General features: G+C 45.8%; 46 protein-coding genes (1 of these 46 cut by a window edge). 26 read left to right on the plus strand and 20 right to left on the minus strand.

Annotated features, from left to right (window positions below; translation table 11 throughout):
• Window positions 1-97: 97 nt before the first annotated feature.
• Entirely contained in the window at window positions 98-2,449 is a 2,352-nt protein-coding gene (locus LSG34_RS05940) for a penicillin acylase family protein (RefSeq protein ID WP_233007906.1), read from the minus strand.
• Between the two features lie 60 nt (window positions 2,450-2,509).
• Between LSG34_RS05940 and LSG34_RS05945 the strand changes: the two genes are divergently transcribed.
• Window positions 2,510-3,151, plus strand: coding sequence for a cytochrome b/b6 domain-containing protein (locus LSG34_RS05945; protein ID WP_233007907.1), 642 nt, complete (start codon window positions 2,510-2,512; stop codon window positions 3,149-3,151).
• A 187-nt stretch (window positions 3,152-3,338) separates the two neighbouring features.
• Here LSG34_RS05945 and LSG34_RS05950 read toward each other — a convergent pair whose 3' ends face one another.
• Complete coding sequence (locus LSG34_RS05950; RefSeq protein WP_233007908.1) at window positions 3,339-3,791, minus strand: c-type cytochrome; 453 nt, start codon at window positions 3,789-3,791, stop codon at window positions 3,339-3,341.
• 107 nt (window positions 3,792-3,898) lie between these two features.
• On the opposite strand from LSG34_RS05950, the gene LSG34_RS05955 reads away from it, so the two are divergent.
• The 3 genes from LSG34_RS05955 (at window position 3,899) to LSG34_RS05965 (ending at window position 11,498) form a co-directional block, all read left to right on the plus strand.
• Window positions 3,899-6,892, plus strand: a complete 2,994-nt coding sequence (locus LSG34_RS05955; RefSeq protein ID WP_233007909.1) for a bifunctional diguanylate cyclase/phosphodiesterase — start codon at window positions 3,899-3,901, stop codon at window positions 6,890-6,892.
• A gap of 83 nt (window positions 6,893-6,975) precedes the next feature.
• Window positions 6,976-10,059, plus strand: a complete 3,084-nt coding sequence (locus LSG34_RS05960) for an amidohydrolase family protein (protein WP_233007910.1) — start codon at window positions 6,976-6,978, stop codon at window positions 10,057-10,059.
• 164 nt (window positions 10,060-10,223) lie between these two features.
• The gene (locus LSG34_RS05965) at window positions 10,224-11,498 is read left to right on the plus strand and encodes an amidohydrolase family protein (RefSeq protein WP_233007911.1); all 1,275 of its coding nucleotides are present in this window, start codon (window positions 10,224-10,226) and stop codon (window positions 11,496-11,498) included.
• Between the two features lie 456 nt (window positions 11,499-11,954).
• Here LSG34_RS05965 and LSG34_RS05970 read toward each other — a convergent pair whose 3' ends face one another.
• The 14 genes from LSG34_RS05970 to LSG34_RS06035 all read right to left on the minus strand — a co-directional run bounded on the left by LSG34_RS05970 (window position 11,955) and on the right by LSG34_RS06035 (window position 28,216).
• Window positions 11,955-13,550 (minus strand): 3-deoxy-7-phosphoheptulonate synthase, encoded by a 1,596-nt coding sequence (locus LSG34_RS05970; RefSeq protein ID WP_233007912.1) that lies wholly within the window; start codon window positions 13,548-13,550, stop codon window positions 11,955-11,957.
• Window positions 13,551-13,583: 33 nt separating this feature from the next.
• Window positions 13,584-14,141 (minus strand): NADPH-dependent FMN reductase, encoded by a 558-nt coding sequence (locus LSG34_RS05975; protein ID WP_233007913.1) that lies wholly within the window; start codon window positions 14,139-14,141, stop codon window positions 13,584-13,586.
• A 9-nt stretch (window positions 14,142-14,150) separates the two neighbouring features.
• The gene (locus tag LSG34_RS05980) at window positions 14,151-15,233 is read right to left on the minus strand and encodes an LLM class flavin-dependent oxidoreductase (protein WP_233007914.1); all 1,083 of its coding nucleotides are present in this window, start codon (window positions 15,231-15,233) and stop codon (window positions 14,151-14,153) included.
• 35 nt (window positions 15,234-15,268) lie between these two features.
• Window positions 15,269-16,495 carry an ATP-grasp domain-containing protein gene (locus LSG34_RS05985; protein ID WP_233007915.1) on the minus strand — a complete coding sequence of 409 codons (1,227 nt, stop codon included), beginning with the start codon at window positions 16,493-16,495 and terminating at the stop codon, window positions 15,269-15,271.
• A gap of 8 nt (window positions 16,496-16,503) precedes the next feature.
• Entirely contained in the window at window positions 16,504-17,721 is a 1,218-nt protein-coding gene (locus tag LSG34_RS05990; RefSeq protein ID WP_233007916.1) for an ATP-grasp domain-containing protein, read from the minus strand.
• Window positions 17,722-17,732: 11 nt separating this feature from the next.
• Window positions 17,733-18,974: a DUF6421 family protein gene (locus tag LSG34_RS05995; RefSeq protein ID WP_233007917.1), complete on the minus strand. Its 1,242-nt coding sequence runs from the start codon at window positions 18,972-18,974 to the stop codon at window positions 17,733-17,735.
• Window positions 18,975-18,984: 10 nt separating this feature from the next.
• The gene (locus tag LSG34_RS06000; RefSeq protein WP_233007918.1) at window positions 18,985-19,521 is read right to left on the minus strand and encodes a hypothetical protein; all 537 of its coding nucleotides are present in this window, start codon (window positions 19,519-19,521) and stop codon (window positions 18,985-18,987) included.
• A gap of 28 nt (window positions 19,522-19,549) precedes the next feature.
• A complete protein-coding gene (locus tag LSG34_RS06005; RefSeq protein ID WP_233007919.1) occupies window positions 19,550-20,392 on the minus strand; it encodes a branched-chain amino acid transaminase in 843 nt (280 codons plus the stop codon).
• Window positions 20,393-20,415: 23 nt separating this feature from the next.
• The gene (locus LSG34_RS06010) at window positions 20,416-21,435 is read right to left on the minus strand and encodes an efflux RND transporter periplasmic adaptor subunit (protein WP_233007920.1); all 1,020 of its coding nucleotides are present in this window, start codon (window positions 21,433-21,435) and stop codon (window positions 20,416-20,418) included.
• Entirely contained in the window at window positions 21,435-24,527 is a 3,093-nt protein-coding gene (locus LSG34_RS06015) for an efflux RND transporter permease subunit (RefSeq protein ID WP_233007921.1), read from the minus strand. The genes LSG34_RS06010 and LSG34_RS06015 overlap by 1 nt, the downstream gene beginning before the upstream one ends.
• An 18-nt stretch (window positions 24,528-24,545) precedes the next feature.
• A complete protein-coding gene (locus LSG34_RS06020) occupies window positions 24,546-25,745 on the minus strand; it encodes an MFS transporter (protein ID WP_233007922.1) in 1,200 nt (399 codons plus the stop codon).
• Between the two features lie 9 nt (window positions 25,746-25,754).
• Window positions 25,755-27,065 carry an ATP-grasp domain-containing protein gene (locus LSG34_RS06025; protein WP_233007923.1) on the minus strand — a complete coding sequence of 437 codons (1,311 nt, stop codon included), beginning with the start codon at window positions 27,063-27,065 and terminating at the stop codon, window positions 25,755-25,757.
• A gap of 287 nt (window positions 27,066-27,352) precedes the next feature.
• On the minus strand, window positions 27,353-27,646 hold the full coding sequence (locus tag LSG34_RS06030; protein WP_233007924.1) for a winged helix-turn-helix transcriptional regulator: 294 nt from the start codon (window positions 27,644-27,646) through the stop codon (window positions 27,353-27,355).
• 270 nt (window positions 27,647-27,916) lie between these two features.
• Complete coding sequence (locus LSG34_RS06035) at window positions 27,917-28,216, minus strand: YciI family protein (protein WP_233007925.1); 300 nt, start codon at window positions 28,214-28,216, stop codon at window positions 27,917-27,919.
• A gap of 917 nt (window positions 28,217-29,133) precedes the next feature.
• Between LSG34_RS06035 and LSG34_RS06040 the strand changes: the two genes are divergently transcribed.
• Complete coding sequence (locus LSG34_RS06040; protein WP_233007926.1) at window positions 29,134-30,810, plus strand: M28 family metallopeptidase; 1,677 nt, start codon at window positions 29,134-29,136, stop codon at window positions 30,808-30,810.
• Window positions 30,811-30,937: 127 nt separating this feature from the next.
• Here LSG34_RS06040 and LSG34_RS06045 read toward each other — a convergent pair whose 3' ends face one another.
• Entirely contained in the window at window positions 30,938-31,735 is a 798-nt protein-coding gene (locus tag LSG34_RS06045; protein WP_233007927.1) for a response regulator, read from the minus strand.
• A gap of 40 nt (window positions 31,736-31,775) precedes the next feature.
• Window positions 31,776-32,174, minus strand: a complete 399-nt coding sequence (locus LSG34_RS06050) for a translation initiation factor (RefSeq protein WP_233007928.1) — start codon at window positions 32,172-32,174, stop codon at window positions 31,776-31,778.
• A 151-nt stretch (window positions 32,175-32,325) separates the two neighbouring features.
• On the opposite strand from LSG34_RS06050, the gene LSG34_RS06055 reads away from it, so the two are divergent.
• Together LSG34_RS06055 and LSG34_RS06060 are read left to right on the plus strand one after the other, a co-directional pair.
• Window positions 32,326-33,015 carry a GAF domain-containing protein gene (locus tag LSG34_RS06055; protein WP_233007929.1) on the plus strand — a complete coding sequence of 230 codons (690 nt, stop codon included), beginning with the start codon at window positions 32,326-32,328 and terminating at the stop codon, window positions 33,013-33,015.
• 52 nt (window positions 33,016-33,067) lie between these two features.
• Window positions 33,068-34,261, plus strand: a complete 1,194-nt coding sequence (locus LSG34_RS06060; RefSeq protein WP_233007930.1) for an amino acid aminotransferase — start codon at window positions 33,068-33,070, stop codon at window positions 34,259-34,261.
• A gap of 84 nt (window positions 34,262-34,345) precedes the next feature.
• Here the strand turns inward: LSG34_RS06060 and LSG34_RS06065 are convergent, their stop codons facing one another.
• Window positions 34,346-38,257 (minus strand): Dyp-type peroxidase, encoded by a 3,912-nt coding sequence (locus LSG34_RS06065; RefSeq protein ID WP_233007931.1) that lies wholly within the window; start codon window positions 38,255-38,257, stop codon window positions 34,346-34,348.
• A gap of 218 nt (window positions 38,258-38,475) precedes the next feature.
• On the opposite strand from LSG34_RS06065, the gene LSG34_RS06070 reads away from it, so the two are divergent.
• Window positions 38,476-39,222, plus strand: coding sequence for a substrate-binding periplasmic protein (locus LSG34_RS06070; protein WP_233007932.1), 747 nt, complete (start codon window positions 38,476-38,478; stop codon window positions 39,220-39,222).
• A 7-nt stretch (window positions 39,223-39,229) separates the two neighbouring features.
• Here the strand turns inward: LSG34_RS06070 and fldB are convergent, their stop codons facing one another.
• Window positions 39,230-39,766 (minus strand): flavodoxin FldB, encoded by a 537-nt coding sequence (gene fldB / locus LSG34_RS06075; protein ID WP_233007933.1) that lies wholly within the window; start codon window positions 39,764-39,766, stop codon window positions 39,230-39,232.
• Between the two features lie 93 nt (window positions 39,767-39,859).
• Here fldB and xerD point away from each other — a divergent pair, with 93 nt between their 5' ends.
• The 18 genes from xerD to LSG34_RS06165 form a co-directional block, all read left to right on the plus strand.
• Window positions 39,860-40,765: a site-specific tyrosine recombinase XerD gene (gene xerD / locus LSG34_RS06080; RefSeq protein ID WP_233007934.1), complete on the plus strand. Its 906-nt coding sequence runs from the start codon at window positions 39,860-39,862 to the stop codon at window positions 40,763-40,765.
• Window positions 40,766-40,786: 21 nt separating this feature from the next.
• Window positions 40,787-41,494, plus strand: coding sequence for a bifunctional protein-disulfide isomerase/oxidoreductase DsbC (gene dsbC / locus LSG34_RS06085; protein WP_233007935.1), 708 nt, complete (start codon window positions 40,787-40,789; stop codon window positions 41,492-41,494).
• A gap of 12 nt (window positions 41,495-41,506) precedes the next feature.
• Window positions 41,507-43,237: a single-stranded-DNA-specific exonuclease RecJ gene (gene recJ, locus LSG34_RS06090; protein WP_233007936.1), complete on the plus strand. Its 1,731-nt coding sequence runs from the start codon at window positions 41,507-41,509 to the stop codon at window positions 43,235-43,237.
• A 138-nt stretch (window positions 43,238-43,375) separates the two neighbouring features.
• Window positions 43,376-44,474, plus strand: a protein-coding gene (gene prfB / locus LSG34_RS06095) for a peptide chain release factor 2 (RefSeq protein ID WP_233007937.1) whose coding sequence is annotated in 2 segments (ribosomal slippage) — window positions 43,376-43,450 and window positions 43,452-44,474 — 1,098 coding nt in all. Because the reading frame shifts where the segments join, the coding sequence is not laid out codon by codon here.
• A gap of 158 nt (window positions 44,475-44,632) precedes the next feature.
• Window positions 44,633-46,159, plus strand: coding sequence for a lysine--tRNA ligase (gene lysS / locus LSG34_RS06100; protein ID WP_233007938.1), 1,527 nt, complete (start codon window positions 44,633-44,635; stop codon window positions 46,157-46,159).
• 196 nt (window positions 46,160-46,355) lie between these two features.
• Window positions 46,356-47,993, plus strand: coding sequence for a CTP synthase (locus LSG34_RS06105; protein ID WP_233007939.1), 1,638 nt, complete (start codon window positions 46,356-46,358; stop codon window positions 47,991-47,993).
• A gap of 59 nt (window positions 47,994-48,052) precedes the next feature.
• Window positions 48,053-49,348: a phosphopyruvate hydratase gene (gene eno, locus LSG34_RS06110; RefSeq protein WP_233007940.1), complete on the plus strand. Its 1,296-nt coding sequence runs from the start codon at window positions 48,053-48,055 to the stop codon at window positions 49,346-49,348.
• Window positions 49,349-49,427: 79 nt separating this feature from the next.
• The gene (locus LSG34_RS06115) at window positions 49,428-50,072 is read left to right on the plus strand and encodes a hypothetical protein (protein ID WP_233007941.1); all 645 of its coding nucleotides are present in this window, start codon (window positions 49,428-49,430) and stop codon (window positions 50,070-50,072) included.
• A 104-nt stretch (window positions 50,073-50,176) separates the two neighbouring features.
• Window positions 50,177-50,461 carry a cell division protein FtsB gene (ftsB, locus tag LSG34_RS06120; protein ID WP_233007942.1) on the plus strand — a complete coding sequence of 95 codons (285 nt, stop codon included), beginning with the start codon at window positions 50,177-50,179 and terminating at the stop codon, window positions 50,459-50,461.
• Window positions 50,458-51,159 carry a 2-C-methyl-D-erythritol 4-phosphate cytidylyltransferase gene (ispD, locus tag LSG34_RS06125; protein ID WP_233007943.1) on the plus strand — a complete coding sequence of 234 codons (702 nt, stop codon included), beginning with the start codon at window positions 50,458-50,460 and terminating at the stop codon, window positions 51,157-51,159. Before ftsB ends, ispD begins: the two co-directional genes overlap by 4 nt.
• Complete coding sequence (gene ispF, locus LSG34_RS06130; RefSeq protein WP_040554637.1) at window positions 51,159-51,638, plus strand: 2-C-methyl-D-erythritol 2,4-cyclodiphosphate synthase; 480 nt, start codon at window positions 51,159-51,161, stop codon at window positions 51,636-51,638. The genes ispD and ispF overlap by 1 nt, the downstream gene beginning before the upstream one ends.
• Window positions 51,638-52,690, plus strand: a complete 1,053-nt coding sequence (gene truD, locus LSG34_RS06135; RefSeq protein ID WP_233007944.1) for a tRNA pseudouridine(13) synthase TruD — start codon at window positions 51,638-51,640, stop codon at window positions 52,688-52,690. The genes ispF and truD overlap by 1 nt, the downstream gene beginning before the upstream one ends.
• A gap of 28 nt (window positions 52,691-52,718) precedes the next feature.
• A complete protein-coding gene (surE, locus tag LSG34_RS06140; RefSeq protein WP_233007945.1) occupies window positions 52,719-53,471 on the plus strand; it encodes a 5'/3'-nucleotidase SurE in 753 nt (250 codons plus the stop codon).
• A gap of 3 nt (window positions 53,472-53,474) precedes the next feature.
• Window positions 53,475-54,113 carry a protein-L-isoaspartate(D-aspartate) O-methyltransferase gene (locus LSG34_RS06145; protein WP_233007946.1) on the plus strand — a complete coding sequence of 213 codons (639 nt, stop codon included), beginning with the start codon at window positions 53,475-53,477 and terminating at the stop codon, window positions 54,111-54,113.
• 22 nt (window positions 54,114-54,135) lie between these two features.
• Complete coding sequence (locus LSG34_RS06150; protein ID WP_233007947.1) at window positions 54,136-54,714, plus strand: YqaA family protein; 579 nt, start codon at window positions 54,136-54,138, stop codon at window positions 54,712-54,714.
• Window positions 54,715-54,717: 3 nt separating this feature from the next.
• The gene (locus LSG34_RS06155; RefSeq protein WP_233007948.1) at window positions 54,718-55,566 is read left to right on the plus strand and encodes a peptidoglycan DD-metalloendopeptidase family protein; all 849 of its coding nucleotides are present in this window, start codon (window positions 54,718-54,720) and stop codon (window positions 55,564-55,566) included.
• Window positions 55,567-55,663: 97 nt separating this feature from the next.
• Window positions 55,664-56,662 carry an RNA polymerase sigma factor RpoS gene (gene rpoS, locus LSG34_RS06160; protein ID WP_233007949.1) on the plus strand — a complete coding sequence of 333 codons (999 nt, stop codon included), beginning with the start codon at window positions 55,664-55,666 and terminating at the stop codon, window positions 56,660-56,662.
• A 245-nt stretch (window positions 56,663-56,907) separates the two neighbouring features.
• On the plus strand, window positions 56,908-57,671 hold the 5' portion of the coding sequence (locus LSG34_RS06165) for a circularly permuted type 2 ATP-grasp protein (RefSeq protein WP_233007950.1). The gene runs 688 nt beyond the window's last position; 764 of the gene's 1,452 nt are visible here — the first part of the coding sequence; it begins with the start codon at window positions 56,908-56,910; its stop codon lies beyond the right edge, outside the window.

Genomic DNA, 57,671 nt, shown 5'->3' on the forward strand with positions numbered 1-57,671 from the left:
CTTACCGCCTCCCCGTTGGGGTGGTAAAGAGGCGAAAAAAGCGAGCGATCTGGATTTGTTTCATGGCCACCACAATAGTAAGTCTGGACGTCTAAAGTCAAGCTTTAGGTTGCAACTTCATCAAGTATTTTTGCTCACCAGGCAAAAAGCCCAGAGGCTGCTCCTTTAACCAGAAGTCGTGGTCGGCGTCATAAAAAGGCGATAACGGATGACCAGACTGACCTGCAGGTATGACTAAAATACCTTCGGCTTCTTTGCCTGGAGACACCACCATACGCTCCGACTGACCATGCACTTTGTTTTGCACTCGTGGCATATGACTGTCGCCATTCATTGGCATCGCAGGCATATTCAACCAGTCGCCAAAGAAGGGCACTGCAGCAGCCAAAGGGTGAGCAATGGCACTTTGATTGATGTTGCCCCAGCTGGCGCCAGCTAAACTGCCATAATTGGTTTCCAGCTTTTGTTTGCTTTGCAGCACAGCTTGTTGCAACAAGGTGCGCCAGGAGCTGAAATCAGCAGGCAGAGTATCTGTGCGCTGCTGCTGGATCATTTGCCAGCCTGCTGTTTCCAGCGAAAACTTTAAATCCCGGCCTGATAACTTGTTTTGCTCCAGCATGGCTGTTAAAGGGGCAAAAATCAGCTCAAGAGTGGTAGTGCGAAAAGCACGGACCAGTGAATAGCCAACGGAGCCTATACTGGCATGGCTGGCGTCTTTCATCACATAGTCCAGATAAGACTGCAGATTGTGCTCAGCAACAAAATCTTTGGTCAGCACAGTATCAAGCAACAGTTGTTGCCAGCGAGCCAGCATCAAGGCGCGATGGTCCAACTGAATGGCATGCAGACTTTGTTCGTTATGTTGTGTTGTTGCCGTTAAAGCATCCCGAATTTGTTGACCCCGGGCTCCTAAGTCGTAACCGCCATTACCAATCAGCTGCAGATCTTTACCTCCTATCATTCTGCTGTTCGCTGTCCAGAGCTGACCGGATTGCGGCTGATAAATTTGCGGGTAGGCACTTTGTGCTAAATAGCCGTTCCAGCTATTCTGGCCATTGCTCCAATCCTGCGGTGTATCCATTTGCTGCACTTTGCGATCGGGTAAAGCGCCAATTAAAGTCCAGCCAATAGCACCGTCTTTATCTGCGACCAGCAGGTTTTGGGCTGGAACTCCAGCGCTGGCAGCCAGTTTCAGGGTCTCTTTTACGCCTTTGCTTTTTTCCAGCGTCAGCAAATTAAAATTGGCACCCTGGGTATCATGCGCTACCCAGCGGTAGGCATAATTTTGAAAGGGAGGTGTTAATACCGGACCCCAGATGGTTTCTTTTTGCAGTACTAATTCATCTGGCTGGCCTTTGACTTTAATCACCTCATTCTGATAACTGAACTCCTGCCAGCCGTCAGCGGTTTGGTATTTCTCGCCTTTCTCATCCAGTTTTAGCGCTATCACATCAGACCAATCCGCTGTGCTATTAGTAAAGCCCCAGGCTATATGACCATTACTGCCTGCTACTATGGCTGGTGTGCCTGGTAAGCTGACGCCTGCAACTTCAAAAGCTTCACCATTCTCCATCCATTTCAGCTGAGCTTTAAACCAGGTGCCTGGCACACGAATACCCAGATGCATATCGTCCGCCAGAATAGCGCGGCCATCTGCTGTTCTTTTGCCGGATACCGCAAAGTTATTACTGCCGATGTCTGTGCTGTCATGCAAGCTGCAGTCTGTGCAGGCGGTTTTCTGCCCTGCTAATACGGCTGGGTAGCTGGATTTAGGCATAGGCGCCAGACTGACTTTGCTGTCATCCATAGCGGCTTGCCATTCCGGGCTGTGCTGAAATAAAAAATCGTACCAGTCTTGGGGTAACTTTTGTTGCATCAAGCCCATGGCCAATTCGTCTTTTCCTTCAGAACCCTGCAAGTCCAGATACATGCTGTACAGCACTAAAAAGGAATCTGCTTCCACCCATTTGCGGGGTGTTTGAGCTAACAAGCCATATTCAAAAGGGGGCCAGCCCAGTTCAGCTAAACCTGCATTCACTCCTGCGGTATAACGCTGCAACAGTAACTTTTGCTCCGCAGGTAAAGCGGCAAAACCCCGCTCTGCTTTAGTTCTGAATCTGTGAACTCGACGTTTTTTATCCAACTCCAGCGCCATTTCGCCAAAAAGTTCGGACAACTCACCAGAGGCATTACGGCGTAGTAAATCCATCTGGAAAAAACGTTCCTGTGCATGCACAAAACCTAAGGCATAAGCCACATCATTACGATTTTGCCCTTTGATGCTGGCATAACCCTGAGCATCCCGACTGATCCCGACGCTTTGGCTAACGTCTGAAAGCAATTCACCTTCATAAAGCGGTAAGCTGCTACGTAGCGAAAAATATAAAAAGCCAGCCACAACCAGTATCAGCACTAGTAAACCAACAGAAATCCGTTTGAACCAAAGCATAGGTTTTTGCTTCCAATGGGGTAAAATCAATAACTTATCATAATAGAGGACGATGAAAAGATGAAAGTGATTCAGTTATGGGATAAAGCCATTCGTATTTACCACTGGAGTCAGCTGCTGTTACTGGCCGGTTTGTGGTTTACCGCTGAGCAGGGGTATTTGGTTGTACATCAGGTTTTGGCGTATTCGTTAGCTGCACTTTTAATCAGCCGTCTTGTTTGGGGTTTTGTTGGCAGTGAGACGGCTCGTTTTAGTCATTTTCTGCAAAGTCCGGCTCAACTGGTGAGGATGTGGCATAAAGCCAAACACGGCATAGGACACAGGGGCTTATCCGGTTATATGAGCCTGACCTTGATGTTGTTATTAGCCTTGCAGTTTATGTCCGGCTTAATGACAACGGACGATGTGATGACCGAAGGCCCTTTGTATAATGCGGTATCGTCTGACTGGTCCTCTTTCGCCTCCTGGTTTCATCATAATAATTTTAATCTGCTGCTGGCACTGATTGCAGTTCATATAGCGGCTGCGCTTTTTCATGGCGTGAAAAAAGACGGTGTTTTAGGCGCTATGTTGCATGGCAAACTTCAAGTCGAAGCAGATCAACCTGCAGTGAAATCAACAATTTGGTATCTACTGCTGGTGCTGGTTTTTACCGGGGGTTTTGCGCTGTGGCAAGGTATGGCTTTGTATCAGCAGTGGTGATCATAGGTTGGAGCGGGGGTTACCTTCGATTCTATACTGTGGCTTCAAATATGAAGGATATATCCAAAGTCATTGCAGTTGCAGCGAGGCGACAAAAAATTGAGACCCCAGGAACATAGACCTCTATGTGACTGGGGCGAGAGGCCGCAGTCAACAAAGCTGCGGCTTCAAGGACGAAGGATAGATATCAATCGGCTTTGTATTGGTCATGACAAGCCTTGCAATTTTTGGCGAAATTACCAAAAGCAGGCTTGATAGTGGCTTGATCGCCCGATTTTGCTGCTGTTTGCAAAGCTAAAGCATCCGTCTGGAATTGCTGAGCTTTTTTCTGAAAATCCTGCAGGTTAGCCCAAATTTCCGCTTTGGCTTCACTTTTTACTTTATCAGCACCTGGTACTTCAAATGCTTCCCATGGCAAGGTAGTCAGGGTAGCCAGAGCGTCTGCCCGTTTTTCTGCACGTTTTGCATCAAAAGGCACTTTGCCTCGCATCATGTCACCTAAATCGACGAAATTGTGGCGGATTAACTGAAAGCTATGCTGGCGGTAAGTCACAGAGTCTTCGGCGTCGGTAAAGGCGCTGCCTGCCAGAGCTGCGGCAGAAGACAAACCCAAAGATAGAAAGATAAACAGATTTTTCATTGGCTTAATTCTCATTTGTTTGATTTTGATGCAATAATGGTTTGATGCTTTTGTGTGTCACATTAGCATTACAACTGAACCCCGTCGCTGTCAATTCAGGAAATCATGTGAAGGAAGTCAATTTTCACAAACCTACAGGTATGAATTCCCTTAGCATTAAGTTTGCGCTGCTGGTTTTTATGCTGACCGTGGTCGCAGGAGCTGCTATTGCTTATGCAGTCTTGATGCTGCAACAAAATGTACTGATTGAACAGGAAAAACATGAATTAGAACTGCAATCTGAAAAATACGCCCGCGAACTGGATGCTGATTTTTTAACCCGTGAAAAAAAGGCCATCAGCGCCAATAACATAGTGGTGCGTTATTTAACGAAAACTGCGGTTCCTGCAACGCCAGCGCCAGTTATGCAGGCTGATGGCAGTGTACGTAGTCAGGATGATTTATCCGCAGCTTTTATTCCTCATGCCAAATTGGATGCTCAGCAAGCGGCGTGGTTATCACAAACTGAAGAATTGTGGCAGCAGTTAGCGCCATTAATGCTGGAAGAGTTTTTCAATTTTTATTTTATTTCTAAGCAGGGCCTGATACGCATAGCGCCTGCAGACTGGGCGCTTGAAGTGCCTGTCACTCATGATTTCACCAAAGACATCTTTTTTGACATTGCCACTCCAGAACAAAACCCAAGTCGCCTGCCGCGCTGGACGCCTATTTATTACGACCCTATCTGGCAAAAATGGATGACTAGTCTGGTGATCCCTGTCTATGCCGGAGATGAATTTTTGGGGGTAACGGCCAGTGACTACATTCTTGATGAACTGTTTTTGGACCTTGCCGCTATAGAACAATCCTCTAATGGTTTGCGCAGTATGTTGTTTGATCCACAAGGGAATTTATTACTTGATGGCAAAAAACCAGCACCGGTTCAGAGCTCCAGACAACAAAACTTTGATGCCCACTACAGTTCAGTAACACCAAGACGACCAGAGCTTGCCGCCTTTATTCAACAAGTCACAACCAACCCGACATCGCAAGAAGCGCTGCAGGCTGATTTAGCCAACTATCTGGTTTCAGCAGCCAAAGTTGAACGTTTAAGTTGGTACCTGACTTTATATCAGGATAAACAAACGGTGATGAGTGGTCTGGAAGATTTTCGCGATAATGTGATGTTGATATTCCTGGCTGTTGCAGCCGTGGTGGCTTTGTCGCTGCAGTTTTTTATTTACCAGTTTATTTTAAAGCGCTTAACCCGTTTGTCGTCCGCTGTGCAACGTATTAGCCGTGGAGATTTACAGCAGATAGCCCTTGATCAAAACGATGATGAAATTGGTATGCTCAACAGAGCTTTTAATGGCATGGCTGAGGAGATCCACCAGTTAATCTCTGGTTTAAATACCCGCATTGGTGAAAAAGAAGAGGCAGAACGGGCCACACGTAAGTTGACGAAAGCTGTGGCTTTTTCCAGTTCAGGCATTTTAATCACAGACAAAGATTTACATATCGAATATGTGAATCCTTTTATGTTGGAACTGATAGGGTGCACAGCCGAACAGATGATGCAAAAGCCATTGTCTTCGTTGTTTGCAGCTGAGATGTTTTTTGTTGGCGAAGAAATATCGCAAACTCTGCAGGATCGTCATCACTGGCGTGGTGATATGTTGCTGCAGCATGTACTGCGTAAACTCTGGGTATCACTGGCGATTGCGCCTATCCGTGACGAAAAAGGCGATATCAGTAATTATGTTTGTGCCATGCAGGACATTTCGTTTATTAAAGAAAGTCAGCGCAAAATGGAACAGCTGGCTTATTACGACATGTTGACTGGCCTTGCCAATCGCAGTTATTTCCGCGACCAGCTACGTAAAGCCATCGCTATGTCCTCCCGTGGTTATTACCACTTCGCCTTACTGTATTTTGATTTGGATGAATTTAAGCGCATTAACGACACGCTTGGCCACGATGCGGGTGATGAATTACTGAAAGAAGTGGCCCGCAGGTTAATTAGTCGTTTGCGTGAAGAAGACACTATTGCCCGCTTAGGCGGGGATGAATTTGCCGTGATTTTAAGTGGTATCAAAGACCGGGGGCAGGCTGCACTTATTGCAGAGAACCTGCAGCAAAGTTTTGCAGCTCCGGTGAAGTTAACAGGGCAGGAAGTGGCGATCAGCGCCAGTATAGGCATCACCATAGCGCCTGAAGATGCAGCTGATGAAGAACTGCTGCTCAAACATGCAGATCTGGCTATGTACGAAGCCAAAGCTCGGGGGCGTAATACCTACCACTTCTTCAGTCAGGACTTAAATGAAGCGGCCAAAGAGAAACTGCAAATTGAAAACCAGCTGCGTGAAGCCATACGTGAGCATCAGTTTGTGTTGTATTACCAGCCAAAAATAGACATTCGCACTAATGTGGTGATTGGTTATGAAGCCTTATTGCGTTGGATCCGGCCGGACGGTTCGATGATCCCACCGCTACGCTTTATTCCGGTCGCTGAGAGCACAGGACTAATTGTCGAAATTGGCGAATGGATTATCTGGGAAGCCTGTCGTTTTATCAGTCGCCAGCAGTCCCGTGGTCACAATGTCACAATTTCTATCAACCTGTCGGCGCGGCAATTTACTGATCAAAACTTGACGGAAGTGGTGGAGCGGGTACTGCAACGTACTGGTGCCCAACCAGATAAACTTATTTTCGAAATTACCGAGTCGATGCTTATGGGCGACACTGATGCGGCTATTGCCCAGTTAAATGAGTTAAAAGGACTGGGGGTGACTTTATCTATTGACGACTTTGGTACAGGCTATTCATCGCTGAGTTATTTAAAGCGATTCCCGGTAGACGAGCTGAAAATTGACCGTTCTTTTGTCAAAGATATTCCGGATGACACCAACGACATGGACATAGTGGCGGCCATTATCGCGATGGCACAAAAAATGAACTTGCGTGTGGTGGCCGAAGGGGTGGAAACCATTGAACAGGTTGAATTCTTAAAAAATAATGCTTGCTACCTGGTACAAGGTTATTACTTCAGCATGCCAAGGGCAGAGCAGGATTTATATAACCTGAGTTATCAACCATTACTAATAGGGGCTGCTTCACCGTAACCTGTTGTTGGGAGTAAGCCTTGTCGCTTGCTTGCATCAACGCGACGCGCAGGGCAATACCCCAATAAAACCAGGAAACATCCATGATCAAACTAAGACTGTCCTTGTGCAGTACGGCAATGCTTTGCGCGCTATTGCCTGCAGCTTCGGCGGATCAAACCACGCCGGTACAAGGCATACGCGATAAATCCCCACAGTTATACGCTTTGACTAACGCCACCGTCATCACTGAACCAGGTAAACGTCTGGATAATGCCACAGTACTGATTAGCAACGGCAAAATAAGTAAAATACAAAACAAAGCCGATGTACCTGCCGGCTATCAGACGATCGATGCCAGCGGTTATTTTATTTATCCGGGTTTTATCGATTTATACAGCCAATACGGCTTACCTAAAGCCGATAAGGGCAATGGCTTTGAGTTTGGCCGCAAGCCGAATTACACCAACGATCGCAAAGGTGGCAATGCCAGCAATGCTGCCATTCATGCCCGCCAGCAGTGGGTGAACGAATTCAAACCTGACGCTAAACAAGCAAAAAGCTACCAGCAACAGGGGTTTACCACAGTACAATCCGCTCGTTTTGACGGTATTTTCCGTGGCCAGGCTTTTGTAACCTCATTACTACCCGGTTTGCCGAATGAAGCAGTGATGCAGGCTCAGGCCAACCAGTTTATGGCCTTTAGCAAAGGTACTTCAGTACAAAGTTATCCATCCTCTTTAATGGGTAGCATAGCCCTTATTCGTCAAACCTTGGCGGATGCCAACTGGTACAGTCAGGCCTATGGCAAAGGCAACTGGCGTTTTTATAATCAGGCTATTGAATTTAATGCCGATTTAGCGGCCTTAAGCCAATTAAAAACTCAGGGTGTGGTATTTGAAGCCACAGACGACCAGGCCTTGTTACGTGCCGATAAGGTATTAAAAGAATTTGGTTTGGATAAAGCAGCATTGGTGGCGTCAGGTTATGAATACAGCCGTATTGCTCAAGTCAAAGCCACAGGCCGGCCGTTAATTTTACCTCTGGCTTTCCCGGCCGCTCCTGCTGTGCAGCAGTTGAACGATCAACTGGATGTTGAATTGGCACAATTGCGTCACTGGGAAAGAGCACCATCCAATGCGGCGGTATTAGAGCAAGCCAAAGTGCCTTTTACGTTAACCATGCATAAACTGGAAAAACCAGAGCAATTCTGGCCTAACCTACGCAAAGCTGTGTCTTATGGCTTAAGCCAGCAAAAAGCTTTAGCTGCACTGACGACTGAACCTGCCAAATGGTTGGGTATGGATAGCCAGATTGGTAAAATTGCTGTGGGCTATCAAGCCGATTTAGTGGTCAGTAAAGGTGATTTATTTGCTGATGGCGAAATAGTGGCGACCTGGGTTCGTGGTCAGCAACAGCAATTTAAAGCTATGGATTTACCCGTTTTTGCCGGCACTTATCAGCTTGCTGTGAATGGCAGCAGCTTGCCATTAGAGCTGACGGACAAAAAAGGCTCAGTCGAAGGTTCGGTGAAACTGGGTGATAAAACCAGCAAGCTGAATCATGTGGCTGTGCAAAAAAATCAGCTGCAATTTACAGTGGATTTAAAAGCTCTGGGGCAAGGTTCTGGTGTAGCACAGTTTAGCGGCGAACTTAAAGGCAAGACTTTGCAAGGCAAATTAGTGACGGCTGAGGGCAATATTCTTGCCATCAGCAGCCTGCAACAACCTTTGGTCGCCAAAGCTGATAAGAAAAAAGCTGACGAAAAACCAGTGTTAATGTCAAAACTAACCACGCCTAACCGGGCTTTTGGTGTGATTGAAAAAGCCAAACAACAAAATGTGCATATTAAAAACGCCACAGTCTGGACTTCAGCGAAAGCAGGTAAGTTAGAAAATACCGATGTACTGGTGGAAGACGGTGAGTTTGTCAAAATTGGCAAAAACTTATCCACTCCGTCAGGCTTTACTGTGATTGATGCTACTGGCATGCACTTAACGGCCGGTATTATCGACGAGCACTCGCATATCGCCATTGACCAGGGGGTGAACGAAGGCTCAGATGCTGTCACTTCAGAAGTGCGTATCGGCGATGTATTAGATGCGGACGATATTAATATTTACCGCGGTTTAGCTGGTGGTACTACTACAGCTCAGTTGTTGCACGGCAGCGCCAATCCTATTGGTGGCCAGGCGCAAATTATCCAGCTGCGTTGGGGGGATAATTCAGACCAGTTGAAATTTAAAGGTGCACCAGAAAGCATCAAGTTTGCTTTAGGTGAAAACGTCAAACAGTCCAACTGGGGGGAAGACTTTGTCACCCGTTACCCACAAACCCGTAGCGGTGTCGATACCATCATCCGTGACGCCTTCCAGGCTGCGAAAGAATACAAAGCGCAGTGGGCTGACTATGAAGATTTATCCGGCTCAGAGCAAAGCAAAACTGCGCCGCCACGAGTGGATTACCGTTTGAAAGCTCTGGTTGAGATTTTAGATAAAGAACGTTTTATCCATGTGCACTCTTATGTTGCCTCTGAAATTCTGATGATTATCAAATTAGCCGACGAGATGGGGTTTAACATCACCACCTTTACGCACATTCTTGAAGGCTACAAAGTGGCAGACGAGATGAAGGCCCATGGTGCCAGCGCGTCCAGTTTTGCTGACTGGTGGGCTTATAAAATGGAAGTACAGGATGCGATTCCAACCAACGTTTGTTTAATGCAACAACAAGGTGTTTTGGTCAGCGTCAACTCAGATAGCCCGGACTTACAACGTCGCCTGAATCAGGAAGCTGCTAAATCAGTAGTCTACTGTGGCATGGATGAGCAACAAGCACTGAATATGGTGACTATTAATCCAGCGAAGCAGTTAAAAATTGATGCCAAAGTAGGTTCAGTTGAAGAGGGCAAGCAGGCCGACTTCGTCTTATGGTCTGCCCATCCATTGTCTGTGTACGCCCGTGCTCAGCAAACCTGGATTGAAGGTGCACCTTATTACCAACTGACGAAAGACGAGCAATTGCAACAACAGGTGGCCAGTGAAAAACAACAGTTGATCCAGAAGGTGTTGCAATCTTCTGATGACGAAAAAGCAGGTTCTGGTGCTTCGTACAAAGCCAACAACCCGGTTTGGCACTGTGAAGATAACCATGACGTGTTATCTCTTGCTTTTGATCACCAGCATTAATGGAGTCATCAATGAAATTCTCAAAACCCTTCGTACTTGAAGCCGCAGCATTGTTGACTGCACTCTCTCGCCCCAGTCACATAGGACGACTATGCTCCTGGGGTCTCAATCATTTGTCGCCTCGCTGCAACTCCAATTACTTTGGCTTTCACGGGCTTTTACTGGTGACTGCAGCGCTTAGCCTAACAGCACAGGCCAACGATATAGCACCTGCACCTAAACAAAGCCAAGCCATACTATTGCAGGATGCCACTGTGCACACAGTGACTAATGGCGTATTAAAAGACACAGATGTGTTACTGGTGGACGGTAAAATTAGTGCTATAGGCACAGATTTAGCTGTGCCTGCTGGTGCACAGGTGTTGTCTTTACAAGGCAAGCAACTCTATCCTGGCCTGGTCGCTTTAGCCAATCAGTTGGGTTTAACCGAGATTGAAGCGGTACGCTCTACCGACGACACCACTGAAGTCACTCAGACCAACCCGGATATCAAAGCCCAGGTGGCCTACAACGCCGACTCTGAAGTAGTACCTACGATTCGCGCTAATGGCTTTAGTTACACGCTGGTGTATCCAAATGGCGCTTTACTGATGGGCCAGTCGGCGTTGATGCAACTGGACGCCTGGAACTGGAAGGATGCGACAGTGGTCGATTCTGTGGCTTTGCATATCAAATGGCCACGGGCTGATGTGATGCCAAACCCATGGCGTCCACAAAAGCCGGAAGAGATCCGAAAAGCCAGTCAGAAAGCCATGTCGGAGCTTGAAGGCTACTTCAAGACAGCCAAAGCTTATGCACAAGCTGTGGGCGATGGCGTTAAACTGCCTGTCGATTCACGCTGGCAGGCCATGATCCCGGTATTTAAAGGTGAATTGCCAGTCTTTGTGCATGCCAATGACGAGCGTCAGATTGAACAAGCGATGAAGTTTGCCCAGCAGTATGGTTTTGCGCTGACGATAGTGGGAGGTCGTGACGCATGGCGTATTGCGCCACAACTGGCGGCAGCTAATGTGTCTGTGATCTATACCTCCCCTTATGGCATCCCAGAACGTGCAGACGAAGCGACCAGTCAGTCATTCCAAACACCGGCCCAGCTTGCAAAAGCAGGTGTGAAGTTTGCATTATCACTGGATGGTTATTGGGATACCCGTAATGTGGTCTTTGCTGCAGGACAAGCTATTAGCTATGGCTTAAGTCCGGAGCAGGCGTTACGTTCTGTTACACTTGATGCTGCGGCAATTGCTGGTGTAGCTGATAAAATCGGTAGTATAGAAGTGGGTAAAGCTGCCACTCTGGTTGTGTCTGATGGTGATATTTTTGATTATCTGGGGCACAAGGTTCGGTATATGTGGATTGATGGCCGTGCTGTGGATTTAAACAGCCGACATAAACAATTACATGATAAATATCAGCAGCGTTACCAGGGGGACAGTAATTAACCTCCTGCCGGAATAAGATATTGGACCAAAAGCCCTCTTCGTCACTGATCGCTTGAACACAATCAACGCAATCGCGCAGAGGGCCGATGGATAAGCTTATAGATGATGTTTGTATTTTTTACGTAAGTAAGTCACCGGTAGTATGCGAAATATTCTACATAATTGACTGTTTATCATAGAGAAACACAATCATTCTGCTTGAAAATAAACTGAGTTATCCCAGGTTAACGACCTTGTTGCGGTATAGTTCACCTCTTCACAATTTACGCTAAACCCAGCTACAGCAGTTGTAGCTGGGCATCATCATTGTGGAATATGCACCGTAGTTTTGTGATTGTGGTCAGCTAGACTGGTAATTGGCATTCTTCTGTCCAAGGAGGCTAGTCAAATACGTTTTAACACTCTCGTCTCAACACTTGAAATCAGCAGAATCCCTACTTAACATAGAACCACCTATCAGCCCACGGTTTTCAAACTGCCCGGTACGGCTGACTGTATGGCTCTGGAATCCTGAAAAATTTCCAGGAACAATCTTTCCAGCCATTGCTGGTTAAATCCTTTTGCCTGTCCTTTTTCAATAAGCTCTACCAGAATTTGTTTTTCTCGTTTTGGGTCGAAGATATTAATGTTTAATGCGGACTTCAGTTCACCTACTGCTCTGCTTAGCTTACGTCGTGTTGCCAGTAAGTTAATCAAATGGTCATCTATATCATCAATATCTTGACGGTAACTGGTAAACAATTCCTGTGCAAACTGGTCCTCACAATAATCAAAGGCCTCAAATGACTGGATATGCTTCGCCATACGAAGAATAAACTCAACAAACTGCTGTTGGTTCAATCGGGGATCGATAGCACTCGAATAGTTCTTGTGCAAATCTTGTTCAGAGACTACAAAGTGGCCGTTAATACATTCTGTGACAGCGCAGCCAGTAAACTCAAGATGCAGCCCGCCTAAATGATTTTGATGTTGATCTAACAGAGTCGCCATACCCGAACTTTCGGACAGCATGGTATTAAAGCAACGAGTTTTAATCCCCTGCGTTGTAGTAAAAGTATTACCGTGCATTGGGTCTGATAACCAACATATTTTTATATCAGCCTCGTTCAGAGCAGCCAGTATTTTGGGCAGTCGTGACTGATACTCTGAGACGCCAAAGCGGCCAATCAGTACCAGTTTCCCCAGATCCCGATTCGGGTTCAGTGTGTTAATAATTTTAATCAAATCTTCAGGGTCTATATCAGGACCTACTTTCAATCCAATCGTGTTCTCTATTTGGCTCAGATAGTGAACAAGTGGATTGTCCTGAGTCAATGTTCTGGCTCCAATCCAGAGCATATGAGCAGAACAGTTGTACTTGAGGCCGTCTTTGCCTTCTTTGTCAAAGCCCTGCTCATAATGTAAATTCAAGGCTTCGTGGCTGGTGAATAATTCAAATTCATCCTGATCAATAAGGCTTTGTTTACGCCCTTGAGCGTAGTTCTGTTGAATGGCTTCGGCATCAAGTTCGAGTTCATGAGTTAGTTCTTTAACCCAGGGAAACAAATCCAGTGAAAAAGACTGTTCAGAACTGGCCAGTGTAGTTCTCATGTAATTAAGCGTCATAGCAGCATGATGAGCTCCTGCCAGCAGTCGTTTTGGATCCGGTTTCCGTTTTTCAACACAACTATCAGCACTGTTTATCAAATCACCACGGTAACTGTGCATTTCCTCCCCGTTTATTGTCTGAAACAACGAAGAACGAGGTTTAGTATATTGACCCGCAATACGGCCAATAAAGGTTACAGGCTTTTTTGTCAGTACTTCAAACAATGACTTTACCAGGACGGCTGACTGTAGTTTGTTATTGATAACGTTTTCATTACAGTCATAAAACATCTCAACACAGTCACCTCCTTGTACAATAAAGCGTCCACCAAGAGTGGCCTGTTTCACCCGTTTTTTTAACGTTTTAATCTCTTTGATCGAGACTAGAGATGGATAATGCTGTAACTGCTGTAAACATTCATCCAGAGCCTGTTCATTGTCGTATTTGACCAGTTGTGAGTGCATATATTTATTTCCAATTTTCCTGAAACAATCCGATTACGCAGCTCGGTTCCTGAGCTTTCCTGAATAATGAATCACTTGTTCTGCCAATAATTTCAGCCGATAGGAGTGTTTTTCGCATTGCACCTGATTATTCTGGATCACAACGTGACTGTTGCTGAGCGATACCTGAAGCGGTAATACTATGCCATGCAACGTTTTCATCACGTTGGCAAGAGCATCAATAGCGCTGTAGCCTCCATATTGGCCGGCCCCAACACCAATAAGACCTATAGCTTTAGTTTCGACCTCTGATTTTGTCAGGTAGTCCAAGGCATTTTTCAACACTCCACTGTAACTACCATGGTATTCAGGTGTCGCAATAATAAGCGCGTCAGCCGTTCTGATTTCATCGATCATGGCCTGAGCTGTCAGACTGACCTGTCGGTTAGCTTCAGAAAAAAAAGGAATGTTTTTTGTTTTTAAATCAAAAAGATGAGTGGAATGCCCTGAAGCCTCAATAAAAGACAGGCATTGCTGCAGAGCAATAGTGGTGCGGCTGTTTTCATTTAAACTGCCGCTGAGTCCTACGACTTTTAAACTTAGTGTTTCCATTTCTTTCTCCTAAGCGAATTCTGGCAATCGTTGGGCGGCTTTAGCTTCCAGAGCCCTGACTTTAGGAATGACCAACTGACTGAAATACTCCATCTCTTGTAACTGAGGCCAGCCGGAGAGCAGGAAAGTAGTTACTCCTGCTTTTTTGTATTCCATAATGTAAGCCGCAACCTCATCTGGTGAACCCACAAGAGCTAAGGCTGGGCCTCCTCTGAAGGGAATTGCTCCAGTCCACAAAACGTCGTTCAGCCAGTCGTTTTTCGCTTTTTCTGCCAGTTCAAAAGTAGACTTGATTGCAGTTGAATCACAGCTTTGAACAAACTTCTGCAAGACAGATTTCCACTCCTGATCTGCACCACTCATCATATGGTCGATTTCTTTCAGAGCTTCAGCCCTTGTGGGCCGCACTATCACTGACATGCGGATCCCTACATCAATTCCTTGATTTATAGCTGGAGCCGCAGACAGAGCAATATTTTCGGCAGTATCTGAATAACGCAACCAGGTCGCTCGGTGCTTAATTGCAGAATCCCTTGATATATCAGAGTTTCCGCTTAAAAAAAGCTCTGGATTTTGTCTATTCAGATAAGGCAACGTCAGTTGACCTTTTTCAATATGATAATGTTCGCCTTTATAATCTACGGGTCCATTTTGTTGCCAAAACTGCTGACAAATCCCGATGAATTCGTCAAGACGACGATAACGCTGATCATGAGTTAAGAAATCGCCGTAGTACTTCTGCTCAACAGGAGATATCCCAGCAAGCATATTCAACGCCAGGCGCTGACCACCATGAATTGACAATGTATTGAGCATCTGTACGAATAACGTAGGTGACATAATGCCTGCTCGATAAGCTGGCATCAGAGTAATTGAATTGGAGTTGGCCAATAATTGGCCCACTATTGCCAGTGGGTCCGGCGTATGATAACCGACACCCATCAGCAGAGCTTCAATACCAAAACCCTCGGCTTTATTCACATATTCAATCATTGAGTCCAGATCAAAGGACCCCATACTGATTGCTTTGCCCGCAGCCGTTTGGCCTCCGTCTGTTGGTAATCCCCACATGAACCTTGCTTTGTTTTGCATAACTGCTCCAGTCAGTTTCTGCCCTCACTATGGTGCTAGTGTTGGGCTGTTATAGTTATTGTGTTAAAAAGCTGCAGTACCTTTTGCTCTAACAGTTCAGTACTGGGGGCTTTGATCAAAGCTGCAAACGGAATTGCACTTTCAAGGTAGCTGATATGAGTCGGCAATTTCTGCGTGGGCGGTAACAGATTCATTTCAATCAGGCCGGAGTAGTTATTAAGGTGCTCTGAGCCATGCACCTGACAATACTCAAACCCATAATGATGGCCAGGGAAAATTATCCAACTATACTTAAACTCTCGATCCATTCGAGCTTTAAGTTGGTTTTGACCTGAGATCAGAAAAGCCAATTCTGCGGAAGGCAGATGAATACCTGTTTGTAACTCAAAGGTTTGAATGAGGCGAGCTCCTCCAGCTCTGTTAGCTACTTCCAGAAAAACCAGTTCACCTTGATGCATAATAGCTTCCAGATGGAAAGCACCTTGCTGAATATCAACAGCATTCAGGACTTGCTTTACCCATTGGATTTGTTGCTCCGTCAGGTCAAACTGCACTGAAGCACAGGGTTGGCCATTGGCGTACTGCAATAATGTATTGATGTAACGGCCTGCAGTGATGATCTGTAATTCACCGGCATGCATTAAGCCGTCAAAATGGCAGATGGGCCCATCAATAAACTCTTCAACCTGATAGCCGTTATAATTTGGCTCAGGTTGATCCAGTTGTGCGATCCCCGTCTTTCTGTTGCTTAGCGCCGAACGTAGCTCCTGCTCGGATCCATACCTTATAACGTTTTCCGATGAGGCACCGTCTACAGGTTTCAGAATGATGTTAATCTGTTTACGGAAACATGGTTCTGAATGATCAGCCCACTGCTGCAAGCTCATAAAAGCGGGAACAGCAAGCTGATGTTGTGCAACACATGCTTTCATCACCACTTTGTTACGCACCTTTTCAACCTGAGCTACACTAGGTCCTTTTACTCCAAGTGCTTCACGGACCTTGGCTGCTTCCATCAGTTCGTATTCTGACAACGAGATCACAAAGTCAAATTGAATCCCGAGTCCGGCAACTGTGCTCAGAACTTCTTGCGCAACAGCCTGTACACCGAGTCTGGCTATTTTTATACAATTGAGCTCTACAGGAATAGTGTCCAGTGCACTCTGCACTCCGACGTAGTACACCCGGTGTTTATGATGGTCTACAGACTCCGCATACCTGATGTAGTGGTAGGGAATACGGTGCAATATCAGAATATTCATAATTCGTCCTAGTGAAAATTAACGGCTTGTCTGGCTGCCTGCAGGCTGGCCATCAATTGTTCAAAGCTGTTGTGATGAATAAGGGCAAAACCGAGGCGGCAACGGTAGTCGGTGGCTTCAGGGATGGATTCACCGACTTTTTTGGTGATTTGGTATTCAACCATACCTTCAATTTTGGATAAGCGCTCTACACCATGAATAGCGGACAAAGCCGATAATTCAGGGGCTATAAAAAAGGCAATGCCGCTATAACCAGTTCCAAGGAACTTCACCTGAACAGGTTGATTGCAATACATCTGTATAGCCAGAGACGCTAAATCTGCCTGTTTTGATAAGCGGATCAATTCAACGATTTTGTCTCCTGGTAGTCGGGCGCCAATTTCAATCAGTACTGGACCTGCTTCACTAATCCGGATTTCTGCATGAAAAGGCCCAATGTTCAGGCCTATGCTCGCAATCACATCTTTCACATAAGTTTCAATTTGGTGCTGAAGCTGTTCAGGAACCGGAAAGGGCACTATATGGCCGATTTCCACGAAGTAGGGTTCTTTGTCCAGCTGCTTTTTGGTGATGGAAAGGATATTGATGGTGTCGTTAACAATGAAACCGTCGACACTGAATTCATCACCTTGGATGTAGGATTCCAGCAACATACGACGCCCCAATTCATGACCCAGCTCCTTACGTTGGTCCTGCTGTGCTTTCAGGTAAGCAGCACGGAGTTCATTCAGAGTATTTACCCGTGTAACATGTACGCTGCCTGCGGCTGAAGTGGGTTTCAGCACTGCTGGCAATGGAACTTTTGCAATGGCTTGCTCCAGTTCCTGTTCGGATTCAATGAATGTATAAGACACACTGCGCAGACCGTGATCTGACAATGATTGCCGCATCAGGTGTTTATGTCTTAAGGTATCCACCACTTCAGGATTGATACCGTTAAGATTCAGGCTGTGGGCCAGTTTCGCAGTGGCGGGCACATAATATTCGTTACCACTGATCAGACCGTTCAGTTGCTGTTGTTGGTGCAGCTCTTTGATCACCTGTTCGAAATCTGTGCTGTTATTAGTGTCAACTTCAATAATGTGACTGGCGTTCTGCACGACAGATGCAGGCAACTTACGGTCATCTTTATTGTAAGAAATAACATAACTTTCATAACCCAACTGGGTCGCTGCTATAACTAAAGCTGCACCGGATCCTATAGGTTCTACTATCGCGATTTTCATGGAATTTATCCTTAATACAGAGCCACATGATTAAAATCAATTTCCTGACGGTCAGTAACCGGAGGGTAAATTTGGTGATGGTAGTTGTGGAAAAGATATTTTTTGCCTGACGTTTCCAGACGTAAATACTGTCCAACCAAGGCCCGGGCTTTGGTTACATAGTCGTTCTCCGGCAGAGCTTCTGTAGCCAGGATCTCTGTGACCAGTTTCTGCAGGCAACTTTGTATTTTTGCCCAGCCCAGTGTGGATTTCATATTGCTCAAGTCAAACTCAAGGGCGTTATGCTGTAACAGCCACTCCAACAAAAAGATCCCTGTGCCTGAGTCAAAATTGGATTCAGCATCTGCTTGTTGTGGATACCGTAATAAACGTTCAAAAAAGATGAATTCCACAATTTCGCGATGGAAGGCTATGTCCGTATCCGTAAGCAAAGTTAAGATGGTTTGGCAGTCTGTTTTAATTTCTTCCAGTAAACCCACTTCCCACTTGATCTTCAGGTGCAAATGTTCATCAAAAGGTCGTGGTCCTTTGTGATGAAAATAATCATGCAGATAGCCCCAAATACAGCGGGCTTCATAAAATTCCTGAGTATTCAGCTGTGGAGACAACCACTCCTGGCCGTCAAAAATTGCATTCTGTGTACCAAACAGTTCCAGCACTTTGGGAATCGTGATACTGCGGTAGATGCATTCAAATTTGTTGAAAAAAAACAATGCAAAATGCTGACGTTCCAGCTTGTGGTTACATTTGATGTTTTCCGGGAAAAAGACAATGGAGTTACCGGCGAAAAAACCTCTGCTGGCGGTCAGAAGCCGGGTAGACTGACAAATATTTTTGGGGTGAGGATACTTCAGATACAAAGGGTGGCAAACTTGAGGTTCATCTCTGAACGATAGAAAAAACTCACAACGAAAACCACGATCTACCCCGGCATTTGCTGTCAGATATGGTCCAAAGAAAAAGGTCCAGGCTTTATCTGCAGGCAACACAAACTGTGAACGGGTATTACTGAAATCAGGTACTGAGTCTAAGCCTGCCTGAATCCAATTTTGGATATCAAGGCAAATAGCATCTGCATAGTTTTGCAGGCTTAGCAGCGTTGCCAAAACCTGCAGTTCAGAAGAGATACTCTTCAACAGAAGTAATGCATGTGCTGGCTGCGCTATAATTCTGCCTTTGGTATCTTGCAGCTCTCTGAGCTCATTGGTCAAATCAGCCAACTGCGAACCAGATGTATGTAAGATTGTTTTCATCTGAACCTCGTTAACTGTTTTGTTTGGGCAAAGTAAACTGATGGGACGAGTGAACTGTGAAACACATGGGCACAGGTCCAAAGTTTTTAATCATGGTTAAACCATGGCTTTGCATTGCAGACAAAGTCGTTATGCAGGCATCAGCTTGTCCCGATGCACAAGCTGAAGCTGCTGCCGCATTGCTGTTGGCATACACAGGTGATAAATCTTTCACTAAACTGGCTGGTGCCGGATGGGTGGCATAAGTTTCCAGCTGATCTTGTCCTCTGGAGGCAAACACCATATCAATGGTTGGCATGATAAAAGAGTCCACCAGTTTAAAATTGATCAGATTCTCAAATACCAATTTATGCAGATCCGGATAAACGGCACAACCTAACAACAGATCATGTTTGCTGTCTTTTATTTCTTGAGCCGCAATTTCCAGAGTAGGGTGTAGAACCACCTTACCTTCAATATTTAATTCTTTAAACCAAGTTGTGGCCGCAAGTTCGCAGTTGGTGCCTTGGGGTCCCAGTGTATGGATAACGAGCTTTTCTTGTTGCATTATATTGATTCCAAAATTTTCAGTTAATTTAGGCAAGACATAAATTGCGATAGTGTTTAATCACAGCCGCAGTGATCTCTGATGGCTGATAGTTGAGGTTGTCGATCTGACTAACAGGGAGAACGCCATAGGCCGTTCCTGTTAAAAATGCGTGTTCAAAATCTGCAAGTTCGTGCACGGAAATACGCCGTGCTATGACGTCAAGGCCAAGTGTTCTGGCTAATTCGATCACAGTTTGCCTGGTGATACCATTGAGAAAACGGTCTGGCTCCGGAGTGATTAAAGCCCCATTTTTCACAAAAAAGATATTGGCGCCTGTTGCTTCTGCCACGTAGCCTTCGTAATCAGTCAGCAACGCTTCATCAAAACCTGCTTTGCGAGCCTGCTGCATTGCCAAGCAGGAATTGAGATAATTTCCACCTGCTTTTGCGGCCACTGGCACAGCTTTAGGATGATTACGAATCACGGGACTCAGCGTCATGGTGATCCCCTGGTGTCTTTTTTCAGCGTCAAATAGTTCAGGCCAATCCCATGCTGCTATTGCCAGATGGACCTTATTACCGGGGGCGTTTAGCGCCAGAGATTCATGACCAAGCCATGCGACGGGTCGAATGTAACCGTCCAACAATTGCTGGTGCTGGATCAGTCGTTCAATGGCGTCATTTATTTCTGCAACGCTGTAGGGGATCTCAAAACCCAGCAATTCAGCTGAGTTTTTTAACCTGACACTGTGCTCCTCTAATCGAAATATTTTGCCTTGGTACAGCCGGATCCCTTCAAATACCGACGTGCCGTAATGCAGACCATGGCTCAGAACTGAGGCTGTAGCCAGATTGTCTTCTACGATTTCTCCATTGAACCAAATGCTCATACCTTCCTCCTGTAAAGTAATTCTTAAAGGTTAACAACCTGTACTGCGTCGCCATTTTTCAGTGATTCATTGCCACGAATGACTAAGGACTCCCCTGAATTGATCTGTTGTGGTATGACGATCCAGTTTTTATAGCGGTCAATGATCTGAGTGGTGATGACCTCAGCTTTGTGTTGGGCGGTCACCCGTACAAAAGAGACTCCTGCTTTTTCAATGCGTAAGGCATCTTCAGGGATCATGGAAACGGGCTGGCTATAGTGGATATCGAACTGGGCCGTTAGCAGCTTTCCAACAGGCAAAGGGTTTTGTGGCAGCATTCTGACTTCCAGTAAGGCCCCTAGAGAATCAGCAACCGGGAATATCCTGCTGACCAGCGCGGTAATTTTATTCTCACCGTCCAGCAGTTGAATTTGTTGACCTTCATGAATTGACTGAGCTTGAGACTGGGTCACCCTGGCGATTGCCTCTACCTGGGTGCTATGAATGGTCAGAACGGCTTGATTTGCGCGGATAAAATCACCGGCGTAATTCTGCACCTGACTTATTACTCCATCAAAAGGCGCTTTGATCTGCAGATGGGTAAGCTGCTTCGTTAAATCCTGCTGCCTGGCTAACTGAGAGTGTAGTTTTTGTTGGGTAATGAGTTTTTCTGTTTCCATTTCATCAACGGATAATCTGGAACTGTACTCAGTTAACGACAGTTTGCGGATTGCAATCAGCTTCTTTTCCAGATGGCTTAATAACAATTCGCTTTGTTCTATTTCAGCGCTGATTTGTTGCTGCTCAAAATGCAGAGATTTGTCTTCCAGAACAACCAGCACCTGTCCTTTTTTAAACTGTGTTCCTACCTCACTGATCGTCAGGATCTGTCCGCCTACATCGGTTGAGATGCTGGCCATTTTGTTGCTTTGCACTCTGGCCAGGACATCAAGTTTGGGTTGTTCCTGATTGAAAGGGAGCTGGAATGTCACTACGGGTTGTGCAGTGGCTGCAATTACACCTGTTGATAAGGTTAAAGCAGTAAATATCAATAATTTAGGCATTACTTAGCTCCTGTTGATAAATCAATATTGAGGTCTGAGCCGCGCGGTGCTTCGGCTGGGTGTGTAGGTGAGTCGAGCAGATTTAACAGCGATGGAATGATCAGCATCAGCAGCAGGCTGCCAATAGACATGCCGCTGACAATCACGATACCTAAGCCTCGGTACAGCTCGCTGCCTTCGCCCGGAATAAAAGCCAGAGGTAGCATGCCTGCAATAGTTGTGGCGGTGCTGACACTTATAGGTAAGAGCCGATCCTCAAAGGCCCCACGCAGAGCATCCTGAACGGACTGCCCTTGCTGCAGTAGTTGCTGGTAGGTACCGATGTATAAAATGGAGTTATTAATCACCAGACCAATCAGGATCACAAAGCCAAGCAAGGTCAGTAAATCCAGTGTTACCGGGTAAAATAAGCCATTCACAGCCAGACCAATAAAGCCGCCTATAGAAGCCACGGGCAGAGTTAGGGTGATTACCAACGCATATTTCATTGATTTAAACGTCAGAAACATCAGGAGCAAGAACACAAAAAAAGTAAAAGCAAACTGAATTAGCAGGTTATCTATGGCTTCATTCAACATATCTGAAGCGCCACCTATACTGGCTGAGCTAAGATCAGGGTGGGCTTGTTGGTTAAAATGGTCAGCCAAACTCTGCAATAGCTCAGCCGCATCTCCCATAGGCCAATGATCTGGCACCACAACCATTAACGTTGCTGTGGTCTGAAAATTAACTTTTCGCAGTTCGGATACAGTAACGTCTGTACGGCTGGTCACCAGCTCCCGGTATGGGATCAACTCGTTGTCTGCATTGATCACGCTGATATTATTCAGATCAGAAACATGCTCCACACCTTTCATTTTTAAACGAACAGTCTGAATTTTCCCTTCATGTGATAATCGTCCAACATACAGACCATCCCCAGCCATCTCCAAAGTCGCAAGCACATCAACAAGATCGACTTTTAGCTGGCTTGATTTCTGGTAATCAGGTGATACAGATAAGCGTGGTACATCAAATTCAGGTTTCGGCAGGATCCGTACATCAGCCCCCGGGATTTGTTCGACAATCCGTTTTTTCAGTATCGCTGCATGTTCGAATAGTCGTTCAACGTTGTTGCCCGCCAGGTCCATGGAAATGCTGCGGGCACTCTCCAGTGCACCAAACAAACTCGCCTGATAGGTTACTGAGGCCACTCCAGGCAAATCTTTTAATATTTCGGAGGAAATTAATGCTTTGACGGCTTCTGTGTCTTTGCTATGTAAAGCACGCACCCCCAATGCTGTGAAATCCGGTGAAACTGCGACATAATAATTGGCTAAGTGAGGCTCTTTCTGGCGATGTATATAGGGTTGTAATCGCTCAACTACTGTGTAGCCAATCTCTTTTTCCAGATAGTCAAGGTTGGCGCCTTTGTTGATAATTAAAAGTGAATCTATGGCATCACGGCGCATCGGTGGTAATAAGTCTATTTTGGGTACTATGGTGCTGAACACCAGTACAACCAGAACCACAATAGCCACCAAAACCAGCTTACTGCGCTCTCTTGAATGCTGAGCCGCCAGTAGCACGGTGGATATTAGCTCTAACCCCTGATGTTGTTGCCTGACTGGCTTTTCCAGCACATGTGGAAAATAGATAAAAGCTAAAGGGAAAAAGAAGGTACTGAAAATAAATGATAGCCCGATAGCCACACTGATAGTAAACGCCAGATCCGAAAAAATACGCCCTTCAAAACTATTCACTAACAACAAGGGTAAAAAGATCACTATGCTGGTTACTACTGATGAAATCAGAGCCGACTGAACTTTTATACAACCAAGAATAATGCCCTGAACACCTTTGATCCCTTGTTTAAACTGCTTGGTAATACTGTCAAAAATGATAATTGATGAGTCCAGAATAACACCAGTCGCCAACGCTATACCGGCCAGAGAAATGATATTGAGATTGCGGTTAAACAGGTACATCACGATAAATGTAGCCAGCAGAGTATTAACAATGGAGCAAGAAATCAGCACTGTTGCTGACCTGCGGCGGTAAAACCAAAACAAGCAGGCAAAAGCCAGAAAAGTACCTATCACAAGATTAGAAATCACCAGATCCACAGAGCGGTTGATAAACACGGATGGATCAAAAGATTTCTCTATTTTAATACCATGTTTTTCTAATACTCCCTGATTCAGTTGTTGTATCAGTGTTGAAACTTTTTCCAGCGTGCCTAATAAATTAGCTTCTGGTGTTTTAAACACATGAATGCCAATAGCCGGGTGATCGTTTTGGATAACAAAATGCTGACGGCGGCTGCGTGTCTGCAGTATATCGGCGACATCACTGAGTTTAATTCTGGCACCATCCGCTAACGGCAGTGGGGTTTGTCCCAATGTGAATTTATCTTTTTCACCTTCATACCTTAGCTCATAAGAGGTTTTTCCTGCACCAATGACTCCTGCTGAAACATTTTTATTTAACGACATAATTTGTTTAATATCGTCAATACGAAGACCATAGCTGGCCAGCTTATCCATATCCACTACGACATGCAGTTCCTGTTCTGACGCAAGAGATAATTTGGCATGGGACACCCCGTCAATCTGCATCAGCTTGTTCAGCACTTCTGTTTCAAGCAGTTCCTCGTATTCATCAATTTCCATCTGATTGTTGTTTGTGTTCTGTGCAAACATAAAAACCAGAGTCTGTTCCGATCCGCTGCGCTCGATGATAGTGGGCAAAGCATCTTCAGGTTTACTGCGAACCATGGATAAACGCTGTTGCACATCCATAAAGGCTCTGTCTATATTGGTATTGAAATCAAATGTCAGTTCAATTTCAGCTCTGCCTCTATATGCTTTTGAAATCACCTGATGGAGATTGGATATGCCTTTCAGTGCTCTTTCCTGTGGTGTAATAAGGTAATCCTGAATTTCCTGCGCTGAAGCAGAAGACCACTGAGTCGTTATCTTCAGTACTGGTTTATCAATATCAGGTAATAATGCAACAGGCAGATGGATAAAGGCGGCAACGCCTGCCATCAGAATCAAAGCTAGCGACAAAACGCCATAGAAAGGTCTGTTAAACCAAGCATTTAACAACATAACTGAATTCCTTAAGTGTCAGGTGCTGGAGGTTGCGGGTGACAGTGATTTTCGATTGTGCAGGGTAAGCAACAACATCAGAACAGCAGCAGAAACTGCGGTAATCACAGTAGTGCACAGGAGCATGGGCTGATAGCCGAGGCTGTTGCCAAATAGATAGATGGCAAGACCGGAGAGCGGAACAGAAGAGATGTTCAACAGCGAAAAAGCACCCATTACTATGCCAAAATCTGCTTTTGGAATAATTTGCGCTCTTAATGTTCTGTTGTAGACGTTATACACAGTGATCGCGGACAACATTGCGATATAAGCCGCTACATAGGACGCAAAAGAAGATAAAAAAGTCAGTGCTATAGCTGCGATAAAACAACCTGTCAGGCCACCAACACCGAAGTGGATCAATTGGTATTTTTTTAGCATTGCAGGAACCAGAGCCATTGCCAGTAAAGCAACAACACCACCAGCACTGTTCAGGTAGCCGTAATATTGTTCTGGCATTGCAAAAATATCAGTTACCACAGCTGCATTTAACCCCATGACCACACTGGCTAAAAAATTTACAGTACAGTTCAATAAAACCAGATACATCAGTACCTGATTGGAGAGCAACAACTTAAATCCTCGGACTGTTTGTTGCAGCGGACCTATATTTTTGAGATTACGTTTGATTGCGATGATGCGTTTTGTACACAGCAGAGGAAAGGCAAAAGACAGAGCGGCTAAAAGCACCAAGGTCTCTTTTTCCAGAAATAAAACACAAAGTGATGCCAGCACTGGACCAAACAACATACTGCTGATTTCAGCACTTTGAATTACGGCCTGAAATTTAGCCAGGGTGTCGCCTTCAGTATTTTCAGCGACCAGGGTTTCAGTTGAAACTCTGGCGCTCGCAAGAAAGAATGAGGCAATAGCGGCCAGTATAGTCAGAATATAAATCCCTTGAGCCGGATACCATTGCAAAGCAGAAAACGCTAATAAACAGGCCAATGCACGCATGCCATTGGCAATTTGAAAAGTGCGGATTGCTGAAATTTTATCGACCCAATACCCGGCTAAAGGGAACGCGATTAATGCAGGTGTCCACTCAATAAACAGCAATAAACCCAGCTGACCTATGTCTCTGGTATCCAGAAAGACATAAAGTGGGATCACAAACAACAGGATTTGGCCACCGATAAAAAACGAAAAAACACCCGCACTAAAACGCAAATGGTTCATTGCCAATTCCTACTGGTAACTCAATTCAAATATGGGCTCACAGACTTTGGCCAACTGCACCACTTCTTCTTCTCTGGTTGTACGTGAAATTTGCCAGACCCCTTCAGCCGCAAAAATTTCCCGGTTAGAATTTGGCGTTGCCATCTTTTCTTTCATGTGGATCAAAAAGGTTTTTGGTTCCAGCTCGCAGTGTTTTTTCTCAACGGTTTTAATAACTTTGCCTGATTCTGCGTAATAGATCTGGATGTAGCTGGATACCGGAGAATGTTCAGAGCTGTACTCCAGGCGCTCCAGTAAAGCCTTTAATGCCATTTTTTGTTCTGCACTTTTGACCAGCATCAATTGAACCCATAGGGTCAGCATGGAATATCCCTGAGTCACAATCTCCACACTGTGATTGATCAATGAACCACCCATTCGAGGATTAATCTCAATAAAATCAAAATGCTTAGCGGTTAAGTCATAGCGGCCTTCAATGTGGAACACTCCATTTTCAAGCCCAAGAACCTGCATGGCTTCAGCAATTTTTGCTCTGGCAAGTGACCAGTGTTGTGTTATTGGAGCTATGGGGGGACTTAGAAACGCGGTTTCAAGCACTGAGAATGCCAGATTCTTCAGACCTACTTTTTCATGGATTGCCATTAGGTAAACCTGCCCCTCCAACAAAACGACTTCGTAACTAAATTCCTGACCAGTCACAAAACCTTCGGCCACGAAATCATAGTTTCCAAGAAACATACTTGAAAACTGCGCATCAGCTTTCATCGCTTGTTGCTGTTCTACAATGAAATCCCAGGTAATTTCGTCACTTAATGGAAAAGAGCTAAAAGATGCAGCGCCACGGCGGGGTTTTATAAATAAGGTTTTGTTCTCGTTCTTGCATTGCTGAAAGCGAGCCTTATTCAGTAAAACTGACTCAATCTGGCTGATTCCCGCGTCAAACAGTTCCTTACGAAACGAGTATTTATCGAGGGTTTTGGCTATAGAGCTGACAGAAGAGTCTAGTGCATTGCAGTTGCTGTTCACCTCAGCCATTAACAATCTGTAGCCTTCGTAGGTGGCAATACAACTTATCAAATCGATGTTTCTGGATTTGAGCAGAGCCAAAGCTGTATCCACATCACTTTGCTGTAACGCAGTGTGCTCAGAGACGCACACATGTTCAGTCAGGCCTGAGATCAACTCGATCCGGTCCGGGTTTTGTGGTTTGGACGTCAAAATACAAAGACCCAAACCGGCTTCTTTCACTAACGTGCTGATCTCCTCAACAAAGGAAAAACCTTGGTGGACCAGTAGCATGATCGCTTTACTTGTTGTCATTGTGTGAACTCATCGTTTGTTTGATCCAAAGGCCAGATAATTGGTCTAAAGCAATTCGCTACAAATTCAATAGCGCTATCAAAAGAGTAGCGAATGCTAGCATTGGTAATTTGAGTTGGCAATTGGTTAACAGTGTAATTTCAAAAAAATAACAAAAAAAATCTTAATGGGTAAAATTTAGGTGTAATAGGTACTTGAGTGTGGTCAGCATATCAGTGGTAATTTGTAGTGCAGAGAGGGAGGGGAAGAGGTTGTGGGACGTAATACTACAAAACAGGGGCAAATGATTAATCAGTGCCCTTCGCTGGTTCAATCTGCAATAATTCAGCCCATTGCTGGGACCAATCCCTGAGGGGATCCAGTGCTTTGACTAACTCCTGAGCTATCTGGGTTAATTCATATCCAGCGTCAGTGGTCAGCACAAGCTGAGCCTCTTTGAGTTGTTTGATTCTGGTGTTCAGCATCGAAGGAGCGACCTGGCCACAAGCCTGTTGTAGTTGTCTAAAGCTCATAGGGTTTTTACTTAATTGCCACAAGATCCTCATATTCCACTTTTGACCTAACAGATCAAACGTAGCCATAATGGGAATGCCCGAGTTGGAACCCCTTACAGGCTGATTAGGTAATATTTGCTTAGGCATCAAATTCAAACTTATGTTAGTAATAATATGGTGTTATGTTAACATCTTTGTCAGTTGTCAGGCTACCCGAAAGGTCCCTGTTGCATACTGCAAACTAAAGCTACTCCACTAAAAGTTTGCATCGTATTGAGTTTAAATAAGGTGTGCGGATAAAGTTTTCGCGAGCACCTTAATGAGTAGAATGTTTATGCATATGTAACGCAGAAGACATCAACTGCCTGACTGGGTAAGAATCTGCGTATAATCTTTAGAAGCCATCACAGGAATAAACTCTATAATTGAATAACTTACTGCACCACTTTTGATAAATGGATCTGAATCTAAAACTTGCTTCAATTCTTCCTCACTTGCATGTTGTGAAATAAGCACTCCTCCAGTCCTTGGCACCTTTCGTCCACCAAAAATGAGCTTATTTGATTGATATTCTTGCTCAAGGTAGTTTTTGTGCTGAATGGTTAACTCTGCCGTGATTTTTTCCATATCGGTAAAAGTCATATCTACTAGGAACATAGTTTCTCGCTTTTTTGATAGTACATGTCTGCTACTAATTAGATAGCGGAGTGTAAAGATACTTCTTTCGAAGCGCAACAGATAATCGTCCAAAAGCTTGATGAGATCGCCGTTGGTTCACTGTTTTGTGGTCCGGACTCCACCGCCTGGTCTTGGGAAACGCAATTGAGCCAAAGACACTTTATGCATGGAGGCTATTTGAACATGAACAAACCAATCACATTAATTTCTGATGAACAAATTAGCAGATGTTTTTTTGATGTTGGTACTTATTGTTTTGTTGTGATTACTTAGTTGAATAAACAATCTGCTAACATATCTGATATATAAGAGTTAGGCATTTATTGAAGACATATGAGTGAAAATGTCCCGATTATTGTTGCACCAGGATTCTACAATTTTACAGGTTTTTTTACAGACTATACGACTGACTTTCATAAATTAATCTCTTCTTATAAAACATGATCAGCACAGGTAAATGTTGACAGAAAGCAGCGTACTGCGGTTTTTTTGGCTGAAGTCGCATGTGCTTGTGAGTTGCAAGAAAGAATTGCTCCATTGAATAAGCCCGATTCAGCACCTCGTGGACAAATGATGGTTTCATTCTGGCATCTATTGCATGGAAGCAAAGATTTCATCAGCAAAGCTCTTTTATTGTGTAACAAAGCTACACTTTGAAGTTTTTTATTATACAAATGATTAACAATGAATGGGAAAGTATCAAATAGAACATTCAAGACACCACAGTGTCCGTGAGGTTATACTTAGTACGACTGCAGGGCGAATAACCTGTTTACTGAAATACAATAAATCACAACAGAATATCTCCCAGGCTATTTCATCGATAGCTTGTTTAACTGAACCAGAGTTACTTCACTTGGGGGAGGTGTAGAGTTGTTGAGTTTTAAGGTGACTTTATGAAATTGACGTTAGTTTTTGCTTTGTCTTTCCTGTTTGCTTTGACAGGCTGTCAAAGTACACAAACCTCGGACCCTGCGGCTTTAGCACAACCAAAAGCCAGTGCTAAAGCTATTGAAGCTCATATGATGTTTTTAGGCGATGACAGCCTGGAAGGTCGTGATACCGGTAGTCGTGGTCATCAAATTGCCTCTAATTATATTGCTACACAGCTGGCGGCTTTAGGTTTAGAACCAGCAGGCGAGCAGGGTTATTTCCAATCTGTACCTATGCGCAAAGCCTTGCTGGTGCAAAGCAGCGCTAAAATGTCGCTGGCTAAAGCTGGCAAAACCACAAACTTTGATTATCCAAAACAGTTTTTCACTGGTCCCAGTACTTTGCATGCCAAAGCGGACGTGACGGCACCTTTAGTCTTTGTTGGTTATGGTCTGGTCTCGAAAGAATTTAATCTGGACGATTACGCCAATCTGGATGTCAAAGGCAAAATAGTAGTGATGCTGAGTGGCCGCCCTAAGTCGTTGCCGAGCGAAGAAGCTGCACATATCCAAAGTTTAAAAGCAGAAAACGCAGCTGAACGTGGTGCTGTAGGTGTGATTACTTTGCACACGCCTTCAGAAGAAAAAGTACGGCCTTATGCCAACAGTCTGATGTATCTGACCAGCCCTCGTATGCGCTGGTTACACAAAGACGGTAAAGCTGAAGGTGAATTTGAGTCTTTAACAGGTTCAGCTTATCTACACCCTGATGCCGCTAAAGTATTATTCGAAGGCGCCAGTCGTTCTCTGGACGATATTTTTGCTGATTTAGCCGCAGAAAAAGTGCCAGCAGGTTTTGCGTTAGAGGGCACAGTCAATTTAAAACGTGAATCCACTATGGAAGATATCACCAGCCCGAACGTGGCTGCGGTATTACCTGGTTCTGATCCGGTGCTTAAAGATGAATATGTGGTGGTGACAGCGCACTCGGATCATATTGGCTTTTCCAACGATGTACGTAGCAAAGATAAAATCAATAACGGCTTTATGGATAACGCCGCTGGTGTCAGCATTATGCTGGAAACCGCCCGTTTATTTGCTCAGCAGGCAGAACGGCCAAAACGTTCTCTGTTATTTGTCGCTGTGACTGGGGAAGAAAAAGGTTTATTGGGCGCTGACTATTTTGCTCATTACCCAACCCGTCCTATCGACAAGCTGGTGGCGAACGTCAATATCGATATGCCGGTATTGTTGTATCCTTTTGCTGACATAGTGGCATTTGGTGCTAACCATTCCAGTTTAGGCGCTACAGTCGATACAGCTGCAGCTGCTGTGGGTATTACCCAAAGCCCGGACCCTATGCCAGAACAGGCTATTTTTACCCGTTCAGACCACTACACTTTAGTGCAAAAAGGCGTGCCTTCAGTATTTCTGATGACAGGTTTTACCTCTAAAGATCCAAAGCAAAAAGGCGGCGAAGTCTGGGGTAAGTTTTTTGCCAAGCATTACCACAAGCCGACTGATGACAAGGCGGGTTTAACTGCTGACTTTGGTGCTATACGTTACGATGCAGGTGCCACTTTTGCTGACATCAATTATGGCATTACCACTGAAGTGGCGAATAATCCACAGCGTCCAGTCTGGTTAAAAGACAGCTTCTTTGGCAAGATTTTTGGCAAAGACTACAACAAACAGAAGTAGGCTAGTGGGTCAGAGCCTTGGCTCTGACCCAGATATTTCAGCTGTGTTAAACCCCTGTCCGTACTTGTGCAGAGGCTTATTTCGGCTTGTAAAGCAGATTTTAGGGTCAGAGCTGATAGCTCTGACCCTAATGCTCCATAATACGGCTTAATAAAGCCCGCACTGTTTCAGGTTCAAAGGGTTTGTCACATAAGGCATTCACACCGGATTGAGCAATATTCGCCAGATGAGATTCGTTGGCTTCGCTGGTGACCATCAAGACAGGAATATGGCTCTGCTGGCTGTGTTCACGGATATACTGGGTCAGCTCCTGACCGTTCACTTCCGGCATATTAAAGTCGGTCACTACTAAATCAAACATGTTGTTTTGCAGCAGATCAATGGCTTGTTGTCCGTCTTCGGCTTCAGTTAAATGCTGAATACCCAGGTTCTGCAGTACACGTTTAATATGGTTACGGGCCAGACGACTATCGTCCACCACCAATACCCGCACATCGTGCACATCAAATAAACTCAGTTCCAGTTCGGCCGGACTGAGCAGATCTATCGCTGCATTTAAGGCTTTGCCCAACTGCACAGAATTAAAAGGTTTAGGTAAAATCGCCACTACACCAGATTGCTTAAATTGCTCCAGCTGGGCTTTTTTTGTTTCAGAGGAAATCAGTACAAAAGGTACTTCGGCTAAATCTGTATCGTTTTTCAGCTTTGCCAGCAGTTCCAGACTGGTGCCTTGTTCAAAGTATAAACTGCTGATCACCAGATCGGCTTTATGCTGTTTGAGCTGCAGCATAGCTGTTGCAATGCTGTCTGCAGTACTGACCTGGGTTGCGCCTTCTTCGGCCAATTGCTTGATAATAATTTTGCGTTGAACATCAGAAGGCTCAATCAGCAGAATAGATAAGTCAGAAGGGGAGAGTTGTTGCATCAGACGCTCGCTTAATCCACTTGGGTATAAAGGGGGCGGGTTAACCACCAGCCCATTTATGTTTGTAACCTAATTTGGTTAACTCCTGCTGCACCAGTTCGCGTTGATCGCCCTGAATCTCAATCACGCCGTCCTTGACCGAACCACCACAACCGCATTTTTTCTTTAATAAAGCCGCTATTTCGGCCAGCTTTTCTGTGCTTTCAGCAAGGCCGGAAATAGTGATCACCGCTTTGCCATTACGGCCTTTGGTTTCACGTTTTAATCGGGCATGGCCGTCGGTAAAACTTTGCGCCACAGCTTTTTGTGGTTTGGGTTTATCAATACGACCTGAATCAGTACTGTAGACCAAATCATCCGCAGCTGCCGCCGTTGCTTCTTCAGCAGGTCGCCCCAATTGTTGTTGCCAGTCGGCTAACGAGATTTTTTTGCCACTCATAAAACAATCTGTGTAAGTCGTCAGAAAGCGCACGATAAACAAGAGTCATGTAAACAGCAAGTAGCAAGTTTGAAATCCTTGATGTGGGGCAAAAAAAGCCATTGGCAAATAAAAGGCTTCTGGTAAACTATCGTCAATTTTAGAAATCTGGATGGCTGAAGTGTCTATTAATTTATATCTGGAACAGTCAGGATTATCTGCATTATTGCAAGGGCAAGAAACAGCGATAGAACAGGCTGTGTCTACATTAAAAACACAGCTTGCCGCTGCCGCAGCTCCTGCTGTGACCTGGTCTTATCAGGTGCCTGAGTTAGGTGAAGGTGGTGCTTGTTCTTTATTTGGCCAACTGGCCGATGAACCTTATGATCTGGCCGCCACTCTGGGCCAAAACGAAACAACAACTACAGCTTTAAGCCAGTTAACTGCTGTGGTGCAAAACTATCAGCAAAGCAACGACAGTGACTGGTTTGGTATTTACCAGAAACGTCAGAACCCAAAAGGCGAAACTGTACTGGTGAAGCTGGCGTATTTTGGTGCAGCTTCCCGAGCTGAGTTTCCGTTAACAGCTGAATTTGCCCAAATCAGCAATAACAGCACTGTGGGTCTGACGGGTAAAGCCAAAGTGATTAACGATGTCACAGCCTACTTAACAGCAGGTGGCGAATATTACACCTGCGATCCAAAAGTATTATCCGAAGCTTGTTTGCCTTTATTCAATAGCAAAGGTGAACTGGCAGGTATTATTGACGCTGAGGCATTTAAACGTCAGGCCTACCATACAGATGCTCTGGTTCGTTTAGTGGCCATCTGTCTTGTGCTGCCAGACTTACTGCCTGCATGATAAGATGAAACCGAATTGATTCTTTAACACCGCAAACTAACAGGTAAAAACTATGTTTTCGCACTTACAGCCGACCCCTATCGATCCAATTTTAGGTTTAATGGCCGCTTATAAAGAAGATCCAAATCCACTGAAAGTGGACCTTGGGGTGGGTGTCTATAAAGATGAGCAAGGCCATACGGCTGTGCTGGATTGTGTGAAAAAAGCCGAAGCGCTGCGTTTAAAAAACGAAGATAGTAAAACCTACATAGGTATGGCGGGTGATTTATCCTTTAACAGCCATATCGAAAAACTGGCCTTGGGTCAGCATAAAGTATTGTTATCCGGTCGTGTCACTACAGCTCACACCCCTGGCGGCACAGGTGCATTGCGCGTTGCTGCTGAATTTATTAAAAAAGCCAATCCGGATGCAACAGTGTGGGTCACCAACCCAACCTGGGCTAACCATATTTCGTTATTTCAGGCCGCTGGTCTGAAAGTAAAAGAATATGCTTACTACGATTGGGATACCAAAGGCTTAAAGTTTGATGCCATGCTGACTGAACTGGCGCAGGTTCCTGCCGGTGACGTAGTGCTGGTGCATGCTTGCTGCCATAACCCAAGTGGTATGGATTTGAACTTTGAGCAGTGGAAACAATTTGCGCATTTAGCCAAAGAAAAAGGCTTTACGCCGCTGGTCGATATGGCCTATCAGGGTTTTGGTCTGGGTCTGGAAGAAGATACTCAGGGTTTACGTTATCTGGCCGATCAAGTCGAAGAGATGCTGCTGTGTAGCTCCTGCTCGAAAAACTTCGGTTTGTACCGTGAGCGTATTGGTGCTTGCAGCATAGTAACAGCAGACAGCAAAACCACAGACATTGCTAAATCTGTGTTGTTAAGCGTAGTGCGCAGTATTTATTCCATGCCGCCTGCCCATGGCGCCATTATCGTCAGTCATATTCTGGACAGTCAGGAATTAACGGCGTTGTGGCATCAGGAACTGGCTGTGATGCGTAATCGCATCAATGATTACCGTCAGTTGATCATCGATAAGTTTGCGGCTGAAGGCATCACGCAGGATTTCAGCTTCATCACCAAACAACACGGCATGTTCTCTTTCCTTGGCATTAACAAAGAGCAAATTGAACGCCTGCGTAAGGACTACAGCATTTATATGGTCGGCTCTAGCCGTGTCAGTATTGCTGGTTTAAACCACAGCAATATTGACTACTTCGCTAAAGCTATGGCGCAAGTGTTAAAAGGTTAATTCCTGATTTTTTAATTTGCGATAAATACCGGATAAACTAAGGGCGACATCAGTCGCCCTTATTATTTTTAGCAGATGTATGCGTTAGCTTTTATGAAAAGGGCATTTGGCATCAGGTGAAGATAGTGGCCGTCTTTGATGCTGTTGCTGGATCACAGGAAAGACAGAGGTAAAGAAGTTAGTCCAGCCACCGGTGCGAACCCGCAGCAAGTCATATTTTTCCGGTTGAGTCACAGCTGCACTGAAGGTATCGGGATTAGCCACTGTGACCGTCAGGATATTAGACGACTGGCCATCGGCAAATTGCCGCAGTACCGCAGTTAAAGCCTCCAACGGGAAATCTTCTTTGATATTAAAGTCTGTCGGCGCGCCATCACTCATCTTCTCTGCACCCAAACCAGCAAAACCAGCCAGAGCCTCACCAAAGCCAGCCCATTGATGGTCTATAGCTAAATCGGCTGGACTGGGAGTCGCACTCATGTCTGAGGCTACTGTAGTGCCAACACGACGGCCATCTGCGCTGGCTCCATTCCAGGCTCCCATTTCAACATGGTTTTCAAAAGTGCCAACACCAGGCTGAATTTGCAGGCCAAAAGGAAAGTCTTTGCTGCCAAATTGTTGAGCCAACCTCTTCATTGTGGCTTTGGTTTGGGCTAACGGCTGGGTAAAGGTTTCTACCGCTATATCTGCAATACGACTGATGACAAAATTGCCCAGCTCATCCACATCAGGGTTGCCACGGCCATATTTGGGCAGAGCTAAAGCGGTTTGACGTAAGCGTTTAAAGCGGTCTGAACGGGCTGCAATTCGGCCTTCACCAGAGAGTTGGCTGATAAAAGGTTCCGTCATTTTGTAACCCCAGTCGCAGCACAGACATTCCAGCAGTTCAGACAAAGTAGTGACAGCCTCTTTCTCGTCAAACACCATTTTTTTAATCGCATACAAAGAGTTAATGGTCGAACCCAAAGCTATATAACAAGGACCATACACATTGTATCTGGTGCCGCCACTGTAAAAGTCCTGACCTTTGGCAAGGCAGTCTTTCATCAGCACATTAAGCAAAGGGGAAGGACAAAAAGCAGTGTTGGCGCCGTACCCCATCAATTGCCCATTTATCGCTTTGCGGTTGAGCAGCTCAAAATGCTGGAAATACAAATCCAACAGCTCGTCAAAAGACTGAATGAGCTCAGGTGCTTTGGTGGTCATCGAAATCATCTGGCCATATAAATAACTCTGGCCTGCTGAGGAGTAAGTCCGGCCCTGATTGATGGCGCATTCCAGCGGTTGTAAGGTAGAAAAACCGCCTAATGAAAACCAGTTCTCCCCCGGGAACTGCGGTTCGTAACAGCCATCACAGGCATAGTTTTGCGCCGATTGCAGGCTGACTTTTGAACGCCATAGGCCGCTTGGCTCTGAATCCAAATCGCCGCCCACCTGATCGCCGCTCTGATACAGCCCCTCAATAATTTTTTCATCGTTCAGCAGAATCGGATGGGCACCGCCTGATAATATCGCCATAGCGGCTTCTTCCAGTAAATCCTGTGGTATATCTTTGCGGGTGCGCAGCGACAGGCAAGGGGCGTTTAACGGCAAACGACGCGAAGCGCGGATAAAAAGCCTGGTCATGTCGTTGTAGGCCGCTTTGGTTGCGCTAAAAGGTGCTGAACCGTCCGCGACTGTGCCACCTACTGTGAGTTGCTGTATCCATTGCCCTAACGAAGCCCCCTGAGGATAAGGCCCTGAGCTGCCGCCCATTGCCAGATTACCAAAGGGTTGATGGTCTTCCATAAAGATCCGGTTTTGCTGCACTTTTTCATCCAGCTTAATATAAAACGCATCTATTACTTCCTGAGCCTGCTGCAGACTGATGCTGTCTTTGTCGAAAAACGGCTGCAGTAATTGATCCAGACGACCTAAAGCTGTGGGTTCACCGTTTAAATGCAAACAGGTATGCAGGGTGAAAATAAACTGCACAGCTTCAACAAAAGTATCGGGTTTGGCTTTGGATAATTTCTGCATCCGCTTGGCTATTTGCTGCAGATTATGTTTTTCCAGTTGTTGGCCCGCGTTCATTTGTGCCGCCATCTGGTCAGCTAAAGCAGCGTAACGCAGGCAGTATTCACTGACGCCCTGCAATGCTAACAGGCTGGATTGGTACAATTCGCGTTGTGCGGCACTGGTTGCGCTTTGCTGATAGTGCCTGATTTGCTGCAGCATGCCGTCTATGCCTAACAGCAAAGCCTGCTCGTAATCCGGGATCACATGACCCACGCCAGAGGCTTCACTTAAATTGGCCAGAAAGCCGTCCTGCCGCTCTTGATCGGTCAGGTATTTCATCACATAACGACCTTCACCCAATGACAGGTTCGGCATAGCGCCGACTATGATTTCTTCGGCTGAAATCCGATAAGTATCAGAGCCATACACCACATCACCGCGTTGATCCGCATGACCACAAAAAGGCGCCAGACTGCCGTCGGGCAAACGTACTCTGCGGCCTCTGAAGCCATAGTCAGGACTAGCCAATAGATGCAGAGTTAACCGGATAGCCCAGCCTTTACGTACCATCACAGATTCCTGCCAGATATCAGCGGGTTTATCGTCGCCCTGATACTGCTGCAGGTAATAACCAATGTTGTGAGCTATTTCCTGTTGTTTTCTGTTGATGTACCAGTTGTCTTGCCACAGTGAAAAAATGTTTTCCAGCAAACTCAGCACTCTGGCTGACGGTGGGTTGTATTTCAGCCTTTCCTGATCCGGCATAGTTGCCATCTTGTACAGATAGTTTTTATGGTTGTAATACATCAAACCATTAGGAGAGGCTTCTTCAAAATGCCGATCCAGTCTGGACCAGTCTACCCCAGGAAAACGGCTCCAATCGTTTTGCAGCAGCGCGCTGAAATCACTGTGATAACGGGGTTCATTCAGTAAATCTAAATCGGCCAGGCTTGGGATATAAAAGAAACCTCCCAGATCAGATTTCACATGGTTAAACAGCCGGTCGTTCATAAAACCAGCCACAGCGCCTATCTGGTTTTGCATAATGTTTTCCAGAATGGCAAAAGATTTGGTGAAACCCGCAAAATAGATGCCTTGCTCATCAGCCACAGTCGCTCCTTTAGGGCTGCGGCTGCTTTGACCGACCAAACTGGCTTTGCCAAAAGGTAAACCCAAACGCAGCACTGGCGTGGTATTGCCCTGGCTATCCTGCATCCGGGCCGATTTAATATGAGAGCGGGTGTCTCTATCCGGGATAATAGTGTCATTGGTTTTTCGGCCAATCAGATCTTCAATCTGATCTTCAGACATAGTGTTGATTTGATCCCAGTTAATGATAAAACGTTGGGCCAACACATACGAAGACCCCAGATGGTCTATATCATCGAAGCCTGTAATACAATGTTTAGAGATAGAGACAGGATCGGCCGGGTTATTCAGATTTTCTGAAAAACGGCAGCCCAACACTTTGCCTTTCAGGCCATCTTGTCGTTCAGATTTAGACGCTGCGTTTTGAGAAATTTGAAACTTTGTGACCGACGCTAAGCTTTCGCTGATGAAGTCCAGTACCAATTCGCACGCTTTGGCTTTGTCACTTTTAATATGAAACCACAAGTCACCTTCTGAATCCTGAAAAGCACCGGTTGAGCCGTCAAACAAAGCGCTATGAGCCGGATTGTCTTGCTTTGGAAAGTTGAATACTAAGCCTTTGGGCAGACTTAAGCCTTCTTCTGCACAGATACGACGCCACTGCGCTGACGATACCCCAAGAATAGCGCTGGTATTGGCATCTTTCAGCTCTGCATGCTGATGGATTTGCGTGCGAAGTTCCGCCATCAATTCTTTTAACTTATTGCGACTGACAGGGGCTGATAACCAGAAGGTGCTGAAAATGGCTTCAGGTGCCGGATAAACCAGGCCTCGCTGGCTGTAGCGCCAGATCTGCTTTAAACGCTGGTCATAATCAAGTTCTGTCAGTTCAGAGTGTTGTAGTGACATGGTCAAGTCCTTGTGTAGATTAGATATAAAGAGAAAAGATGTATCTGATTTGGAGTCAGCAGTGTAGGCAAAGACTACAAATATTTCCAATAGAGGGACTTGAAGTGTACTTTTTGAACTAAAACCTAAGAGCTTTCAGGCGTTGTCAGGCGCAGAGCGGAAGAGTAAGCTAAATTGAAAGAAGAGAGCGCTAATCTAAGCAGTGAGCTGACCCCCTTATGTATTTTGCTTTTCGACTTTGTGTAGTTTTGACGACATTGTTTATATCGGTTTTTGTCTCTGCACAATCTGCTTTAAGAGTGGTGACTGAATTATCACCGCCTCACCAAACGATCAAAGATGGCAAAGTAGATGGCGTCAGTACTCAGATTGTTATAGCAACACTCAAACAGGCCGGGCTTGATAGCCCTATTGAAGTCTATCCCTGGGCTCGCTCCTATTACATTGCTACTTCAGTACCTAATGTACTGATTTACAATATAGCCAGAACACCGGAGCGGGAAAATGAATTTCACTGGATTGGGCCTGTAGCAAATTACAGGTTAGGTTTAGTGCGATTGACGGAGCGCGCAGATCTCAGTCCAAACCATATCAAAGATTTAGGTTCTGCTGTCATTGCGGTGCAACGAGGTGATTTTTCTACGTTGTATCTGCAGCAACAGGGTCTGAAGATAGGCAAAGAATTACAGCTCTCTGCCGATATTCTGGAGTCCTGGCGTCTGCTGATTAAAGGCAAAGTGGATTACGTGGTGGATGATGAAGCGGCATTGGCTTTAATGGAAAAACAGTTGTCGCAACCTGAAGGTATAACCCGTTTTGTGTTGGCTATACCTCAGCTGGAACAGAAAACTTATCTGGCAGCCAGCAAAACAACAGATCCTGAACTGGTCAGGAAGCTGCAGCAGGCGCATCTGGAAGTACAAAAAACTCCGCTTTATCATAACGTGATGGCCGGCCGCTTTTAGTTTGATTTTAAAGGGCTATCAGCTCATTCATGAGTTGAGTCAGCCACAGATTTAAACGTTCATCTGTCTGGTCATACTGATTTTCTTCGTCCAAAGCTAAACCATAAAACCACTCAGGATCTTCTGTAACTGCTTTGGAGGCGATAAAGTCATAACCTGCAGTGGGCCAGAAACCAATGCGGACACAGTCTTGTGGTGCTATGGCCTGATGCAGCATACCCACTGCATCCTGAAACCACTCGGCGTAACCTAACTGATCACCCATGCCATAAATCGCGACAATTTTACCGTTTAAATCGACGTCTTTAATGTCGTCCCAGTGTGCTTCCCAATCTTCCTGCAGCTCACCAAAATCCCAGGTTGAAATGCCCAAAATAAGCAAATCGTAGTCCGTCATCAACGTCAGAGGCTGATCTTTAAGATTATGAAGTGTTACACTGCTGCCGTCCGGCAAACTTGGGTCAGCACTTAAAAGTACCTGAATTTTTTCTGCCACTATTTCGGTGTAGCAGGTGGTGGAGCCGTAAAAAAGACCAATTTTCATCTGATATGACTCAGCATTTTGTGTGGCCGGCAGTGTAGCAGAAGCGTTTGAACCAACAAAGTCAGACAAAACAAATTAACCCGGGAGCAGCTTGTGGCAGCAGTAGTGACCCTCTCAGAACAGCAACTGATTAAAGCTTTTTTAGATCAACTGTGGCTGGACAAAGGCGTCAGTGAACATACCTTAAGCGCTTATGGCACAGATCTGAGTAAATTTGCGTTGTTTTTGCAGCAGCAAGGCCAACAACTGAAGGCTGTGGATCAAATGCTGCTGAACAGTTATTTGGCTCACAGAGTGGATCAAGGTTTTAGCCCACGCAGCACCTCCAGAGCTTTAAGCAGCTTACGGCGCTTTTACCGTCATCTGCACAAAACCAAACAAATCAGTGAAAACCCTTTATCCGACGTATTTAATCCAAAAATTGGCCGCTCTTTGCCTAAAACCTTGTCCGAGCAGGATGTGGATTTATTGTTGTCAGCCCCTGATGTCAGCGATTTAATTCAGTTTCGCGACAAAGTGATGTTAGAAATTCTCTATGCTGCCGGTCTTAGGGTATCGGAGCTGGTCGGTTTAACCTTGCAGCAAATTAATTTACGTCAGGGTTTAGTGCGGGTGACTGGCAAAGGCAAAAAAGAACGGCTGGTGCCTTTGGGCGAAACTGCGGTGGAGTGGCTGGATAATTACCTGCGTCAGGGCCGCGGATTGTTGCTCGACGGCCAAAGTGATGTGGTATTTCCAAGCAACAGAGGCCAACAAATGACCCGACAAACTTTCTGGCACCGGATTAAGTTTTATGCCAAAGTGGCAGGCATTAGTGCAGAATTGTCTCCGCATACGGTACGACATGCTTTTGCCACGCATTTATTAAATCATGGTGCAGATTTACGGGTCGTGCAGCTGTTATTGGGTCACAGCGATTTATCGACTACCCAAATTTACACTCATGTGGCGCAAGCGCGTCTGCAAAGTTTACATCAACAACATCATCCCAGGGGCTAACCTTGGGTGCAGGATACAGAGATGAAGAAGTTTAGCTACCTCGCCGTTATGGCATCATTTTTAAGTACCGGATTATCAGCTCAGGCTGTGTTACCTGAAGTGAACCAAGCCTTTTCAGAAATTGGTTTAAATGTAAAAGCAGTGGCAGATTCTGCTGTGCCAGGCATGTTACAAGTGCAAACCGACAAAGGTTTATTTTTTATCTCGGACAACAAACAGTATTTGTTTGAAGGCAATATTTACGATTTAAAAAACAAAAAACTGGTGAATGAAGACATTCTGAAAGATATCCGCAAAGCGGGTGTAAAGGAATTTGATGACTCAGTGATTGAGTTTAAAGCCGCTGACGAAAAATATGTGATCCATGTATTTACTGACACCAGTTGTGGCTATTGCCGTAAGTTACATAACGAAATGGCGGATCTGAACAAGGCTGGTATTACAGTGCGTTACCTCGCTTTCCCTCGAGGTGGTGTTCAGTCAGCAACTTATGACGAATTACAGTCGATTTGGTGTGCCAAAGATGCCAAACAGGCACTGACTGATGCTAAAAATGGCAAAGCTGTAAAACAAGCCAGCTGCCAAAACAAAGTGGCTCAGCAATACGAGTTGGGTCAGAGTTTTGGTATCAATGGCACTCCAGCTCTTATTTTACCTGATGGTCGTTTAATTCCTGGTTATCAACCCGCAGCAGCTTTAGTGGCCGCCCTGAGTCAAAATGCGCCATAAGCAGGTTTCAGTTTGAGTACTACTAAAGAATTACAACGCCGGCCTGTGCCGGCGATTTCCTCTGAATTGGCGCAGTACCATCCGGTGATCCAGCGTATTTATGCCAGCCGCGGTATTGAAAGTTCGCTACAACTGGCACGGGGTGCTGCTCAGCTGCTGCCTTTTACTTTGCTCAAAGGTATTGCTCCTGCCGTCGCTTTGTTGATTGATGCGTTACAGCAGCAACAGCATATTGTGATAGTCGGCGACTTTGATGCAGATGGTGCTACCAGCACTGCCACTTTACTGACCGGCTTAAAAAGCCTGGGTTTTAAGCATGTGGAGTATCTGGTGCCCAACCGTTTTGAATACGGTTATGGCTTGTCTGTAGAAATGGCAGAAATTGCCGTGGCCCAGGGCGCTCAGCTGATAGTCACAGTCGACAATGGTATTTCCGCTATCGATGGTATAGCGCTGGCGAAAAAAATGGGCGTCAAAGTGCTGGTCACAGACCACCATTTACCGGGCAACGAGCTGCCGGACGCTGATGCTATTGTCAATCCAAACCAGCCGGGTTGTGATTTCCCCAGTAAACAACTGGCTGGTGTAGGTGTCGCCTTTTATCTGTTACTGGCGCTGCGTGCTGAACTTCGTACTCAAGGGTATTTTACTGAAACTCAGCCTGAACCTAATTTGGCGGATCTGTTGGATCTGGTCGCTTTAGGCACAGTAGCTGACGTAGTGCCACTGGATACCAATAACCGTATTCTGGTGCATCAGGGCCTGCAACGTATTCGCAGTGGCAAAGCCCGGCCTGGCATTCAGGCCCTTATTGATATCGCCAATCGTAAAGCAGAAAAGCTGACCGCTCAGGATTTTGGTTTTGCTTTAGCACCACGCTTAAATGCGGCCGGGCGTTTAGATGATATGGGTCTTGGTATCAGCTGTTTATTAGCGCCTGATTTACCCCGCGCCCGTATGTACGCTGCAGAACTTGATAGTTTAAACGTTGAGCGCCGTGAAATAGAGCAGGGCATGCAGCAGGAAGCTCAGGCTTATCTGCAGCGGTTGTCTTTCGCTGCTGAAGAGCTGCCGGACGCTTTGTGTTTGTACCAAAGTGACTGGCATCAGGGCGTAATAGGGATTTTGGCTGGCCGTATTAAAGAGCAATACCACAGACCTGTGCTGGTGTTCGCTCAAGGTGACGAAGGCGAGCTGAAAGGTTCTGCCCGTTCTATTCCAGGCTTACATATCCGCGATTTATTAGATGAAGTCTCTACTCAATACCCAGGCCTGATTAAAAAGTTTGGTGGCCATGCGATGGCGGCAGGTTTAACTATTGCCGAAGAGCGTTTTGAGACCTTTAAACTGGCGCTGAATTTCGTCGCCAAAAAGTATCTGACACCTGAGCTTTTGACTGCTGTGCTTTATACAGACGGTGATTTGAGCAGTGATTGTTTGTCTGTACCTTTTGCCAGGCTGCTACAACAAGCTGGCCCCTGGGGACAAGCTTTTCCTGAGCCTGTGTTTGAAGGGGAGTTTGTGATCCGCCAACAACGTCTGCTGGCGGATAAGCACCTGAAACTGATGCTGGAATCCAGTGATTGCAGCTTAGTGGATGCCATCTGGTTTAACGCCGACAACAAAGCCTGGCCTGATGCCAACGTCAAAAAAATCCGCGTGGCTTATCAGCTCGATATCAACGACTACCGCGACCAACAGTCCGTGCAGTTAATTGTCCGGTTGATTGAAAAAATCGGCTAGTTCCCTGAAAAGCAGTTTTTGCAGGGCGTTTATTTAAAGACCCCTGCAGAATCCTCGACAGAAAATCGTCGGGGTGGCTGCATGTCTGTAGAAAAATTGCTACAATCGCCACCAATTTTTTCCTAAGCGCCTTAAATCATGTTTGAAGTAAATCCGGTATACAACGCCATTAAAGATCTGACTGAACGCACTAACGTGCTTCGGGGGTATCTTTGACTACGACGCCAAAAAAGAAAAGCTAGAAGAAGTCAGCCGTGAGCTGGAAGATTCTGCAGTCTGGAACAACCCCGAAAATGCACAGGCATTAGGCAAAGAACGCTCAGCGCTGGAACAGATTGTTGGCACCATCGACAAGCTGGATCAAGGTCTGGAAGACGTGGCTGGCTTAGTGGAATTGGCGGTTGAAGCTGAAGATGAAGATACTTTTATCGAAGCTCAGACTGAACTGGCCGATTTAGAATTACAGCTGGCTAAGCTGGAGTTCCGTCGTATGTTCTCTGGTAAAAGCGATCCAAGCGATTGTTATCTGGATATTCAATCTGGTTCTGGTGGTACTGAAGCTCAGGACTGGGCCAGCATTTTAATGCGGATGTATCTGCGTTGGGGCGAAGCTAAAGGCTTTAAACCTGAGTTATACGAAGTGACAGATGGTGATGTGGCCGGTATCAAAGGTTGTACTATCAAATTTACCGGCGAATATGCCTATGGCTGGTTACGGACTGAAACCGGTGTACACCGTTTAGTGCGTAAAAGCCCGTTTGACTCAGGCAACCGCCGCCATACGTCTTTTGCGTCCGTTTTTGTGTCGCCAGAAGTTGATGACGATATTGAAATCGAAATCAATCCGGCCGACTTACGTATTGATACCTACCGTGCTTCAGGCGCCGGTGGTCAGCACGTTAACAGAACTGACTCTGCGGTCCGTATTACTCACTTACCAACCAATATTGTGGTGCAGTGTCAGAACGACAGATCGCAGCATAAAAACCGCGATAACGCTTATAAGCAATTACGCGCCAAGTTGTATGAGTTTGAACTGCAAAAGCAAAACGCTGAAAAACAAGCACTGGAAGACACCAAGTCGGATATCGGCTGGGGCAGTCAAATCCGCTCTTACGTGCTGGATGACTCGCGTATTAAAGACTTACGCACAGGCGTGGAAACCCGCAATACCCAGGCGGTATTGGACGGCGATCTCGACAAATTTATTGAAGCCAGCTTAAAAGCCGGTTTGTAAAAACACAGGTTTACCCAAAGTAATTGGAGTTGCAGCGCGACGACAAGTGAACGAGGCCCTTGAGCATAGTTGTCTATGCGATTGGGCGAGCGAACGCGGTCAACAAAGCTGCAGCTTCAAGTAAGAAGGGTATGAACGCTTAATATCAGGAACTTACTATGTCTGAACAAAACACACCTATTGAAGAACATCAAGACGTTAATAAACTGATTGCTGAGCGTAAACATAAGCTGGCCGGCTTACGTGAACTGGGTAACCCATTTCCAAATGATTTTCGCCGTGATGCGACTTCGGATCAGATCCATGCCCAGTACGAGCATCTGAGTAAAGAAGAGCTGGAAGAGAAAAAAATCCGTGTCACTGTGGCAGGTCGTATGATGCTGCGTCGTATTATGGGTAAAGCCAGCTTTACTACTATTCAGGACGTCGGCGGCAAGCTGCAGTTGTATGTAGCACGCGACAGTCTGGCAGAAAATGTCTACAACGAAGGCTTCAAGAAGTGGGATTTAGGTGACATAGTCGGTGGTAGCGGCGTGTTGTTTAAAACTCAGACCGGTGAGCTGACCGTATGGTTAGACGAAATCCGTTTACTGACCAAAGCGCTGCGTCCATTGCCGGACAAATTCCATGGTTTAACCGATCAGGAAGCTTGTTACCGTCAGCGTTATTTAGATTTGATTGTGAACGATCAGTCACGCAAAACCTTTTTAATACGTTCAAAAACTGTGGCTTATATCCGTCAGTTTTTTAACAGCAAAGGCTTTTTAGAAGTAGAAACCCCAATGCTGCAAAGTATTCCAGGTGGTGCTTCGGCCCGTCCGTTCGAGACGCACCACAACGCGCTGGATATGCAAATGTTCCTGCGTATTGCACCAGAGCTGTATTTAAAGCGTTTAGTGGTCGGTGGTTTTGAAAAGGTATTTGAGCTGAACCGTAACTTCCGTAACGAAGGCGTTTCAACCCGTCATAACCCGGAATTCACTATGCTGGAGTTCTACTGGGCTTATGCCGATTACAACGATTTAATGGATATCACTGAAGAGTTATTCCGTGGTCTGGCGCAGTCTGTGCTGGGTACTACTGAAGTGCCTTATCAGGGTAACCTGTTTGACTTCGGTAAACCTTTTGCCCGTATGTCAGTGACTGAATCTATTCTGCACTACAACCCTGAAGTGAAAATCGAGCAGTTAACGACGCGTGAAGCAGTAGCTGAACTTGCCAAGTCATTAGGCATTGAAGTCAAAGCCAACTATGGTCATGGCCGTATTCTGATGGAAGTCTTTGATGAGCTGGTCGAAACCAAGCTGCAACAACCGACTTTTATCACTGAATACCCGGCAGAGATTTCTCCGCTGGCCCGTCGTAATGATCACAATCCGGAAATCACAGACCGTTTTGAATTCTTTATCGGTGGTCGTGAATTAGGCAATGGTTTCAGCGAATTAAATGACGCTGAAGATCAGGCTGAACGTTTCCGTGAACAGGTTGCGCAAAAAGAAGCCGGTGATGATGAAGCCATGTACTACGACGAAGATTTCGTCACTGCTTTGGAACATGGTTTACCCCCAACAGCAGGTCAGGGTATTGGTATCGACCGTCTGGTGATGTTACTGGCCGACGCGCCAAGCATCCGTGACGTCATTCTGTTCCCGCATATGCGCCATACAGATAAACATGGCTCATAACACGACCCCTACAAAGGCAGCATCAGCTGCCTTTGTTTTACCGTTTTAAGCCAAAATCGGCGCCTTTGACAGGGGCTTGCTGATTTATTATTTTTTTATCCTGCCTTTTGATTGAGCGGCAAGCCGCCCTTTGTTATAATTTCCCCCCGTCCTAAGTTCGTAAATTCTTTATTGCCAATGGCGTCTCAGGGGTCTCATGACTACAAGATACATCTTCGTGACGGGTGGGGTTGTCTCATCCTTAGGTAAAGGCATTGCTGCTGCATCTTTAGCGGCTATTTTAGAAGCCCGTGGCCTGAAAGTGACCATCCTTAAACTGGATCCGTACATCAACCTGGATCCGGGCACCATGAGCCCAATTCAGCACGGTGAAGTGTACGTCACAGAAGACGGCGCAGAAACCGACCTCGATTTAGGTCACTATGAGCGGTTTATCCGCACCAAAATGACCAAACGTAATAACTTCACTCAAGGCCGTATATACTCAGACGTATTACGTCGTGAGCGCCGTGGTGATTATTTAGGTGCCACTATTCAGGTGATCCCTCATATCACCAACGAAATCAAAAGCCGTGTGATTGCTGGTGCAGAAGGTTATGACATTGCCATAGTTGAAATTGGTGGCACTGTAGGTGATATAGAATCCCTGCCATTCTTAGAAGCTATTCGTCAGTTAGGTACGGAAATTGGCCGCGAACGCGCCATGTTTATGCACCTGACTTTAGTGCCATACCTGGGTACTGCCGGTGAAATCAAAACCAAACCTACTCAGCATTCTGTCAAAGAGCTGCGTTCTATTGGTATTCAGCCGGATATTCTGGTCTGCCGTTCTGACCGTGCTATTCCATCGAATGAGCGCGCTAAGATTGCCCTGTTCACCAACGTGGAAGAACGTGCTGTTATTTCGTTAAAAGACGTGTCCAGCATTTACCAAATTCCTGCACTGTTAAAGTCACAGGGTCTGGATGATTTAGTTGTGCGTCGTTTCCATATTACTTGCCCTGAAGCAGACCTGACCGAATGGGAACAGGTGTTGTATCAGGAGTCCAACCCTACAGGTGAAATCACCGTAGGTATGGTCGGCAAGTATGTTGAACTGCCAGATGCTTATAAGTCAGTGAACGAAGCCTTAAACCATGCAGGTTTAAAAAACCGTTTAACTGTGCATATCAAATACATCGACTCGCAAGACGTCGAAAGCAAAGGCACAGATATTCTCTCTACCGTGGATGCGATTCTGGTGCCTGGTGGCTTTGGTGAGCGTGGTGTAGAAGGCAAAATTATGGCCGCCCGTTATGCCCGTGAAAACAAAGTGCCTTACCTCGGCATTTGTTTAGGTATGCAAGTAGCGCTGATTGAATATGCCCGTCATGTAGCTGGCATGAAAGACGCACACTCTACAGAATTTAATAAGAACACGCCTTACCCTGTGGTGGGTCTCATCACAGAATGGCTGGACTCTGATGGTAATGTTGAACAGCGGACCGACAGGTCTGATATGGGCGGCACTATGCGTTTGGGCAGCCAAAACTGTAACCTCAAAGCCAATACTAAGGCCCGCGAGATCTATGGCAGCGACATCGTCAGCGAACGTCATCGTCACAGATACGAAGTGAACAACAACTATGTTGCTCAGCTCGAAGAGGCTGGCTTAAAGATCTCTGGTTTGTCGGCGGACAACCAGTTGGTTGAAATGATTGAAATACCTACACACCCATGGTTTGTGGCGGGTCAGTTCCATCCGGAATTTAACTCAACACCACGTGACGGACATCCGTTATTCCAGGGCTTCGTGGCCGCCGCTTATAAATATCAGAAACAGCAACTCGTTTAACCAGTTGCAGCCGGGCTATTAGTCCGGCTTTTTTATGCGACAAATAGAAGGGGATTTACATGTCTGAGATCGTCAATATCATTGCCCGCGAGATCATGGATTCACGCGGTAACCCAACAGTAGAAGCCGACGTTTTCCTGGCCAGTGGTGCTATGGGTCGTGGCTGTGCGCCATCTGGTGCTTCTACTGGTACCCGTGAAGCTTTAGAACTGCGCGACGGCGACAAAAGCCGTTACTTAGGTAAAGGCGTACGTACTGCAGTGGCCAATATCGATGGCCCAATCAAAGCAGCTTTACTGGGCAAAAGTGCTTATAAGCAAGCTGAAGTGGACCAGATCATGATCGATCTGGACGGCACTGAGTCTAAATCTAAATTAGGCGCTAATGCTATTCTGGCTGTGTCTTTAGCTGTAGCCCGCGCAGCTGCTGCTGACAAAAAAATCCCACTGTATCAGCACATTGCCGACTTAAACGGCACACCAGGTGTGTATTCCATGCCAGTACCTATGATGAATATCATCAACGGTGGTGAGCATGCGGATAACAACGTCGATATTCAGGAGTTTATGGTGCAGCCTGTTGGCGCTAAAACTTTCGCTGAAGCTCTGCGTATGGGCGCTGAAATTTTCCATCAACTGAAAAAAGAACTGCACAGTCAGGGCTTAAATACAGCTGTAGGTGATGAAGGTGGTTTTGCTCCGGATCTGAAATCAAACGAAGAAGCTTTAACTGTGATTTCTAAAGCTGTGGCTTCTGCCGGTTATGAGTTGAACAAAGACATCACTTTAGCCTTAGACTGCGCTGCATCTGAGTTTTATGTCGATGGTAAGTACAAGCTGTCTGGCGAAGGCAAAGAATTCACTTCGTATGAATTCAACGACTTCCTGGCTGGTTTAGCGACCCGTTTCCCTATCATTTCCATTGAAGATGGTTTAGACGAGTCGGATTGGGATGGCTGGAAAGACATGACCAATAAAATGGGCGATAAAATCCAGCTGGTGGGCGACGATTTATTCGTCACCAACACCAAGATTCTGACCCGTGGTATTGAGCAGGGCATTGGTAACTCTATCCTGATCAAATTTAACCAAATCGGTAGCTTAACTGAAACTTTAGCCGCTATTAAAATGGCGAAAGATGCGGGTTTCACTGCAGTTATTTCACACCGTTCAGGCGAAACTGAAGATTCCTTTATTGCTGACTTAGCTGTAGGTACAGCTGCTGGTCAAATCAAAACAGGTTCTTTATGCCGTTCAGACCGCGTGTCTAAGTACAACCAGTTACTGCGTATTGAGCAGGAATTAGGTGCTAAGGCCCCGTACCGTGGCCGTGTAGAAATTAAAGGCCAGGCGTAAGCCAGGCCAGATAAACTAATCAAGGGGTCTGTTACTCTGACCCCTTGATTGGTTTTGCTCCCTTGATTACCATCAACGGATGAAAAAACATTCAGCCGATCAACATCAGCTGTGGCATGGCCCGGCGCAGGACCTGACCTATACAGAGCTTTGTAATGCTTTGTATGAACGGGAGTTGATGCGTTATGCCAAAATGCCGCCCGAATTTTTAGCCAGTCTGCAAAAACGTTTAGCCAGTTTACCTTTTTATATCCGCCGCGCTGCCAGCAGTATCTTGTCGCATAAATCTCCGCTTGAAATCGATAGTCAAAATGCCAGTTGGATGGGGCGTCAGAGCCCGCAGTGTCCGGCCAAAGAGCAGGGCATAGAGCAAATTGAGCAGTTTTATCTGAAACACAGTAAATTGGCCCTGATAGTCCCGGTCTATCAGAACCAGCAGTCGCTCGAAAGCATCTGGCTGGATTCAGTGGATGAAATTGATCTCATTGGGCAAAGGTTACACTGCAACGAACATGGCTGGTTTAGTTTTAATGGCACCCCTCTTACCGACGAAAACAGTGATAAATTCCTGCTTAAGCCGACAAAAAGCTTAATGACGGCTGCTTGTTGTGGTCATCAGTGGCTCAACGGCGAACGCAAAACCCCACGAGTCTTGAGTTTAAGAGAATTATTGCTGGCAAGCCGGCTAAATTGGCAGAACTTTGCTAAGCCTTTTCAGCCTTAAGTGGCATTTTTGTGCAGCAAGCCTTTATTTTCGGTCTTATTAGGGCTTTCCAGTCCGGCCGATAAGCTTCATAATACTTTCATCTCTTTATTTTTTGGTTCTATATGCGCCTGCTGGTTTTATTGCTACTCACGCTGCTTGCAGCTCTTCAACACCGCTTGTGGCTTGGCCAACACAGCGTGATGGAGTATTGGGCGCATAAAACTGAACTCGCCAAGATGGAACAACAAAATGAAGTACTGGCTAAGCGTAATAAATTACTCAAAGCTGACGTCACCGACCTGCAAATAGGTTTGGATGCGATTGAAGAGCGTGCCCGGAACGAACTGGGTTTGATTAGACAAGACGAAGTATTTTTCCGGATTATTACCCCGCTGGATAAAAAATGACCGCTATTCCTGCTATTGCGACTGTGATCCCGGCCGCTGGTGTTGGCAAACGAATGAAGGCGGATAAGCCCAAACAGTACCTGCAACTTTGTGGTGTGACTGTGCTGGAGCAAACTCTGCATCGCTTAAAACAAGTTCCTGCTTTACAGCAGTTTTATCTGGCGTTAAGCCCGGACGATCCGTATTTTCCCACATTGCCTCTGGCGACTGACCCGCACATTCAACGACTGGATGGTGGTGCTGAACGTGCTAACTCAGTACTGAATTCTTTAGTTCAAATTGATGCCAAAACCTATCCTTGGGTACTGGTGCATGACGCAGCTCGCCCTGTAGTGCGGGTTAGTGATATCGAACTTTTAATTGATAGCTGCATCGAATCCAATCAAGGTGGCATTTTAGCCACGCCTGTGCGGGATACCATGAAACGTTGTTCTGACACTGTAGAGCACACTGTTGGTCATACTGTTGATAGAGCAGGTTTATGGCATGCTTATACGCCGCAATTGTTTCCTACCGCTTTGCTCAGAGATGCACTGCAACAGGCTTTAGCCCAGGGTGTGGCCATTACAGATGAAGCCAGCGCTATGGAGTGGGCAGGACTGCCTGTACTTTTGGTGCAAGGTCATGCCGACAATATCAAAATTACTCAGGCTGAAGATTTAGCTTTGGCCGCTTTTTATCTGGAGCATTCTGTATGATGCCGTTTCGTATTGGCCATGGTTTTGACGTACACGCTTTTGGTGGCGAAGGCCCTATTACTTTAGGTGGCGTGAAAATCCCTTATCAGCAAGGTTTGCTGGCGCATTCAGATGGTGATGTGGTGTTGCATGCTGTATCAGACGCTTTGTTAGGTGCTATGGCATTAGGTGATATAGGCCATCATTTCCCGGACACAGACGCAGCCTTTAAAGGCATAGACAGCCGTATTTTATTGCGTAAAGTTTTTGCTGACGTCAAAGCTTTAGGTTACGAGGTTGGCAATCTGGACGTGACTATTATGGCGCAGGCACCAAAAATGGCCCCTCATGTTGATGCGATGCGCGCTTGTATTGCTGAAGATCTGGTTTGTGGTTTATCACAGGTGAATGTGAAAGCGACGACAACAGAGAAACTTGGCTTTGTCGGGCGTAAAGAAGGCATTGCCGTCGAAGCTGTAGTGCTGTTGGTGAAGTCCTGATGCAAAAAAAAGTGGAGCTGCCAAAGCTAAGTTATTTGTACGGTCAGCCTGAAATTACAGCTTTATTGCGTGTGCAACCCGATGATTTTATTGTGCACGAAGAGTTGAGTTTTACTCCAACCGGCGCAGGCGAGCATATGTTGTTGCTGGTGGAAAAAATTGGTCAGAATACTCAGTATGTCGCCAAGCTGTTGGCTGAATTGGTTGGTTGTAAAGCCCGTCAGGTCAGTTATGCGGGTTTAAAAGACCGACACGCTGTAACCCGTCAGTGGTTTTGTGTGCCTGTACCTATCAAGCAACAACTAAACTGGCAAGAATGGAACATTGAGGGTGTTAAAGTTCTCGACAGTATCCGTCATCAGCGTAGGTTAAAGTTAGGCTCGATAAAATACAACGAATTTACTCTGACGTTACGGGATGTCAGTGATATTCCTGCGCTGTTAACACGGTTAGAGTTAGTGAAAAAAGGCGTGCCGAATTATTACGGTGAACAACGTTTTGGTATTCAGGGCGGTAATTTAGCTTTAGCTGAGCAGTTGTTTTCTGGTGGTGGTATTGAAGATCGGAAAATACGGGGTTTAGCTTTATCGGCCAGCCGTTCTTTTTTGTTTAACTTACAGGTCGATGCGCGGGTAAAAGCTGGTACCTTTAACCAATTATTGACTGGTGAAGTGGTGCAACTGGATGGTTCAGGCTCCATTTTTAAAGTGCCACAGGTCGATGATACTTTACGGCAACGCTTGCTGGAAGCTGACATTCATCCTACTGCTGGTTTACCGGGTTTAGGTGAGCCGTTAATCACGGCGGACGCGCTGGCTTTTGAGCAACAAAGTCTGCAAAATTGGCAGCATTGGGCCGACAAACTGGCAGAGCTCAACGTCAGGGCTGAACGCAGGTCTATCCGGGTTTTACCGACAGAATTAAAGGCCGAAGTGCAAGGCCAGAATGTACAAATAAGCTTTAAATTATATTCAGGTTGTTTTGCAACTTCCGTATTGCGGGAGCTGGTGAATTATCAGGATGTACAACGTAATTACGCCACTTTGGATTAAGTGTTTTTTGGCGACGGCGGGGTGATACATGCGGATTTTATTAAGTAACGACGATGGCGTTTACGCCAAAGGCATACAGGTGCTACAGCAGGCCTTATCTGAAATTGCAGAAGTAACGACTGTAGGGCCGGATCGCAATTGCAGCGGTGCCAGTAACTCCCTGACCTTGCTGAATCCTTTACGCACCCAGCAACTGGACAATGGTTTTATTGCAGTCAATGGCACACCAACTGACTGTGTGCATTTAGCTATTAGTCAGTTGTTATCACAAACCCCCGATCTGGTGGTGGCTGGCATAAACCACGGCGCTAATTTAGGTGACGACGTGCTGTATTCAGGCACTGTGGCAGCAGCTACTGAAGGCCGCCATTTAGGTTTACCAGCTATTGCTGTGTCTTTAGCGGGACGGGATGAGCAGCATTTTGCCACTGCTGCTTATGTCACAGTGCAGGTGATTAAAAAACTACAGTCCCATCCTCTGCCTGCGGATCAAATTTTAAATATCAATGTGCCTGCAGTGCCATTAGAGCAGTTGCGAGGCATTCAGGTGACCCGTTTAGGGCGTCGCCACAAAGCGGAAACTATGCAAAGCTCAACTGATCCATGGGGTAGACCCATCTATTGGTACGGCTCTTTAGGGCCAGAGCTTGATGCAGGCCCAGGCACAGACTTTTATGCTATAGCTCAGGGTTATGCCTCTATTACGCCTTTGCATGTGGATATGACGGCCTATCGCAGTATGGAATTATTAACGGACTGGTTAGATGGAATTGAGTGTTAAGTTATGGCAGTAGTCACCCATCGTAGTGCCGCAGTATTGGCACAAAAACTTCAACAGGATGGTATTAAAGACAGTAAAGTCTTGTCTGCTATCGCCCAAACTCCGAGACATTTGTTTGTCGAAGCTGTTTTAGCGCATAAAGCCTATGAAAACACCGCTTTGCCTATAGGCCAGGGACAAACCATTTCGCAGCCCTATATAGTGGCGAAAATGACCGAGTTACTGCTGCAATCACCGCAGTGCCAAAAGGTGCTGGAAATTGGCACTGGCTCTGGTTATCAGACCGCTGTATTGGCGCGGTTGTTTTCACAGGTTTGTAGTGTAGAGCGGATAAAGTCGTTGCAGTTTCAGGCGAAACGCCGTTTGCAGCAGCTGGATTTACACAATGTTTCGATGAAACATGGTGATGGTTGGCTGGGATGGGCCAGTAAAGCACCTTTTGACTGCATTATAGTCACAGCCGCACCACACGAAGTGCCACAGGCGTTGTTGCAGCAGCTGGCGGAAGGTGGTCGTTTAGTGATCCCTGTTGGAGCCCAGGAACAAGTGTTAAGAGTTTTTACCCGGGTGGGTGATGAGTTTGAACAAAAAGATGTTGAAGCTGTGCGTTTTGTCCCACTGGTGCCAGGCGAGCTGGCCTGATTCATTTTAAAAGGAAGAGCACTTGAAAATTTTTCAATGGATGTATGACAAAGCATTAGTCTGGGCAAAACATCGTCATGCCGAGCGATATTTAGCGGGGTTAAGTTTTACTGAGTCTGTGATTTTCCCTATTCCGCCAGATGTAATGTTGGCACCTATGGCATTGTCCCAACCTGACAAAGCCTGGCGTTTTGCCTGGATCACCACATTATTTTCAGTATTTGGTGGTATTTGCGGCTATTTCCTCGGTTTATGGTTGTATGAGCCCGTGGTATTGCCTGCCGTCGAATACATGGGCTATCAGGAAACCTTTGCTAAAGTAGAGAACTGGTTTATTACCTATGGTGTGTGGGTGGTGTTTATTGCCGGTTTTTCACCTATTCCCTATAAGTTATTTACTGTAGGGGCTGGCCTGATGAATATGGCATTTTTTCCTTTTGTCATTGCTTCTTTTATTGGCCGCGCCAGCCGGTTTTTTCTGGTCGCAGGCTTGATGTATTGGGGCGGCGAAAAAATGCAGCAAAAGTTACGGGACATAGTCGACTGGTTAGGCTGGGGTACTGTTGCTGTTGGCGGCATTTTATATCTGGTGTATCGCTAACTGATGAAGTATTTGAGTGTCTGTTGTCTGGTATTGGTTTTAAGCGCTTGTAGCTCAAGGGAATCACCAGCACCCGTCACTACACTCAATGACATCAAAAATTACTACAAAAAACATCCTCAAGGTGAAGTAGGTTCTGGCTACATGGTTCAGACCGGTGACACCTTATATTCCATCGCTTTTCGGGCTGGAATGGATTACCGGGAATTGGCACAACTGAACAATATTGCCCCGCCATACCGCATTTTTGTAGGTCAATCGTTACAGTTTGGCAACAAGAAATATACATCCATCCGCGGTGAGCAGCGTATTTCTTCAGTTAAATTGCCAAAATCAACCAGCAGCGCCGTAAGAAATCCTTCACAAAGCCAAAGTAAATTAACAACTGCCAATAAAGCGGTTGCGCGCAACAATCAAACGGGTTATGTTCGAAAGAAGACAGTAAAAGAAAATGCAACTGCAGCAGAAAATACAGTTTCCAGTTCTAAAGTTCGGTGGGCATGGCCAGTTCGTGGACCTATATTGGCAGGCTTCTCCAATGCAGAACATGGTAACAAAGGCTTAGATATAGGAGGTAAAGCAGGAACTCCTATTAAAGCTGCAGCAGCAGGTGAAGTGGTTTACGCGGGTAACGCATTGCGAGGCTACGGCAATCTGGTGATTATCCGTCACAATGACGACTTCTTAAGTGCTTATGCTCATAACCGCAAATTATTGGTGAAAGAGCGTGATACTGTCGCAAGCGGACAAACTATAGCTGAAATGGGCAACACAGATGCAACCTCCGTCAGGCTGCACTTTGAAATCCGCTTCCGTGGTAAGTCTGTAGATCCAAAACGATATTTAAAATAATTACTAAAATAATAAAAATATCACCCGGAAGGGCGAAAAGGTAAGGAAACCGTGCAGTTCAGGTGATACCCAAAGCTTGTAGAAGTGGGAGAAGGAAATGGGCCATAAAGATGATGACGATGTAATCGAATTTAAAGAGGCTGAATTAACGGATGACGTTATTTTAGCAGATGACGATAACGCAGAACCCGATTTAGCAGCTTTAGCTGCGGAAGAAGACAATACCCCTGACGACGTTTTTACTGCCAATGATAGCCAGCGAGCTATGGACGCCACTCAGATTTATCTGGGTGAAATTGGTTTTTCCCCTTTATTATCCGCCGAAGAAGAAGTGTATTTTTCCCGCCTTGCTCTCAAAGGCGATAAAGCCGCCCGTAAACGTATGATTGAAAGTAATTTACGTTTAGTGGTGAAAATTGCCCGTCGGTACATCAACCGTGGTTTAGCTTTGCTGGATCTGATTGAAGAGGGCAACTTAGGTTTGATCCGCGCTGTGGAAAAGTTTGACCCTGAACGTGGTTTCCGTTTTTCAACTTATGCCACCTGGTGGATCCGTCAAACCATAGAGCGGGCCATCATGAATCAAACCCGCACTATTCGTTTGCCTATTCATGTGGTGAAAGAGCTGAATATCTACCTGCGCGCAGCCCGTGAGTTATCTCAACGACTGGATCATGAGCCAACGCCGGAAGAAATTGCAGCGGCATTAGACCGTCCTGTCGAAGAAGTACGCAAGATGTTGAAGCTGAATGAAAAAATTACCTCAGTGGATACCCCTGTTGCTGGATCTTCGGAAAAACAGCTGCTTGATGTGTTGGCAGATGAAAAAGAATTAGGCCCTGAAACTGAATTACAGGATGCTGATATCCGTCATCATCTGGTGATTTGGCTGGACGAGCTGAATGCAAAACAACGAGAAGTCTTAGCCCGCCGTTTTGGTTTGTTAGGCTATGAGCCTTCGACATTGGAAGATGTAGGTAAAGAAATTGGTTTAACCCGTGAACGAGTGCGACAAATCCAAGTGGAGGCGCTACGCCGTCTGCGTGAAATCGTCACTCATCAGGGCCTGAATATCGAAACCTTATTTCAGGAATAATGCAGCGGGTCAGAGCCTTGGCTCTGACCCCTTCAATTGGTGTTTAGGCTAAACTCCTGCAGTCCATTTTAATCCTCCATTTTAAATCTCAAGCCCCAACTTTTTCTGTATGTCATCAAGCTGTGACTCAAAGTGTAAGTTATAACCCGCACTGGCATAACCCTTGCTCCTTTCTGATACAGAACAAAAAAAGCAGGCCTTGAACTGATGTTGTTCGGGTCGTATCGGACGGGAAGGAGTCGCCAATGGGTGCAAAAAGTTTTGGGCACTATCAGCAAATCAGCCAGTGTTTTGATGAGCTGGTGCAGGCGGATGGACAAATACGACCACCAGCTGCGGCTATAGCACGTTTTATTGATCGCCACGGCTCTGCTGAGCTGATTCAAAGACAAGAGCAGTTAAATCAAACGATTAGCTCTATGGGCGTTTGTTTTACCTTGTATTCTGACGGCAATAATATCGACCGCTGCTGGCCTTTAGATGTAATGCCACGCACTATCCCAAGCTCAGAATGGCAAAAAACCAGTGCTGGCCTGAAACAACGTTTAGCTGCTTTAAACCTGTTTATTGACGACTTGTACCACGACCAGCGCATCCTTAAAGACGGCATAGTACCGGCGGATTTAGTGCTGGACTCCCGCAACTACCTTGCACCATGTAAGGGCATTTCGCCCCGTTATGGGGTATGGGCCAATATCTGCGGGACTGATTTGGTGCGTGATGGCTCTGGCAAATTTTTAGTGCTGGAAGATAACTTAAGAGTACCGTCCGGTGTGTCTTATATGCTGGAAAACCGCACTGTGATGAAGCGTGTATTTCCGGAATTATTTGCCGACTCCTTTATCTACCCTGTAGACGACTACCCACATCAACTCTGGCGTATGTTGGCCTCTTTATCGCCTCGTCCAGGCGACGTGCCTTGCATAGTGCTGTTAACACCTGGTGTTTATAACTCAGCTTATTTTGAACACAGTTTTTTAGCTCAGCAAATGGGTGTAGAACTGGCCGA

Source organism: Rheinheimera faecalis, assembly GCF_021290965.1.
Classification (GTDB): domain Bacteria; phylum Pseudomonadota; class Gammaproteobacteria; order Enterobacterales; family Alteromonadaceae; genus Pararheinheimera; species Pararheinheimera faecalis.

Bases quoted from the DNA above. Each gene is read 5' to 3' on its own strand.
- LSG34_RS05960 (WP_233007910.1), top strand. From the start codon at position 6,976: ATGATCAAACTAAGACTGTCCTTGTGCAGTACGGCAATGCTTTGCGCG.
- fldB (WP_233007933.1), bottom strand. From the start codon at position 39,766: ATGAAAATTGGTCTTTTTTACGGCTCCACCACCTGCTACACCGAAATA.
- LSG34_RS06065 (WP_233007931.1), bottom strand. From the start codon at position 38,257: ATGTCACTACAACACTCTGAACTGACAGAACTTGATTATGACCAGCGT.
- LSG34_RS06005 (WP_233007919.1), bottom strand. From the start codon at position 20,392: ATGAGCATTTGGTTCAATGGAGAAATCGTAGAAGACAATCTGGCTACA.
- LSG34_RS05980 (WP_233007914.1), bottom strand. From the start codon at position 15,233: ATGCAAAACAAAGCAAGGTTCATGTGGGGATTACCAACAGACGGAGGC.
- dsbC (WP_233007935.1), top strand. From the start codon at position 40,787: ATGAAGAAGTTTAGCTACCTCGCCGTTATGGCATCATTTTTAAGTACC.
- LSG34_RS06040 (WP_233007926.1), top strand. From the start codon at position 29,134: ATGAAATTGACGTTAGTTTTTGCTTTGTCTTTCCTGTTTGCTTTGACA.
- rpoS (WP_233007949.1), top strand. From the start codon at position 55,664: ATGGGCCATAAAGATGATGACGATGTAATCGAATTTAAAGAGGCTGAA.
- LSG34_RS06025 (WP_233007923.1), bottom strand. From the start codon at position 27,065: ATGACAACAAGTAAAGCGATCATGCTACTGGTCCACCAAGGTTTTTCC.
- lysS (WP_233007938.1), top strand. From the start codon at position 44,633: ATGTCTGAACAAAACACACCTATTGAAGAACATCAAGACGTTAATAAA.
- LSG34_RS05950 (WP_233007908.1), bottom strand. From the start codon at position 3,791: ATGAAAAATCTGTTTATCTTTCTATCTTTGGGTTTGTCTTCTGCCGCA.
- LSG34_RS06010 (WP_233007920.1), bottom strand. From the start codon at position 21,435: ATGCCTAAATTATTGATATTTACTGCTTTAACCTTATCAACAGGTGTA.
- LSG34_RS06015 (WP_233007921.1), bottom strand. From the start codon at position 24,527: ATGTTGTTAAATGCTTGGTTTAACAGACCTTTCTATGGCGTTTTGTCG.
- LSG34_RS05945 (WP_233007907.1), top strand. From the start codon at position 2,510: ATGAAAGTGATTCAGTTATGGGATAAAGCCATTCGTATTTACCACTGG.
- LSG34_RS06060 (WP_233007930.1), top strand. From the start codon at position 33,068: ATGTTTTCGCACTTACAGCCGACCCCTATCGATCCAATTTTAGGTTTA.
- LSG34_RS06050 (WP_233007928.1), bottom strand. From the start codon at position 32,174: ATGAGTGGCAAAAAAATCTCGTTAGCCGACTGGCAACAACAATTGGGG.
- LSG34_RS05995 (WP_233007917.1), bottom strand. From the start codon at position 18,974: ATGAAAACAATCTTACATACATCTGGTTCGCAGTTGGCTGATTTGACC.
- LSG34_RS06030 (WP_233007924.1), bottom strand. From the start codon at position 27,646: ATGGCTACGTTTGATCTGTTAGGTCAAAAGTGGAATATGAGGATCTTG.
- LSG34_RS06070 (WP_233007932.1), top strand. From the start codon at position 38,476: ATGTATTTTGCTTTTCGACTTTGTGTAGTTTTGACGACATTGTTTATA.
- LSG34_RS06155 (WP_233007948.1), top strand. From the start codon at position 54,718: ATGAAGTATTTGAGTGTCTGTTGTCTGGTATTGGTTTTAAGCGCTTGT.
- LSG34_RS05940 (WP_233007906.1), bottom strand. From the start codon at position 2,449: ATGCTTTGGTTCAAACGGATTTCTGTTGGTTTACTAGTGCTGATACTG.
- surE (WP_233007945.1), top strand. From the start codon at position 52,719: ATGCGGATTTTATTAAGTAACGACGATGGCGTTTACGCCAAAGGCATA.
- LSG34_RS06000 (WP_233007918.1), bottom strand. From the start codon at position 19,521: ATGCAACAAGAAAAGCTCGTTATCCATACACTGGGACCCCAAGGCACC.
- eno (WP_233007940.1), top strand. From the start codon at position 48,053: ATGTCTGAGATCGTCAATATCATTGCCCGCGAGATCATGGATTCACGC.
- truD (WP_233007944.1), top strand. From the start codon at position 51,638: ATGCAAAAAAAAGTGGAGCTGCCAAAGCTAAGTTATTTGTACGGTCAG.
- LSG34_RS05985 (WP_233007915.1), bottom strand. From the start codon at position 16,495: ATGAATATTCTGATATTGCACCGTATTCCCTACCACTACATCAGGTAT.
- LSG34_RS06105 (WP_233007939.1), top strand. From the start codon at position 46,356: ATGACTACAAGATACATCTTCGTGACGGGTGGGGTTGTCTCATCCTTA.
- LSG34_RS06145 (WP_233007946.1), top strand. From the start codon at position 53,475: ATGGCAGTAGTCACCCATCGTAGTGCCGCAGTATTGGCACAAAAACTT.
- LSG34_RS06045 (WP_233007927.1), bottom strand. From the start codon at position 31,735: ATGCAACAACTCTCCCCTTCTGACTTATCTATTCTGCTGATTGAGCCT.
- ispF (WP_040554637.1), top strand. From the start codon at position 51,159: ATGCCGTTTCGTATTGGCCATGGTTTTGACGTACACGCTTTTGGTGGC.
- LSG34_RS06035 (WP_233007925.1), bottom strand. From the start codon at position 28,216: ATGTTCCTAGTAGATATGACTTTTACCGATATGGAAAAAATCACGGCA.
- LSG34_RS06020 (WP_233007922.1), bottom strand. From the start codon at position 25,745: ATGAACCATTTGCGTTTTAGTGCGGGTGTTTTTTCGTTTTTTATCGGT.
- LSG34_RS06115 (WP_233007941.1), top strand. From the start codon at position 49,428: ATGAAAAAACATTCAGCCGATCAACATCAGCTGTGGCATGGCCCGGCG.
- ftsB (WP_233007942.1), top strand. From the start codon at position 50,177: ATGCGCCTGCTGGTTTTATTGCTACTCACGCTGCTTGCAGCTCTTCAA.
- LSG34_RS05970 (WP_233007912.1), bottom strand. From the start codon at position 13,550: ATGCACTCACAACTGGTCAAATACGACAATGAACAGGCTCTGGATGAA.
- LSG34_RS05990 (WP_233007916.1), bottom strand. From the start codon at position 17,721: ATGAAAATCGCGATAGTAGAACCTATAGGATCCGGTGCAGCTTTAGTT.
- LSG34_RS06055 (WP_233007929.1), top strand. From the start codon at position 32,326: ATGGCTGAAGTGTCTATTAATTTATATCTGGAACAGTCAGGATTATCT.
- LSG34_RS05975 (WP_233007913.1), bottom strand. From the start codon at position 14,141: ATGGAAACACTAAGTTTAAAAGTCGTAGGACTCAGCGGCAGTTTAAAT.
- ispD (WP_233007943.1), top strand. From the start codon at position 50,458: ATGACCGCTATTCCTGCTATTGCGACTGTGATCCCGGCCGCTGGTGTT.